The organism is Mesorhizobium sp. M8A.F.Ca.ET.208.01.1.1, from assembly GCF_004791315.1.
Taxonomy (GTDB): domain Bacteria; phylum Pseudomonadota; class Alphaproteobacteria; order Rhizobiales; family Rhizobiaceae; genus Mesorhizobium.
Window position 1 is genome coordinate 12091 of record NZ_SRUT01000004.1, and the last position, 57671, is coordinate 69761.

Here is a 57671-nt window from a genome sequence, read left to right on the forward strand (position 1 = left end):
GTCGGCCTGAAGCAGCAGCGAACAGGCCAGCGTCGTGACGACTGCCACACGGAGCGAATCCAAAGCGAAGTAAACCATCGACGCATTGCTGCACAGGACCAGCCCCACGAGCCGACAAAAAGATGAAGTGCAACGCCGTTCTCCTGGTTTTCGCCAGATCATGTTGCGAGCTCGTCGGCCGCAACATGCGTCTGGCAGTTCTTGGGGCAGACGCGGCCGCAGGCTCCGCAGCCGATGCAGCGGCCGGCATCATCGACAACCATGATCATGCGATTGAGCTTGCCGTCGAAATCGTCGTCCTCGTCATCGCAGGGGCCGAGGATTTCACCCGCATCATCAACGCCGTGAAGATGCATGACATCGCGCGAGCAGACCTTGAAACAACGGCAGCAGCCGATGCAGGTCTTGCTATCGATGGAGGTCAGGTACGGCGGCATCCAAATGGAGCCGTCACGGGTGGTGAATGTGCGCATCATCCTAAATTCTTCATTGAAGCGAGTTCTCTCTTGGCAACATCCAACTCGGCATAAACGGCTTGGGTTTTCTCGGCGACTTCCTGTATGTCGGCCCACTTGCCCGGCAGACCCTCGACAAGGTCCTGCAATGCCATCTTGGCAATAGCTGCACGCAACTGGAGCTTTCGGACTTTCTTCCTCATCTTATCTAGGTCTGACATAGATCCTTCCTGGAACAATGGTTTTGTTGATGCGCTCCATCTCGGGCTAGGCTTCAATGGCTGCAGTCGCATCGTCGACCAGTTTCGTACCGGCCTCAGCAAGTTTGCGGAAAGTCTCGAAGCCGAACCGGTGGACGTCTCGACAGAACGCCCAACCGCTGGAAGCCCCCACGGGTTTCATTTCTATTGTCGGCGACGTCGACACGCCGGAGCGCTCCTCGATCGCAAGCGCTACGGCGGTGTAAAACATGTCGAGCCTCCACAGCGCGTCAGGATCGGGATCGCCGCCAAAGGGTACCGCACGTTGCTGTTGCTTGGTGATGATGAACTCGGCCAGCAGCTCGGCATCCGAATGGCCTTCCCATAAGCCGAAGGAATCCTGAGTACGAATGAGCCGCAGGAGGCATTTGACGAACGGGGAAGCAAGGGCCTCGTCGTCCTTGTGGACAGCAGGGCCAACCGGAGGAATTTCGTTGTTCGTCATTTCAGTCTTCGTCTTCGAGGTACGATTTCCTTTTCCTGCGATGCCCACTCCGGGTCGGCTTGCGTGGCCGACGAATGGCTTGGGCGGGCCAACCCCAAGAGTGCCCCGTGGCCGACCTCGACATGTCCACGAGTGCGAGACCTGCGGCGCGAATTCGCGGCGCACATTGTCTGCGCCGCGATCCGACCGGTGGTCAACGCAATTGAAATCCAACCTGCCGCAAGCCGCCGCCCTGCTGCATCGACATACTTGCTGCGAAGAGAGCCTCGATGGGCGGATTGGCCAGTGTTCAATTCCAATTGTCAGTCCCTTCGCGATTCTTGCTCAGGAAGTGACTGCGTTTTGAGTTTCGGGTGCCTTCTTTTGCGGAGCCACACAAAGATCCGCGTGACAGGCAGGCTCACCCGTGTAGTTGGCCAGTGCTTCGAGCAATGGGGTAAGATAGTACTGTTTGGTGTGGTCCGGAATTGGCCCCAGCCGGTCCACCGATTTCAGTGCCACCTCGATCAACTCGATTGCGCGATCTTTGTTGCCGCTCTCGTAATAATACTGAGCTACCGGGAGGTACCGGAGGTACTTAAACGGGCCATCGCCGTTCGGGGGATTGAGTGCCAGTATCTGTTCCGAGAGCTCGTTGCCCATCGCAAAGCGCTCCGCGCGCGGAAGATGGGAATTGTCCATCGTGGGATCGAAGAGTTGGTTGAGGGCCAAGGCCATCCACGACACCGCGTCGGACGTTTTGTCGATCGCGTCCTCGACCAATTCTCGCATGACCGGCATGCCGGTCTTGATGTCGCGCAGCTTGTGAAGCAGAAGATCCGCATGAATCTGCCGGAACTCACAAGAGTCTGGCATCAAGGCGAGGCCTTCTTCGATGGCCAAGAGCGCCGCCGTCCAATTCTCGGCCTGCATCGCCGGCTCAAGTTTGGCGTATATCGGCCCGGTAAGCGACATTTCGCGCGCTGCAAGTTGGTTATGCGCGATGCGCTTTGCATCGGCGGCTTTCGCTTCATAGCTGCTGCGCCAGCTGCCGTTAAGGACTTTCGGCAAAACGTCATCGAGTTCCGCCGGGTGGCCGATAAAAGCGATGTGGCCGTCGCGGTCGACCACGAACGAGGTGGGAATCCCAATCGAAGAGCTGGGATCCATCCAGAGCTTGTTCATTTCGCCAATGTAATCGAACCCGATACGATAATTCAGATTCGGGAACTCCTCGGTCAGCCAGGCATCCACGTTGGTCCGCGCCTCGTCTGCGGTAGGACCCTGTTCGCAGGCGGCAACTCCGACCGCCTCAAATCCGCTGCCTTCATATTTCTCCTGCAGTTCGATCAAATGGGGCATGGCGTCGACACATGGTCCGCACCAAGTCGCCCAAAACTCAACGAGGTAGACCTTGCCGGGCCGAAAGTTCGTGAGGGGCTCGCCACGCAGCCAGTTCTCCACTTTGATCGCAGGAGCCGGGGACCCCATACGCAGTTCCATCTTGGTGTCCAAAGTCATTCCACACCTTTCGTCTCTTTTGTCGCGGAATATTTTCCAGTCAAAATCGGACACGGTCTCGAGGGCATCGCTCCCTCTGGCTTGCTTCAGCGAAGCTCTCACCGTGTTGCCGCACATCAAGCTGCAACGGAGGTGCCAATTCCCTCAGCTCCGGTAAGCGGCGGGAAATGCTTTGAAATTCTCCACGAGGCCAAATGCGGCCGATTGTCGTGAACCCGACATGTCTTCTGCCGCTGTCGGGTTTCGCCCTATCACTCTTGAGAGCTTGGACGGCTCGCCTGTGATTAGACTGGCCTCGGTCCTCGAGCAGTGGCAGTTTGGCGCCAGTTCGAAAGCGCGAACTCGCCGGCTTGGTCCTCGTGCCGCCACCGCCGCGTGTGGATTCTTGCCCCGGAGTCAAAATTCGCCTCGCGGTTGCCAACGGCGGCATGCGCTCAATGCGCGTGGCGTTGAGCACCGACAGCACGTAATGGTACCAATTAGTGGATGCCCGTCGCTGCCTCCACTTCTCCAGCCAAGCGCTCGAACGACGCTACCTACCCACGTTCGAGCGCGACCGCGGAATCGCAGACTGCCGAACGTCAGCCGTTGCGAAAGGTGTAGCCGTACCCGTTGATCGCCGGTGCGCCGCCTAGATGTGCGTAGAGGACCCTCGATCCCTGTGGAAAGAAGCCCCTCTGGACGAGGTCGATCATCCCTTGCATCGATTTGCCCTCGTAAACGGGGTCCGTAATCATGCCCTCGAGCCGCGCGCACAAACGGATTGCCTCTTTGGTTTCCTCCGATGGAACGCCATAACCCGGGTACGCGTAGTCCATGAACAACACCACGTCTGCCTCGACAATTTCCGCTCCGAGGTGGACGAGCTTCGCTGTATTTTGGGCGATGCCAAGCACCTGCGCCTTGGTCTTGGCGGGCATGGCGGAGGCATCGATACCGATCACGTTGCGCTGTCGACCATCCTTGGCGAACCCGACGAGCATGCCGCCGTGGGTTGAACCAGTCACCGTACAGACGACGATATAGTCGAAGGCAAACCCAAGCTGCTCTTCCTGGGCACGCACCTCCTCAGCGAACCCCACATAGCCCAGGCCGCCGTATTTGTGGACAGAGGCGCCGGCAGGTATCGCATATGGCCTGCCGCCCCTTGCCTTGACTTCATAAAGTGCCTTTTCCCAGCTGCGGCGGATGCCGATGTCAAAGCCCTCGTCAACCAGGCGCACCTCTGCCCCCATGATGCGGCTCAAGAGGATATTGCCGACCCGGTCGTAGACAGCATCATCATGTGGGACCCAGCTCTCCTGGACCAGGAGGCATTTCATGCCGATCTTGGCGGCGACCGCAGCGACCATGCGCGTATGGTTGGACTGCACGCCACCGATTGTGACGAGCGTATCGGCATCTGACGCGATCGCGTCGGGCACAATGTATTCGAGCTTGCGCAGCTTGTTTCCGCCGAACGCGAGACCGGAGTTGCAGTCCTCGCGTTTGACGTAGATTTCCACCTTGTCGCCCAGATGCTTGCCGAGGCGGTCGAGCCTCTCGATCGGCGTGGGTCCAAAGGTGAGCGGATAACGTTCGAATTTTTCCAGCATGCTATCTCCAGCAAAAAAGTACCTGAACCTGCTACGCACCGGTCAGCCCAGGGGTATGGTCGCGTGTTAGCCGAACACAGATTCCCTATACGATCAGCTCAGTCATCAGAGGGTGACCAAAATTGGTGTGGGTCTGAGCACTGATCCTGTCATCCGCGCATCAAAGCAGCAGCACATGCTGGGCATTCGACCAAGCCGGGACACAGCTGAAAATTGCATTCCGCAGTTGATCAGAGTCAGACGACTGGTACCCGAGCTTTCCTGTAACCATCGGCATGCTGGCCCCTGTGGCGAGTTCCACGAGCGCGGCTAGAGGACTGCCAGATCAGAAAGAGCACGCGGCCGAAGTAGCCGGCCTGAAGCAGCAGCGAACAGGCCAGCGTCGTGACGACTGCCACACGGAGCGAATCCAAAGCGAAGTAAACCATCGACGCATTGCTGCACAGGACCAGCCCCACGAGCCGACAAAAAGATGAAGTGCACGCCGCTCCCCTGGTTTTCGCCAGATCATGTTGCGAGCTCGTCGGCCGCAACATGCGTCTGGCAGTTCTTGGGGCAGACGCGGCCGCAGGCTCCGCAGCCTATGCAGCGGCCGGCATCATCGACAACCATGATCATGCGATTGAGCTTGCCGTCGAAATCGTCGCCTCGTCATCGCAGGGGCGAGGATTTCACCCGCATCATCAACGCCGTGAAGATGCATGACATCGCGCGAGCAGACCTTGAAACAACGGCAGCAGCCGATGCAGATTTGCTATCGATGGAGGTCAGGTACGGCGGCATCCAAATGGAGCCGTCACGGGTGGTGAATGTGCGCATCATCCTAAATTCTTCATTGAAGCGAGTTCTCTCTTGGCAACATCCAACTCGGCATAAACGGCTTGGGTTTTCTCGGCGACTTCCTGTATGTCGGCCCACTTGCCCGGCAGACCCTCGACGAGGTCCTGCAATGCCATCTTGGCAATAGCTGCACGCAACTGGAGCTTTCAGACTTTTTTCCTCATCCTATCTAGGTCTGACATAGATCCTTTCTGGAACAATGGTTTCTTGATGCGCTCCATCTCGGGCTAGGCTTCAATGGCTGCAGTCGCATCGTCGACCAGTTTCGTACCGGCCTCAGCAAGTTTGCGGAAAGTCTCGAAGCCGAACCGGTGGACGTCTCGACAGAACGCCCAACCGCCGGAAGCCCCCACGGGTTTCATTTCTATTGTCGGCGACGTCGACACGCCGGAGCGCTCCTCGATCGCAAGCGCTACGGCGGTGTAAAACATGTCGAGCCTCCACAGCGCGTCAGGATCGGGATCGCCGCCAAAGGGTACCGCACGTTGCTGTTGCTTGGTGATGATGAACTCGGCCAGCAGCTCGGCATCCGAATGGCCTTCCCATAAGCCGAAGGAATCCTGAGTACGAATGAGCCGCAGGAGGCATTTGACGAACGGGGAAGCAAGGGCCTCGCCGTCCCCGTGGACAGCAGGGCCAACCGGTTCATGAGGAATTTCGCTTTTCCCCAATTTCAGTACTCCTCTTGAAGGACGATCTCTTTTTCTGCGATGTGTGGTTCGGGCGCTTGCGTGGGCGGGGAATGGCTTGGGCGAGCCGATCCCACGCAACAGTGTCCCGTGGCCGACCTCGAGCACGTCCACCAATGCGAGACCTTTCACCGCGGCGCGAACGCCTGCGCCGCGGTTCGACCCGAGGTAAACGCAATGGAAATTCCACCTGCCGCAAGCCGCGCACTTTTGCGGCATCGACGTTATTGCTGCGAAGTGCGCCTGGGCGGGCGGATTTGCCGGTGTTCAATTCCAATTGTCATGCCCTTCGCGATCCTTGCTCAGGAAGTGACAGCGTTTTGAGTTTCGGAAGTCTTGTTTTGCGGAGCCACACAGAGACCCGCGTGACAGGCAGGCTCACCCGTGTAGTTGGCCAGGGCTTGGAGCAACGAGGTGAGGTAGCGCTGTTTGGTTTGGTCCGGCACTGGCTCCGAATGGTCCAGCGATTTGATTGCCACCTCGATCAACTCGATCGCCCGGTCCTTGTTGCCGCTCTCGTAATAATACTGAGCGACCGGAAAGTAACACCCGAATTTAAAGTCTCCATCGCCTTGCGGAGGATTAAGTTCCAGGATCTGTTCGGAGAGCTCCTTGCCCATCGCAAAGCGATCATCATGCGGAAGATGGGAGTTGTCGATCGTGGGATGGAAGAGTTGGTTCAGCGCCATCACCACCCAAGACATCGCTTCGAACTTTTTGTTGATCGCGTCCTCGACCAATTCGCGCATAAGCGGCAAGCCGGTTTTGATGTCGCGCAGCTTGTGAAGCAGAATATCCGCATGAACCCGCCGAAAATCAAAAGAGTCTGGCATCACGGCGAGGCCTTCTTCGATGGCCAATAGTGCCGCTGCCCAATCCTCGTCCTGCATCGCCGGCCCAAGTTTGGCGTATATCGGCTGACTCAGCGACGATTCGCGCACACGCGAGATTCGCTTTGCATCGACGGCTTTCGCTTCATAGCTGCTGCGCCAGCTGCCGTTAAGGACTTTCGGCAAAACGTCATCGAGAGGTGCCGGGTGGCCGATATAAGCGATGTGGCCGTCGCGGTCGACCACGAACGAGGTGGGAATCCCGAACGAAGAGCTGGGTTCCAGCCAGAGCTTTTTCATTTCGCCAGTGCAATCGAACGCTGTCCGATAATTCAGATTCGGGAACTTCTCGGTCAGCCAGGCATCCACGTTGGTCCGCGCTTCGTCCGCGGTTGCAGCCTTTTCGCAAGCTGCGACTCCGATAATCTCAAATCCGCTGTCTTTATATTTCTCCTGCAGTTCGATCAAATGGGGCATGGCGTGGACACATGGTCGGCACCAAGTCGCCCAAAATTCAACGAGGTAGACCTTGCCGGGCCGAAGGCTCGTGAGGGGCTCGCCACGCAGCCAGTTCTCCACTTTCAGCGCAGGAGCCGGGGACCCCATACGCAGTTCCATCTTGGTGTCCAAAGTCATTCCACACCTTTCGTCTCTTTTGTCGCGGAATATTTTCCAGTCAAAATCGGACACGGTCTCGAGGGCATTGCTCCCTCTCGCTTGCTTCAGCGGAGCTCTCACCGTGTTGCCGCACATCAAGCACGGCAAAGGGCATGCCAACCCTTCTTAGCTTCGGCAAGCGCCGGTACCGCCTTGAATAAGCGAGCCCTAACACGGCCAGCTGACGTTAACCTGAATGTCGGCTTTCGACGGCTCACCTTAGCGGCTGCCGTTTAGGAAGGTGAGAGTTTGGCTGGCCCGCTGGCGATAAGACCGGCTTCGGCGTCCTGGAGTAGTCGCACTTCGGCGATGGGGTCGAAAGTGCGGGAGAGGCTCGGTACCCTTGCAGCCACCGCCGCATGTGGCCCGGCGTCATAATTCGCGTCGCGGTTGCCAACGGCGGCGTTGGGCTCGATCCACGTGGCGTTGAGCCCGACAGCACGTAAAGCTGCATCGTGATTGAATGCCCTTTGCTGTTTCACGCCAAGCAGGAGTCGCGCGACGCTACCTTGCTCAAGCGCGAGCAGAGCGATCTGACGCCGTAGGAATATTGCTCGTCCCGCTTTTGCCGCCAGAGGCGGAAATCTTTCCTGAATGCCACCGCCGATCATCAATATCGACGAATCATATCCCGCTGCCCATTTGTTCGACTCCGAGGTCGGGCCAGCACTCCGTCAAGGGACGGTTGATGAACCCTAGATGCTCGGGATTGGCGCATGGCGCGCGCCGCAGAAGGCTGTCAAGGATGCGGCGCGCTCGCCAGGCCAGCAGCCCAAAGTTCGGATCAGCCAGCCCGCGCTGTCCAAGGCAGGCGTTCTGAACGAAAAGGCGTCGGTCTCGCGGTCCGTCCCAGTACACCGAAAAATCCTCGCCGATGGCGAGCTCATTGCCGATCTGTTCGAGGCGATCTGCGATCGGTTCTAGGAAACCCGGCAGCGGTTTCTCGTACCCGGTGGCCAGGATGACGATATCGGCGGTTACTTCTCCGATGTTGTCCAAGCCGCGTTGCAGCGTGAGCCTGTGCCCTGCTCCGGCATTGATGCAGCGCGACACGTTGCAACTTGGCCGCAATGTGATCTCGCATTGGTGTGGCTCGAGAAAGGCGTGGTGGTAGAGCGCCTGATAGACCGCGCGCAACTTGCTTTCTGAAATGCCCTCGGAGGCAAGCGCGAAACGCCGCAGGAACAGCTGTCGATGCACCTCGCTCATCGCAGCAAAACGATCCGAGAAGCATGGCGTGAACAGCCCGTTTGTGAACGCGTGGTCGTCGAAAGGCATCTCGCGCGTCAAGACCCATGTGATCGCCGCGGGCCGCCGTTCTTTCGGCCGGCCGACAAGGTGCAGTAGCAGCTCGGCTCCCGACTGTCCGCCGCCAACAACGCAGACATGCTTTTTTTGCACCTCAGGATTGATGTGGGCCAACTCAGATGAGTGGAACAGGTTGGGTCCAGTCCAGCCATGAAACTGAGGCGGAATTTGCGCCTGCTTGCCTATGTCGATGACGAGGTTTCTTGCATCAAGGACCGCGTTGTCCGTCCGCACGCGAAACTCGCCGTCAAAGCGGATTTCGCGAACGGCCTCGCCGCCACGGACAAGCGGATTCTTCTGGAACGCCCAGTTGAGATATTGGGCGAACTCGGCTCTAAGCACCCCGTGAAATTGCGCATTGAGGAAATTGTAAAGACGCCCGTTCTCGTGGAGGTAGTTTACGAATGTGTAGGCTGATCGCGGATTGACCAGAGTAACCAGATCCTGGAAGTGGCCGACCTGGAGCTCCGCGCAATCGAAAGCGCTGCCTGGATGTCCTCGGAAATCGACCTCCCGGTCCAGGAACAGTGCCCCTTGCGCAATCTCTTCCTGTATCTGACACGCAAGGCTCAAATTAGATGGTCCAGCACCCACACCAATACAAAAGAGGTCCACTTATCCTTACTCCTCTAGGAGTGTTTTCCAACTCAGCGGCATGTTGACGTCGATTGCCGGGCATTGAGCAATGCGAACCTCACAGGCATGCTTGAGCCGCGGTCCCGACTGAGAGGACAGCAAAAGCGTGTGCCGCCTTCCAGGTCTTGGGCTCAATGTCGGCGGCATCGACAGCGGCGCGGCGTGATCCGAACCCAAGAGCAGAAGGAAAGTGTGTGATGCTGTCGCGCGGCTCTTCCGGATCTTACGGCGGCTTCTAGCGCCGGCCTCCACCCCAGGAGTGGCTGTTTCCCTGCCACGACGGAAGCGGCTCTTTCTTTCGAGGGGCGTAACCATGGATAACGGCTCTTAATGCTTTCGGAGACTCCCATGCATGCGGCGTGCCGGATAAAGACCTGTCAAACCAACGAGTTCGCGCAGTTCCAGCTCGTCTGGAATCCGACATTGTCGCACGCCCGACGATCGGGCAGGGGAAGCTCCGCGGCAGCGGCCCTTGCACACCGCAGGCTGACAGGGACAGCCGCCGATTTGACGCGCGTCCGGGTACTGATAAGGGGCCTTCCAACAGGGTTCGCGCACGAGGCGGGGTCTCCTGGTACACCCGCCCTGTGGCTTGGCTGCGGTCTGCTGCAGCCGTTCGTCTTTACTGCCCGTTGCGGACGATCTCGCACGAGTTGGTTCACGAGAGCGTCGTGAAGCAGTCGAGGCGTCCGGTTTGGCTCTGACAAGCGTCGCAAGATGTTCGCGGATCCAGCCATGTCTCCGCAATCCGACCGGTAACCGACGACGACTTCGGACTGGTTGGCGGTCCTACGACCTGATCGGTGTTCCTACGGAGCTGATCAGCGAGCCAAAAACAGCGGCAATGTGGTCTTCCCAAAGCTCCAGCTCGGCGGACCGCCGAAAATCCGCTCACGCAGCCCACGGCTGCCATAAGCACCCATAACCATCATGTCAGCACAGATGTCGTTCGCGTGCTGGGTCAGCACTGTGCCCGCCGATTTGCCGGCGCTCTTAAGCAGGTCAACGGAGACCCGAGCACCGTGCCGAGTAAGATAGGCAGCGATGTCAGCTCCAGACTGCGCGCCTTTCCCGTTGTTTTGCGCCTTTGGATCGACCATAGCGACACAGACTTCCTTGGCAGCGGATAGGATACTAAGAGCTTCCCGAACCGCACGCGAGGCCTCTACACGCGAATCCCAGCCGACCAGCACGCGTCGAGGCGACAGCGTCGCCTTAACGCCCTTCGGCACGATGAGCACCGGCTTTCCGCTATCGAACAAGCAGCCGTTGACAACAGGAGGTCCGAGAGTCTCATCGTTGAGGAGGTCTCCTCCAACGATCGTCAGGTCAGCGCAGAGCGCCCGCTGTCGTGCCACTTCACCGAGGCTAGCCGGATCGCAATAGTCGGTGTCAACGTCACAGGAAAGCGACATAGCTTTCAGCCTTTTGAGGATATCCGCGGACCGTCTTTCCATTCTGGTCACGTCCTGTGAAAATTTCTCGATTTGCTGAAATCGATAGTTCGGTACTGCAATTGCCTGTGCACGTCCTGTATTCCATTCGGGGGGCGGAGACAACATCAAGAGCAATGGAGGCGGTATAATGAGTACCGATAGGTGCGCGCCGACCTCGGCACACAGTCCGGCAGCTGTTGTGAGGTCCTCATCAGAATGATCAGCACCCGTCACACTGAATATGCTTTTAAATTCCATTTGCCTGCTTCTCCTGGTCTTCGTTAGGAGCGCCTCAAAGCGGCAACACCGCTCTCAGGAGGAAGAGAGAGCGGCACCACGTTCGATCACCGATTTCAGTCGTCCGGCTTCTCGAGCGAGTAGCCGGCCGACCTGACGGTGCGAATGACGCTGCCGGGCAAGGCCGTTTTCAGCGCCCTCCTGATTCGGCTGATATGGACATCGACGGTGCGTGCACCGACATGAATGTTGGGCAGCCAGGCCGCCCCGATAAGCTCGTCCCGGCTGAAGACCTTGCCGGGGGCCTCAATCATAAGCCGCAGCACGTTGAAATCGATCCGTCCGAGATGGATGTCGTGGCCATTACCGCGAACCCGATGGGCATCGAGCTTCATCTCCAGGCCTCCACAACAAATCCAACTGTCGTTTTCAACCCCGTTCGGACCACGCTTGGTCAGCCCGAGCCTCGCCCGCAGGCAGTCGAGCAGCTTGGCCGGAGCCACCGGCCGCACAAAGCTCTCAACGCCTGCCTTCAAGAGATCGAGGTGCTGGTGCTCGGCGCCAGGCGCGATCAGGGCGATGATAGGCAGGTCGGTGGTGCGCGGTTCCCGCTTGAGGTGGGCGCAAATTGCGGACCCGTTTATGCTGGCTGGGTCGCAATCCAGCACTACGGCCTGAAGCTCCCGTTGTTCGGCCAAGGCCAGCGCAGCCTTCGCGCCGTCTGCCGTCTCACTGCTGAAACCGTCAACCTCCAGTATGTGGCTGTAGAGCAGATAGAACTCGGCATCTTGCGAGCAGATCAGGACCAGCGGCTTCTTCATCGGCGATACCCCAACAACCTGGTCGGCCTCGAGTCCCTGGATCGAGGGGACTGGCCAACATAGTTTCTCGGGTCCGTCATGATGGCCTTTCTCGAAAATCGCGCCCATCATGCCAGCGCCACGTGGGGAAAGGTTTCGATGACTGAAATCGCATCGTCGACCAGCTTCGTACCGGCCGTGGCGAGCTTCAGGAGCGTCTCGAAGCCAAACCGGTGGACATCGCGCAGCGTTTTGGACAAAACGACCAGCCGTCCGGTCGTGAAAAGCACCCGACCAAAACCCTCATGGCTCACCTGGATCATCGGCGATGCCATAAGGCCGCAGCGCTCCTCGATCGCAAGCCCGATGGCGGCGTAGTACTTGTCGAGCCTCCACAGCACGTCGGGATCGGGATCTCCGATGATTGGGATCCCTCGGCGCTGTTCCTTGGTAATGATGAAGTCGCCCAGCAGCTCAGCGTCCGCTTTGCGTTCCCACGAGCCATAGGAATCCTGAGAACGGATCAGCCGCACGAGGCATTTGACGAACGGGGTGCAAAGAGCCGCCTCGTCTTCGGCGACAGCTGGGGGGATTGCGGGGTCAGGCATTGGCGTCCTCCTCTTTTCAGTCCTCGTCCTCGAAGGACGGTTTCTTTTCGGCAATGCCCGCTCGCGCCAGCACCTTGCGCAGCCAAGGCGGAGGACACGTCCTGAGCATCATCTGCGTGCGCAAGAGCACCTGTGGGATCGATTGGGGCTCCGCCACTTTGATCGGGTGGATTTTTGCCGCGACAAGCTTGGCTGCCGAAGGGCCGCCAATTGCCAGACAAAACAGGATCTGACAGCCCTTGAGCGCATCCACCTTTGGCGTGATGCGATCATCGCGCTCGGCCCGATGCTCCCCGCTTTCATCGGACACGTCATCGAAGGCCACGGCTTCTACGAGATTCCATTCCTCGCGCGTCACGTCGTAGACAGCAAAGCGCCTGGCCGACCCGAAATGGGCGTTGAGGTCCTGCATGTCCTGAGTGGCGATCGCAACGCGCAATGCGCCCTTACGTCGTTCAGGCATCGGGGCGAAAACCTCACTACTGACCAGCGAGAGGCGGCGAACAGCGTTCATCGTGATATTTCTCGATTACGGAGTGGATCAAGCGCCTCAGGAGTGGGCGCGTGTTGGTTGGCCTGGAAGATGCTGGCGACCTCGAAGATCATGTCGCGGGTGCCCTGATAGAGAATTGCGAGCTTGTGCTGGCTGCCTAGTCGATCGAAGACCGGGAACCCGATGCGCATGAGCGGAATTCGGAGCCGCTCCGATGCTTGGCGCCCGTGCGAATGCGTGACAAGCAGGTCAGCACCGACGGCAAGACTTTCCAGATCGCCGAGATCGCCGATCTGAACCGAAACCGCCGGGACTTTCTCGAGAATTTTAGACCTGTCGGTCGTTGTGACGGCCGCGGCTATCTCGGAGCCGAGGCCAGCAAAGAAGGTCGCAAGTTGGAACAGCTGGTCTGGTTCGGCAGCGATGGCAATTTTCTTGCCGCCGAAATGGAAATGTCCGTCGAGCATCGCGTCCTGCAATTGCGCCCGGCGCCGGCGCACGCGGGCCGGTACCGCCGCGCCCGAAATCGCAGACAGCAGCGACACGAAGCGGTCCGTGTCCTGCAGCCCAGTCAGTGACTGGAACAACACGTAAGGCACGCCGGTCAACCCGTGCAGCGCTTTCGCCGGGCGGCGCATGTGCTCACCGATGGCGATGCATTGCATGGCCGTGCCCAACTCGCGAATGTCTTCGACGCTGGTGCCGCCGTATGTGGTCGCTACCCAGCGGTCAGGAACCGTACCGTCGAGCGAGCCTGAAATGTCGGGCAGAATAACCGGCTTGAGCCCAAAGCTTTCAACCATGTCCCGCATATGCTCGATGTCGGCGATAGAGAGGTTGCATCCGGGCAGGATTGCGATCTTCTTCGGGTGCCGCGCCCGTTCGCCCGAGCGCGTAATCCCTTCGATCATTGCGGTGACTGCCTTGGCCCAGCCCTCTTCGATCGCGCCGTCAAAATCCGGCGTGTTGGCCAGCACGACCTCCGTACCCGCAAGCTGTTGCGTGTGCTTCCGCATGATGTTGGCAATATCACCCGCGCAATCTTCGCCACGCGTCTCCACCAGCGCGGTCGTGCACACCCCGATCAGCGTTGGCTTCGTGCGGTTCTTGAGGTTGAGGATCGCCTCTTCCAGATGGTCGGCTGCGCCGAGGATGGTCGCCACCTCATCCATCGCCGTAGTCTGCAAGGGAATCGCTTCTTTGAAGTGCCGCACGAAGAGAACGAGCGCAAAGCTTGTGCAGCCTTGGCTGCCGTGGAACAGCGGCATCGCACCGTCGACGCCAAGAAAGGCAAAGGCGGCACCCAGCGGCTGCGACGACTTCAGCGGGTTGACTGCCGCCGATTTGCTCTGGGGAAGGATGCGGGCCATCGGTCGCCTCAACACTCGTGTGCCGTCGCGCAGGCGAATTCATCAAACAGGTACGCGGTCTCGTTCCTCGTGCACGGCAATTCGCCTATCAGCTCAGGCTGGCAATCCCACGGGGCCGGCTGGCGCACCTGAGACCAGATCGGATTGTGAATGGCGAGGTCGATCTGGCGTACGAGTTCCACCATGCCGTCATAGCCGGCATAAGGATGCTGGCGCTCCTGGTTGATATCGAGCCAGGGCGTCTTGGCCTTGAGCGCAATGAATTGCGTGCGACCGCCCGACAGCATGATATCGGCCCTGTGTTCAGAGAGCATGGCGTACAGCTCGCTCGCAGCCATGGATTCGAACATGTGCTTGTCGTGCTTGAGAACTTGTTTGATGCGCTCCTTGTCCTGCACCGTAGATTTCTTGATCGAGGTGCCGACGATCTCGATTCCGATCTCCATCAGCGCATGGACAACCGACCAGGACTTCACACCGCCTGTGTTGAGCAGCACGCGCTTGCCTTGGAGCCTTTGCCGGTAGGATTCGAGTTTCTTCCACGCGATCGCCTCCTGCTGCGCGATCAGCGTCTCTGTGCGCTCGAGGATCTCCGGATCGGCGCCCTTCCTCACCAGCAGCCTGACAAGGTTTCGAAGAGCTTGCGATGTGTCGGAGATGCCATAGAAGGAGCCCTCGAAGAACGGGATGTCCCAGCGCTCCTCCATCTTGCGGGCAAGACTGATAAGCGCGGTCGAGCACACCATCATTGCCGCCCGGGCGCGGTGCGCGGAAGCAATGTCGCGGTAACGCGCATCGCCGGGAATGCAGGCGCGCACCCGGATCCCGAGCCGATCGAGGAGCGGCTTTACAAGCCAGAATTCGCCCGAGAGGTTGAATTCGCCAAGGATGTTGATGTCGTAGGGTCCGGGGTCGTCGGGTTCGACCGTGCCGATGACATGATCGAGCAACGCCTCGGCGGCGAGCTTATTGCCGAGGTTCTTGGAGCCTGCCAGGCCAGGCGCATTGATCGGCACCACGGCCAAACCGAACTTTTCCGTGGCGCGTTTGCACACGGCCTCGATGTCGTCACCGATCAGCGCCGTTACGCAAGTCGAGTAGACGAAGATCGCCGGCGGCGCGTATGTGTGCTTGATCTCGCGGATCGCCTTGAAGAGTTTCCGCTCGCCCTGCCCCATCACAAGGTCGAGTTCGGTGAGGTCGGTCGTGAAGCTTGTCCGCCACAAGGTCGGCCCTGACGAAACCGCACCACGGTTGTCCCAAGAATTGCCCTCGCAGGCGAGCGGCGCATGGACCAGATGCGCAACGTCGGTGATCGGCTGCAGGACGATCTTGGCTCCGTCAAAGGCGCAGCCGCCGGCTGCCGCCCCTGGTGTCAGCGACTTCGAGCAGCCCTCCTTGCGCGCCTTGGCATCTTTGCCACGGTTCTTATCGCAGGCGGGCTCATCGAAGGCGTCCTTGATTTTGGCGCTGAGGGAGGACATTGCTCAGCCTCCCCAGTCCATTGGGCAAGGAATGGCCTCGGCGAAAAGCCGGCCACGGCTCTTAGCGCGTGAGGTCATAGGAATAATCCGTCACACCCGTCTCGCTCGTCTCGCGATCGAGTTTGTCGAAGATCTTGTCGAGGATCGTCGTCAGCACGCGCAACGCTCCCTGGTAGCCAAAGAGCGCAAAGCGGTGATGATGGTGCCGATCGAAGATCGGAAACATCAGCCGGATCAGCGGTGTTCCGGTGTCGCGCTCCAGGTACTTGCCGTAGGAATTGCCGATCAAAAGGTCCACCGGCTCGGTAAAGAGCAGTGAGCGCAGCGCCCACAGGTCCTTGCCCGCCCAAACCTGGGCAGCCTTGCCGAAAGGCGAGGATGCTAGCAGCTTCTTCAAATCGGCTTCCCATGCCGAGGTGCCATTGGTGGCGAGGCAATGGGTTGGCTCGCCGCCGGTCTCCATGACAAAGCGGGCCATTGCGTGAACGAAGTCGGGATCACCGTAGATGGCGTATTTCTTACCATGCAACCAGGATTGGCTGTCCGCCATGGCGTCTACCAGTCGGCCGCGCTCGAGGCGAATTGCCTCGGGAATCTCCTTGCCGGAAATCGCCGCGACCTCCATCAGGAATTCGTCCGTCGCCTGAACGCCGAGCGGATAGTGGAACGAGGCCGTCGCCTGCCCGACCTCCTCGCAATAGCCCAGTGTCTTTCGGGTGTTGTGATGCTGCAGCGAAAGCGTTGCCTCGGCGTTGAGGGCCTTCTTCACCTCGTTGATCTTCGTGCCCCCGTCATACATGCGGTATTCACCGTCCGAAGGCGTATCGAACTGGTCAGAGGCATCCTGGATCAATGTATAGGACACGCCCATTACATCGAGCAGGCGCTTGAGCTCCCGGTTGTTGCCGACGCAGAAGCCGTCGAAGCCCGGAATGATGTTGATGGTTCCTTCGATTTGCGTACGCTCCTGACCTTTCCAGAAGTGCTCCAAAATGCCTTTGACCATGTTGTCATAGCCGTCGACATGACTGCCAACGAAGGCCGGGGTGTGGGCAAAGGGCACGTCGAAGTCGCGCGGGACTGAATCTTCGTCCTTGGCGTTCTGGATGAAGCTGTGCAGGTCGTCGCCAATGACCTCTGCCATACAGGTCGTCGACACGGCAATCATCTTGGGGTCGTAGAGCTGGTAGGTGTTGGCGAGCCCGTCGACCATGTTCTTCAGGCCGCCAAACACCGCCGCATCCTCGGTCATTGAGGAGGAGACCGCCGCGGCAGGCTCCTTGAAATGGCGCGACAGGTGCGAGCGGTAATAGGCGACGCAACCTTGGCTGCCGTGGACGAAGGACATGGTTCGCTCGAAGCCGGCGGCAGCGAATACCGCACCCAGCGGCTGGCAGGCCTTGGCCGGGTTCACGACAAGCGCTTTGCGGGCGAGGTTCTTTTCGCGGTATTCCCACGTCTGGGTGAAATCGCGCTGATCGGAAATGATTTCATCGGGGTGCGGACATTCGAAGTTTAGCTTCTTCTCAGCGAGCATCTTTCTGTATTCCGGCTCGCGGAACAGGGGAGCGTGATCGAGAATTTTTTCAGCCGACTGCGGCATGATGATTACCTCTTTTGCATCTGGCTGCGCGGGACGGCAGCTCAGGACGTCAAGACGTTCCAGGCTCCGGCGGATCAGAGGCCGCGGGAGTTCACCGTCTCAGTGGGAGACTGGGGCTGAAGCAAATGTTTATTCGGCAGCCATCGCCCGCTCATCGCCCCGGCTTCTTTTCCAAGGCGCGTGGAATAGGTCCCAGACCGGGTTGTTAATGGCGAGATCCACATCACGTGCGAAAATGGCAAAGCCATCGTAGCCGTGATACGGGCCTGAATAATCCCAGGAATGCATCTGGCGGAACGGTATGCCCATCTTCTGCACCGGGTATTTTTCTTTGATTCCCGAGCCGACCAGATTTGGGCGAATCCCTTCGATGAATTTCTCCAACTCATAGCCGGTCACGTCATCGTAGATCAGCGTGCCGTTCTTCACGTAGTGGCCGGTGCGCTGATAGTCGTCGCTGTGGGCGAATTCATAGCCGGTGCCCACGATGACCATGCCGAGGTCCTCGTAGGCCGTGACGACGTGGCGGGGGCGCAGGCCGCCCACATAGAGCATCACGGTATTTCCTTCCAGGCGCGACAGGTACTTGGCGATGACCGCATCAACAAGCGGCCTGTACTTGGCAATGACCTTTTCGGTCTTCTCCTCGATTTCCGGCCCAAAATGCTTGGCTATGTTGCGCAGAGAGGCTTCGATCTGGGAGGGACCGAAGAAATTGTACTCCATCCAGGCGACGCCATACTTTTCCTCCATATGCCGACAGATGTAATTCATCGACCGGTAGCAGTGGATAAGATTGAGCTTAGCCTTCGGGGCGCGCTCGATCTCTGCGAGTGTGGCGTCACCCGACCAGTTGCCAACCACGCGCAGCCCTATCTCCTCAAGCAGTATGCGCGAGGCCCAGGCATCGCCGCCGATATTGTAGTCGCCGATGACGTTGACGTCGTAGGGGCCGGCCTCGAACTTGACATCCTTTTTGTCGAAGACCCAATCCCGGATTGCATCATTGGCGATGTGGTGGCCAAGCGACTGCGAGACGCCGCGGAAGCCCTCGCAGCGTACCGGCACGATCGTCTTGTCATACTCCTTGGTCTTTTTGCGAGAAACGGCCTCGGTGTCATCGCCAATCAGGCCGATAGGGCATTCGGACTGCACGGTGATGCCGTTGTTGAGCGGAAACAAGACTTCAATCTCGTCAATGATCTGTTCCAGCTTCTTGTCGCCGCCGAAGACGATGTCCTTCTCCTGGAAATCGGAGGTGAACTGCATTGTCCCGAACGTGTCGACGCCCGTTGTACCGACGTAGTAGTTGCGGCGCTGCGACCAAGAATATTGGCCGCAGCCGACCGGGCCGTGCGAGATATGGACCATATCCTTGACTGGCCCCCACACCACGCCTTTCGAACCAGCATATGCACAGCCGCGAATCGTCATCACCCCGGGAATGGACTTGATGTTCGATTTGACGTCGCATTCGGAAAGGACCTCGCTTTCCCCGCCAGCCTCGTTGCCGCTCTTTGCGACGTTGAGGTGCTTCTTGCGGCGCTTCGCCGCCTTGTCGGGATAATGCGACAGCACCTCTTCGATAAGCTTCGCATGAAGAGCACCGTCATTCTCGTATTCCCGGCTCATGAGTCCCCCTTTCAAGGTTGGGTGACGCCTCAAAGAATAGGCGCCGTTCTCTGCAAGGCGCGCCGATTCATGGCAGCGCTAATGTCACTACTGGGCCGCCGCCTTCGCCGCTTCCTTGGAGTGAAGCTCGGCAAGCATCTGCTCGTCGGTCTTCATGATGCCGAAGTCGAGCAGCATCTCCTCCAGCTCCTCCATGGTGATCGGCGTCGGGATCGTACCCTGGCCCGAATTGGCGTGGATCTTCTCGGCCAGAGCGCGGTATTCCCCTGCCTGCTTTGAGTCCGGCGCGTACTGGATCACCGACATCTTCCTGAGTTCGGCATGTTGGACGATGTTGTCGCGGGGCACGAAGTGGATGAGCTTGGAATTCAATCGGCCAGCCAGTGCTTCGGCCAGATCGAGTTCGCGGTCGGTTTGACGTTCATTGCAGATCAGCCCGCCCAGCCGCACACCGCCCGAATGGGCATATTTGAGGATGCCCTTGGCGATGTTGTTGGCGGCATAGAGCGCCATCATCTCGCCGGACATGACGATATAGATCTCCTGGGCCTTGCCTTCGCGGATCGGCATGGCGAAGCCGCCGCATACCACGTCGCCGAGGACGTCATAGGAGACATAATCGACATCGTCATAAGCGCCATTCTCCTCGAGGAAATTGATCGAGGTGATGACGCCGCGGCCGGCGCAACCGACACCCGGCTCGGGGCCGCCGGACTCCACGCACTTGATGCCTCTGTAGCCCACCTTGAGCACGTCCTGGAGTTCGAGGTCTTCCACCGAACCTTCCTGTGCGGCGAGATCCAGGACGGTATCCTGAGCTTTCGAATTCAGGATCAAGCGTGTGGAATCGGCTTTGGGGTCGCATCCTACGATGAGGATTCTCTGCCCGAGGTCGACAAGGGCAGCGAGCGTATTTTGGGACGTGGTGGACTTGCCGATGCCGCCTTTTCCGTAAAAGGCGATCTGACGCAGACCTGACATAATAGCTTTCCTTCCTTCGTTCTAATCATCGCGACTGCCCGCGACACAAGTGCCGATAGGCAGCTCGTGCCGCCTCACACCAAGCATCGCAAAAAGCGTACCAGCGTGATCGGCCGATCCCAGAAAAAACTTTGTCATTAAATTCCAGCCGCTTAGACGGCGGCAAAACGCGCGAACGGGCCTTTCAGGCGTCTGTCACGGACACGACAAAGCCGACACAGATTGTCGTGCGCCATCCAAACCGCCGTGTGTCGAGCTCGAAGCGGGAGAATGGGGAAGTTAGCCCAAAGCTGATGGCGAGACCATCGGAAGACATCGGCTCTTGTCTTTCCAGCCTGCCATTGATCGGGCGGTCGCTGGATGAGCAGGAGCCTGGGGCTTGACCGCGGCGCGGGTAGTTCAGGCAGGCTTACAGAGCGGGAACGCCGGCGGCCGATAGACATCCGCGCTTAACCTTTCATAGCCCGTCTACAAGTTGGTTCCGCCGACGCGCTATATGGAAGCCAAATAATTCAGTAGCTTAGCCGAGAGCATTGATTTTTTCAGAAAGATACGTGTTATACGCGTACGAACCGCCGAACCCATGGTCGGCGCCCTCATGCGCGTGAGACCCCGTTGTGGGCGAGGCTCGCGACTGGCTGCACGATCCTAGCCGGCCTGCTTGCCATTGAGTTTGGTCCCGCCGCGGTAGGCTGCGGCATCAAGGGCAACATCAGCTACAACACTGGCAAGAAGATTATCACGTTCTTGGACAGGAATCTTACTGGGAGACACGCATCAACAGGCGGGCGGGCGGGCTTCGAGAGGTTAGTGTCGCGGCAGCTTGCAGATCTGCCCACGGGGCCGCCACGATCGCAAAGTGTGTACAAAAGCGCCCTCTCTGCCGAACTGAACAGTGCTCACGGCCATAGCCTCGGATGAGCCCGACTGGCTTGACCTCTGCATGATGAGAGCAGCTTTTACACCAGGTGCGCAGCACATGTCTTTAACGAACGCATCGTCTTCAAGAATATAGAGAGCAATTCGGAAAACCGAGTAGTTGGCGGCGAAGCTAGGAGAAGGTATACACCACCCTCTTGTTACCCCAGAGTAGAACGTGCAGCTGCGGCAAGACGCGGGCTTCGAACCACCTGTCGCTGGTCACCTTTTCTACCAGCGATTCCATGCGCATCATATTCCGTCGGACTCGACAGAGACGTCTTCATTACCACGGCGGGGCGGCGTGTGATTGCCGGGTTGCAGACAAACCTCGCCGCGACGTCTTTGGGACGAGTGGTGTCGGCACCGAATCCCTATCATTTAGACTAGCCAGCTTGGGGAGCGCCGTCAGACCGCCAGACCGGAAGAGGAGGCTTCGCGCCAACTTGTGCCAAGAATGTTGGACCGTGCGGAACCGCTGGGGCGGCGCTCAACTCTGGCGCAGGATGAAGCGTCGATTGGGTGAATGAATAGGGCGCGCGTTCGACGGGTAGAGGGAGGCAAATCGCTGGATGTCTGCCGGATCAACGTCAACCGGTTCCATCGCCACCATCCACTCGACGTTTTCGGTGCACGGCGGCGTCGTCAGTGAGCCCTCATAAGTCCAATAGCCAAGCGAGGCTGGCAGAAGCCAGTTGGGATTCACCTCGTCGATCGTCACCTCCCCATTCGGCAGTTCGGGAAAGGCCGCAGCAAGGGCAGCAAAGCTGGCATTTGTCGCGCCGGGCGTTAAAAAGACGCCCAGCACGCCCAGAGTACCACTTTGCGTGTCCTTGTGAACGAAATGCACCTCCATCGGGAAGCTCTTGCCCGCCACGTGATGTTCGCTTGGCGCATGGAAATGGAACTGTACCAGTTCGTAGACACGATCGCTGCGGGTCAGCGTGCTGCCTTGTGGCATATTGATTTGAATGGTGTGGCCGTTGTTCACCATATTGCCGCCGCCCTTGTGCCAGCCGATGGCGATATGCGGGATATCCGCCTTGACCGCGCTGTTGATATTGATCGGCGATTGCTGCGTGCCGGCAGAGCATACGAAATTTTCCTTATCCAGATCAGCCCAGTGCTCCGGTCCGACCGGACCGGTGTACCCCCAATGGGCACTGGTCGCTTGGGCGGCTTGAACGCAAATCCGGCATGCGCCGAGCGCAACCAACCCTTTGATCAGGTGACGACGATACATATTACTTTTGCTCCTCTTGCGAACTGATGTTGGTGGCTGCCCTAATGGACGCGTGATGGCCAATCGGCGCGGCCAGTATTGTCCTTTGCAACTGATAGATGCCCGCATGCCTTGGCGTGCTTTCATAAGTGCGGCTGCCGTTTCTCGGCTGGCCGGCTTCTGCAGCCCGCAACGGGAGCAGTTTCAACCAGCTAAACGATAAAAAATTTGAGCAGACCAGCGCTTGACCCCCGCCGCAAAGGCACAGGCGAAGGTGATCACTGCGCGGCTGCCGTTCGCGCCGGAGGCCGCATCGCTATACTTTACACTCGCTGCCCAAGGAGACGCAGGCGACCCTAATACGTTTTCATCGCTACTCCCGACGCAGCCGACCCACGCCACGAAAACGTTGCTATATTTCACGTTGGGCCAGTGAGGAAATCGATCTTCTTTATGGAAGGCATTTGCGCAATGGATGCATTCCCATGCTGACAGTCGTGCGTCAGGCCGGACAATGAGATACATCGATAAGAGCTGGACAAGGATGAGGGGATGACGTGCTTGCGACGGAGCAGGTGGGGCGAGAAGGCCAGTTCTTGCGGATTTCAACTTTGCGTGACGACAGCTCATCGGAGTCAAGGTGACACACGCCGGCAGCGGGGTGTCCGGGCGGTTTCCAGCCGCACAATCGCGAGACCGCTGACGCGAACAAAGCTCGGCTGTACTCGGCACGCGAAGAGAGCCTGCCAAGCCGTTGGAGCCCGGCCTTCCGGTGCGACGCAAGCCGCAGACTAGACCGCCCTCTTGTTACCCCAAAGCAGAACGTGCAGCTGCGGCAACACGCGGGCTTCGAACCACCTGTCGCTAGTCACCCTTTCGACAAGCCATTCCATTCGCATCATTATTCCGTCCAAGTCGACAGAGGCGTCTTCACTGCCAGGGCGCGGCGGCGTGTGATTGCCGGGTTGCAGATAGATCGGAAGGTGCGGATATCTCGCCGCGACTTCTTTGGCGTAGGCATAGTCACTCTCGTCGAAAACGACGAGCTTGAGCACGATTTGCGGCTTCTCTTGCGCCGCTTCGAGGCATGCATCAAACGCAGCCCAACGGGTGGTCATCTCGCTGGACGGCGGCTTTGGGCTAAGGGTCAGCACGTCAAGATCCGCAAACCACTCCCTCACCACGGAACCCTGCGTTTCCAGTGCAAAACGATAGCCCTCGCGATGGCCGCGTTCTATGAGGGGACCGAACGGCTGAATGGCCGGGTTGCCGCCTGACAAGGAGACCATAACCGGCCTGCCGCCGGAAAGCGCATGGACGGTTTGCCACACGGCATCGATCGGCATCGGTAGCCATTCATGGCGATACTGATTGTCCACCGCGTGAAGGCTGTCGCACCATGAACAGCGATAATCACATCCGCCGGTTCTGATGAACACCGTCGGCAAGCCGATGAGCACGCACTCGCCCTGGATAGTCGGCCCGAATATCTCGCTCACACGGATTGCGGGATGCATGTCGGTCACGGACGGTATTCCGCCCAAGTTTTCGGTGTTTCGCTAACGCGCACGGCCGCGGTCTGCGGCAGACGTGCCTTGCACCATTCATAGAAATGTCTGGCCAGGCATTCCGCCGTGACCTTCTCATGTCCCAGCACGTCGTTGAGGTGCCGATGGTCGAAGCTCTCGTCAATGTAGCGTTTGAGCGGCGCCAGATCGTGATAGTCGCGCACGAAGCCGTGGGCGTCCAGTTCCTTGGCCGACAGCTCCACTACGACGACATAGTTATGCCCGTGCAGGCGCGCGCATTGATGGTTGGGAGGCAAGGAGGTGAGCTGATGCGAGGCCGAGAAGTGGAATTCCTTGGTGATGTGGAACATTACGCGCGCCTCCTGCGCAGCGCCTCAAGCCAGAAATCGGCGTCCTCGTAGTCGGTGGGATCAGCGTGCCCGGCGAGATGGAACGCTTCGCGCCGCTCGACGCAGGTCCCGCATCGTCCGCAGTGACGCACGCCGCCCTTGTAACAGGACCAGGTCTCAGCAAACGGGGTGCCGTATCTTGCGCCATCCGCAACAATGTCAGCTTTTCCGAGATTCACATACGGTGCATAGAGGCGTATCTGCGCATAGCCGTCGAGCGCGCGGTCTTGCATTGTCTGGAAAGCTTCAATGAAGGCCGGACGGCAATCGGGATAGATGAAATGGTCCCCACCATGCACGGCCGCCGCCACCGCTTCGGCGCTGTGGGCGGCGGCGAGACCGAAGGCGATTGCCAACATGATGGCATTGCGGTTCGGCACCACCGTAATCTTCATCGTGTCTTCGGCGTAGTGGCCGTCCGGCACGTCGATACTGCTAGTCAGCGCTGAGCCGGAAAGGCCACGGCCAATTTCGCCGATGTCGATGATCTGGTGCGGGACCTTCAGTCGCTGCGCGCAAAGAGCGGCGAAGCCCAATTCCTTCCTGTGCCGTTGGCCATAGTCGAAAGATAGAAGGCCGGTGAGTTCGTGCTCCGCTGCCACCATGTGAGCAAGGGAAACGGAGTCCAATCCGCCAGAGCAGACGGCGAGAGTCTTCATCATTGGTATCCTTGTTTTGACCGGGTAAGGCTGCGACCGGAGATTTCTCTGCGCCCCCACTACTCCAGCGACTCAGTTTTGTGAACCGGGAGAATTTGCGCTCAGCCCGATTGGAACGGGAGTGCGTCGCGTCCAACACGCGTGATCAATAAAAGTTGAGCGCTTCAGCAGTTTGTTTCGCATCGCGCCAACTTTCGCAATCTGCTGTCGGATCGTCGACTTCGAGACAAGGTGATGTTCGGCCGACATCGGCTGGCTCTTAATTAAGCCGCAGAACACATGTTGGCTTTCTGGCCTTCGCTTGTGCGGTTGGCACGACAATTGACATTCTAATTGTGGGGCGGCACACCCCGCCAGCCGAAAGTGGCAGTGAGCTCCTTCAGGCGCAGGTTGATGTGCTGATTATTCGGCGATTTTCCGATCTCGAACCAGAAAGCGAGGGCGACATGGATGCCAGCAAATTTGACATTGGCGACATCCGCCTGGAGAACCCTGCGCGGCGCGATTGAGGCCGCAGGCGAGCCTGCTCTACCTGCCGCCCTACAGTCCCGACTTCAATCCGATTGAGAACGCCTTCGCCCAACCTAAGGCGCTGCTGCGAGCAAAGGCCGACCATCAAGGCTCTATGGGACTGACGTTGCCCCAGCAGTTTTGAGTTCGTTTCCGGCGTGGGTTGTGCCCTGCTGGGCGGGTGAAGCGACGGGCGCTGGCGCGGAGCCTTTGGCATAGCGCAGCGCGAGCGACCGTCGCGGATTGAAGGTGCTGGCGAACTTGGCCGGGGTCTGCCAGGCGATTTGGGAGTGCGGCCGCGCGGTGTTGTAGTCGGCGTGCCACAGGGCGATGGCTACGCGCGCCTGAGCCAGCGAGGTGAACAGCGTCTCGTTGAGCAGTTCATCGCGCAGTCGGCCGTTGAAGCTCTCGATGAAGCCATTCTGCATCGGCTTGCCGGGCGCAATGTAATGCCATTCGACGCGGTTCTGATCCGCCCAGGAGAGGATGGCGTTCGAGGTGAACTCGCTGCCATTGTCGCTGACGATCATCCTGGGCCGGCCGCGCTAGTGATGAGCCGGTCCAATTCGCGGGCAACCCGCATGCCCGAGAGAGACGTATCAACGATGAGTGCCAGGCACTGTCTCGTGCAGTCGTCGACGACGGCCAGGATGCGGAAGCGGCGCCCGTCGGTGAGCTGGTCCGATACGAAGTCGAGCGACCAGCACTCGTCGGGCCTCAGCGGCACCAGCATTGGCGCCCTGGTCCCGATCGCCCGCTTGCGGCCGCCACGGCGGCGAACGGCGAGCTTCTCCTCCCGATAGAGCCGGAACAGCTTCTTGTGGTTCACGACCAGGCCCTCCCGCCTCAGCATCACGAGAAGACGCCGGTAGCCGAACCGGCGACGCTCCTGCGCGATCGCCTTCATCCGCTCGCGAACCTCCCGGTCGTCCGGCCTGCTGGTCTGGTAGCGAACCGTCATGCGGCAACAGCCGATGGCTTTACACGCCCGCCGTTTGCTCATCCCGAAGCCTTCCTTCAGGCGAGCGACAGCTTTCCGCTTGGCGGCGGGCGTCACCATTTCTTTCCCACAAGGTCCTTCAACGCGGCATTGTCGAGCATGGCGTCGGCCAGAAGCCGCTTCAGGCGCGTGTTCTCGTCCTCCAGCCCTTCAGGTCGCCGAGCCTCGGTGACATCCATCCCGCCGAAGCGGGCCTTCCAATTGTAGATCGAGGCGTCGCTGACCCCGTGCTTGCGGCACAGATCGCCAACCGATACCCCGGCCTCGTGTTTCTTCAAAATTCCGATGATCTGCTCTTCAGAGAAGCGGCTGCGTTTCATGTCCTGATCCTCTGGATGGGCCAGAACGAACTTCAAACCGGATTAGATCAGAGGGGCAAGGCCTCGGCGCGGTCGTCGACCTCTTCACCCCAGCCGAATGTGCCAACTACTTCAAAGCCGCAGGATATGACCTGGATCAGATAGGACGTGCTCCAATGGTTTACACCTGACAGGAGTCCGGCCCCCACAACCGTTTCGCAATGAGGAGCAGCGCTGCCGCTGCTCCTCCAATCACACGACGGATTCACGATGCGGCAACTCGAGCCATGATTTCGGATCGAATGGCCGATGCGGTGTATAGTGAGGCATCCAGCGGCAAATCCCCAAATGCCAGTTGACACAGAAGATAATTAGCACCTGCCTCTTCCAGCTGATCAAGGAGAGCTTTTCGGACAGAATCTGCCGTTCCCACGACGCACAATTCACTTTCAATTGCTGCATCGAAGTTCAAAGGCAAGTTTGGTGGAGTGGAAATGGCATTTAGTTCGTATAGAAATTTGAAGCTATTGAGCCATCGTTCATAGGCAGGTGCTGCGAGCAAATACGCATCTGTTTCAGAACGCCCTATCACCACCATTCGGAGCAATCCAAGAAATGGCGCTTGCTGGCCAATGTCAGCATCGTGAATTCGGGCGGCGCGGAACGCGTCGGTAACGCTGCGAACAGAAGTGGAAGGTCCGACGCAGGCGATGTTTGCCCCATTCGCAGCGGCCCAGCTAGCCGGCTCGGGTCGATTGGTGGCGATCCATGTCGGCGGATGGGGATATTGGTGAGGTCTCAACGTCAGCGGAACATCTTTCAACTCAAAGTGGCGGCCCTGATAAGAAAGCGTCCCGCCTTTCATCGCATTGATGAGAATCTCACTGGCCTCCGCATACTGTTCTGGTGCTGCTTCTACAGCAACCCCGAAGTATCCCAATTCAGTGGGAGCAGAGCCGCGCCCTATGCCGAGTTCAAGCCTGCCGCCGCTCAACTGATCAAGCATGCAGATCTCCTCGAAGGCACGCAGCGGATGATAGAGCGCAAGTAGCATTACCATGGGACCAACACGAAGACTGCGGGTTCGCTGGGCGACGCTCGCTAAGAACAAATTCGGTGATGGACCTCTGCCATGCGGCGTACAGTGGTGCTCGGCGAGATGATACGCATAAAAGCCATAGCCATCGCACGCTTCTGCTAGGCTCAGCCGATCTGCATATTGTTGTGCGATGTCATCGCCGTTTTCGTCCAGATGATCGAAGATGCCGAAGGTCAGGCCCGAAGCGGAAATTTTCTTCAATTAATTGTTCTCCAAATTACCTATTATTTATTCGCTAATCATCATAGCTGGCGACATATCAGCACCTATTACTTGGCGCTTAATGTGAATTGACTTAATGCTTGTGCACACCGCGATTCTTCTTAAAGCTCATACAGACGCGTTTGGCGGCAGCAAGGAATTTGTCCATCTGCTCTGTGGTGCCAATGCTGACGCGAATACAGTTCTTCAAATCTACGTCAGGAAAGCTGGCGATGAGGATCGCCTGCTCTTTCAACGCGGCTTGCCAGCATGAGCCCTCCTGTCCCGCCGGCACACGGGCCAGCAAAAAGTTTGCGTGGGAGGGTGTTACGGAAAAGCCAAGTTGCAACAGCGCCAGGGTCACTCGCTGTCGTTCATGCTTGATGTGCCTGTGGTTCTCTTCGTAGGCGTGGCGATGCGCAAGAATGCTTTTCCCGACCGCCTGCCCGATCACGTTCATGTTGAAGACATTCTGGATGTTGCGCAGCCTGCCAATGATTTCTGGGTGACCGAAACCGAAGCCGACTCGCACGCCAGCAGCAGCATAGCTCTTTGAAAAAGTCCTCAAGATCAAAAGATTCGGATGTCTATTGACGAGGCGCAGGGCATTGTCGGGTGCGAAGTCAACGTAGGCCTCATCCAAGACGACCAAGCGATCTGCTTGCTCCACAAGGCGTTCGATTTCGGCCACCGGCACGAATGTTCCGGTCGGATTGTTCGGATTAGCCAACAGAATGAACTTCGCGTCTTTTGCGGGGCCGGACAGCAGTTTTTCTATCGGCAGGGGATGAGCTTCGCTCGATGCGATTTCGAGAAACTCGGCACCCTGCAACATGGCAAGTTTACGGTTGAACGAAAATCCGGGCGACAGCATCGCCACTCTATCTCCTGGGGCGAGGAAAGCTCTGTAGATGAGTCCGAGCAGCTCCGACGAACCGTTGCCGGCAATCACCTGATCTTTGGAAAATCCGTAAGCATCGGAGGCAGCTGCCCTTAAGCTGAGATTGTCGTCTTCCGGATAAAGATACTGGTGTTCGATCGCAGCAATTGCACTTTGCATTACGCTCTTCGGCAACGGAAACGGGTTCTCGTTCGTATTTAGCTTAACGCAATTTGCATCCGTCGCTGGTCCGTTGGACGAGAGAGCATCTAATTTGCTGGCCACCGGCGAAAAAAGCGAAAGCACGGTCTTCAGTTTTGCATCGCACATGTTCTTCTCCGTTTTTCAGTCCCGCAGGGCATGTGACATGAGGCAATAGTTGATCGTGACTTGATCGACGTTCGGCTATATCAGCGCTGCCTTCCCACCCTGGTGGGGATCGCCGACCACGGTTTGGATTTGACACCGGCAAGCTGTCGAGAACCTGATGACGACCCAACGTGTGGCCGACGGCCGATTCGGCGCAACAGACGGTGTTTCAACATCGCATCGTCCTCAAAGCCGCATGCAGGGCCTGCACGACAGCCCGTCTCCAGCGCCCGCAGATAGGTGGAAGCCGAAGTCTTGCCGAACCTCAGTTGCTCTGCCACCTGGCCCACCGGACTGCCCTGTTTATGGGTCAGGCGCAGGATATCTCTGACGCTCGTTCGTCTTGCTTGCTTCCGTCTTGGCATGGGCTCTCTCGGTTTGCTGATGAGAGAGCCAAATACCGGCTCATCTGAGCATGAGACGCAGGCCTGACGATATGGAGCGTCGCTGTGGCGCGCGTAGCCAAGAGGGTTCGCCTCGGTGGCGGGGCATGCAAGACGGCGCACCTCCTTAGCCATCCTGTCCCATCGTCTCAGATCGTGAGGCGCACCTTATAGTCGGTGAGGAGATCTTGCAGGGTCAGGTTACGCCCTAGCGCTTAAGGTTGTTGGTCGCACCGAGCAAGCGCGGGACCTGTCGACGGACAACAGCGGTGCCACTGCCGGCACTAGGTCGTCCAGCATCGCAGTGAACCGCGTACGTAGTATTTTGTCGTAGGCGGCATTCTGGATAGCCGGATACGGGCTCTTCACCCGCTGCACCACCGATTGCGGGATGATGTCGCGAGAAACATTCACGGATTTCGTGAAAAAAGTGTACCCGCCGAAGAGCCCCACTCGCGGGGGCGGTGCAGCACCACCTCGGTGTCACTGCTCGTGTTCATGCGATGGACTAGGCCGGCCAGCTGTTGACGCAGCTCGCGGTAGTTGTAAGTCTCACCCGTGTAGACGAGCACCAAGTCAGGTCGGCCATCCTCCTGGAGCATCCTCGGCTGACGGCCGCCCTGGATATCGATGATTGCCAGGCGGTGGTGTCCCAGCGCCGCAGGCCCGCCGATCCAAGTCCCCTCGTCGTCCGGACCGTGGTTCGCTATGGTGGCCGTCATATCGGCAAGCTCCCTTCGCGCATCGGGACCTCCGAGGTCTCGATTGAAGTCGATCCATTCACAGATGCCGCACAGGTTATGTCGCCGCATTTGGGGCGAAGCAGATATAAGGCCAGTGGGAAACCATCGAGGCAAAGTGACGGATCTAGCCCAGCTACGATCCGCATCCGACATTGTCGGACATCGGACAGCACCGCGATTCGCTGCATAGGAAGCCTGGAGTCGCGATTTCCCTTGGGGGAATCAGCGCATGAAAGGAGAGCTGGGTCGTGTCTGCCGAAATGAGAAATTGCTCCCCCTTATTGCCTCACCGAGGAATGTTACCCAGCGCGATAGACGGACATGCCCTACCTCCCCCCGTTGCAGCTGAGGGAGATAGGGGCCAGCTCTTCATTCAACCCTCATGGAGGATGATCAGCCCAGCCATTTCCATGCGCCGGCCTTCACAAGCCGTGCACCATTCAGGTTCTTTTCCTTGAAGCGCGACGATCCTTGTCAGACGTCGCAACACTTGCTGCCGAGAGCACGAGCTCTTCCTCGAGCATGCCTTGATCTGCGCCTCGAACGGCTCGCACATGCTGGGTTTCAACGACTTCGCAGAGGTTGATATTCTGCAGTGACTTCGTCTCGCTGCTGCACGGCATTGACGCTGGGAGCCATGCTCGCGTGGCGCAATTGTGCTGAAGCCGGTGCCCACGGCAACGTTTCTTAACCCGCCCCAGATCCTGGCGTTTGGCTATTTCCGACATTCGTGTCCGGCTTCGGACAAAGGCCGGGTTTGCCGAACGGAGTCGCACCCAATTTCCAGTGCTGCTTGAGCAATAATATCGACCGGCATTACTGCACAACACGAAAGTTGCTGCAAAAACCGAAGTGAACCCAAGGCATCGGGTCAATTGGCATGGCGCTTGCGACTCGGTCGATAGAACGCAGTCAAAATCACGGTTGCAGACCATGCCTACCTCTCAAAGCTCGATAAAGCACGCGAGCGAAATTCCCCGTCTCCGCGGAAGCTCGTCGCCTTTAAACGTGCCTGCTCGGGGGCGGTCTTGCACAAGACCGGTCCGAGGCAACCACGCCAAGGCGCGAGGCTGCCGGAACTGTCGACCGAAGTCGATGCCGCTTCAGTTTAACCGAAAAATGCACCGTACCACTTTGGCCTGGGAGCAAATCAATGACCGACAGAAAGAACGTTCCTCTCGTGACCTTTCGCACGCGTGTTCGCGATGAGTCGATCGGGGGGCCAAATCCTTATCGGTGGGAGAACAAGACCTCCGACGATTATTTCGGGGGCAAGCGCGTCATCCTGTTCTCGCTGCCTGGCGCCTTCACCCCGACCTGCTCGACCTTCCAACTGCCCGATTTCGAAAAACTCTATGATCAATTTCTGGAACTGCGAATTGACGCGATCTACTGCGTCTCGGTCAACGATGCTTTCGTCATGAATGCGTGGGGAAAGTCCTTGGGGCTGCAGAAGATCGAGCTGATCCCAGACGGGTCGGGCGAGTTCACGCGCAAAATGGGCATGCTGGTCGCGAAGGACAATCTGGGCTTTGGCATGCGCTCCTGGCGATACGCCGCTCTGATCGACGATGGCGTGGTGGAGCAGTGGTTCGAGGAGGAAGGCTTCTGTGACAACTGCGAGACGGACCCCTATGGCGTTTCATCCCCGCAAAACGTTCTCGACAAACTGAAGGCGGCGGCATGACCCAGAAGTGGCAAGTCTCACACAACCCAAGCACACACTAGAGCATCCTCGGCAGATTACGGTTCAACATGCATCTCTCAGCAAGCCTGCTTCAACGCCAGAAGCAACGTATGGTCTTATCGCCTCAAGCCATTGAAGCTATTCGCTTGCTGCGATTGACGCATACTGAACTCCATCAGCTCGTGCAGCAGGCACTCGAGAGGAACCCCGTTTTGAAGCCTGACCCGTTTGACGACGATTCGCCGCTGTCAGGGGTGGATCAGCGGAGCAGTCAAAGCAGAAGCGAAATCGGCGAATCGCCCATTGGCGGGCCGTCTGGCGGGCGCGGGCAATGGAAGTCGCAACGCAGTAGCGGCAACGATCGACCTGCCGTCGAGGAGTTTACCGCCCACACCGAAACATTGCACGACCATGTCGCCCGCCAGGTCGCCCTCACCCCGTTCACCCCCCAGGAGCGGCTGATTGCCGGACAGCTCGCCGCCCATCTGGAGGACACTGGCTATCTTCAGGTAAACCTTTTCGATCTGGCCAGGAGGTTAAACGTTCGGCAAGCTGATGTGGAACGGGTCATCGGAATCTTGCAGCAATTTGATCCGCCGGGGATTTTTGCGCGAACTCTCAGCGAATGCCTGGAGATTCAGCTGCGCCAGCAAGACCGGTTCGACCCGGCTATGGCAGCTTTGGTCGCCAATCTCGAGATGCTTGCACGGGGGGATTTTCAGGGATTGAAGCAGCGTTGCGGAGTCGACGAGGAGGATCTCCTCGACATGAGGAACGAAATCCGCGCGCTCGATCCCAAGCCTGGAGACCGGTTCCAGTCCGGGACGCCGGAAACCATCGTACCGGACGTCTGGGTAATGCCCAAGTCCGAAGGTGGATGGCGGGTGGAGCTTGATCCGGCCACGCTGCCCAAAGTGTTGATCAACCACACCTATGTCGCCGAAATCTCGCAGCTGACCAATCAAAATCCGGAAGGCAAAGCGTTTCTCGACCATTGCCAGGAAAAAGGGAACTGGCTGATCAGCTGCCTCGAGCAGCGCGCTAAGACGATCCTTAAGGTTGCGACCGAAATCGTGCGCCAGCAGGATGCCTTTTTTACACACGGCGTCGCCCATCTGCGGCCTCTCTGTCTCAAAAATGTCGCTGACGGGATCAAAATGCACCAGTCGACGGTAAGCCGGGTGGCTTCGAACAGGTACATGTTAACTCCGCGCGGGGTGTTCGAGCTGAAGTATTTTTTCACAGCGACAATCGCATCCTGCGAGGGCGGCGACGCGCACTCCGCCAAATCTGTCCGCCATCGGATCAAGGCAATCATCGCCGAAGAATCGCTCGACAAGGTACTTTCCGACGAAGACATCGTTGCTCAGCTCAAGCAGACCGGCATCAATGTCGCTCGCCGTACCGTCACCAAATATCGCGAGGCGATGAACATCCCTTCCTCCATACTACGGCGCCGCGATAAGCGTTTGTCCGCAGCTGCGATCAAGCGAAGTGACTAACCGGCATTCCTGGTCGGCGAGAGGCGACTCTCAACTTCCTCCGGGCCGAAGCAGCTTTCGAAGTCCTGGCATTCCCGACAACTGGGTGCAGTGCATGACGAAAAGCCTTCGGCCTCACACAGCTTGCGGTAAAAGTACTTTTTCCATTTCATGTTTTCTGTGTTGCCTGCCGCCAGCGCGGGAAAATGTCTGGCAAGCAGGCGGCTGAGCTCAGCGCGATTTGAGAGGCCAAGATCCCGCCAAAGATGGTCCGTGCGCATCGCACGCCGGGCGATGATCTTGGCCAAGCGGCCGCTCGCCGGGTCGGCCGGCGCAGCATGCGCTAGCAGCAGCCGGCGTAGCAGCTCCTCTTCCAGTTCCGGCTCGGGCTCGCTCAACTCCTCCAAAGCGAATACGCTGCTGGAGGTAGACGGGAAAGTTGCGGCCAAGACATCACGCAATTCGACAGACGAAAGGCCTGTCCCCTCCGTCGCCAACACCTCGCCCGCCTGGACCTCCTCAAGCGAACGTGAATGTACGCAGGGCAGCACATGCTGATCGAAGCTCCTCCCTAGCTCGGACCCACGCCATTGCGCGCTGGATAGGCAGCCATCATCGTAACGGCCGGCTTCAGCTTCCGGCATGACAAAGCGCCTTGTTGACCGCAGGGATGATCTTGTCGCCCCAGAGCTCGATCTGGCGCAGCATCGTCTTTTGGTCGAAGTCGCCCAATTGAGTCTGAACTGCGATCTGGTCCGGTTTCAAGATATCGATCTCTTCCAGCAGGCGATCAATCACGCGATTTACGCTGCCAATCGGCAAATTTTTGCGCATGGTCTCGAAGGACAGATCCTGCTGGGTCGGTGTCTCCTGCAGCAGGTAGCCATCGTGGCTCTGTTGGCGGCGCTGATGCAGGGCTTCAGAAAGCCGGCGCTGGAAGCGGGCATTGTCGAGATAGCTGTTGATCTCCAACTCGTCGTGGCTGGCATAGCAGCAGCGCAGCAGCGATATCTTGACGTCGGTGACGTTCTTTTCCTCGGATGCCGCCGCCCTCTCGACTGATTCACGCAGTGTGGTCAAAGTCTCTAAGCCGTCGTGGAAGGCTGTGACAAAAAAATTGTGCCCCTCGCGGTAGGCCCGAGCCATCCGTGCGGCTCCGCCAGCGATCCAGATAGGCGGCGTCGGCTGCTGGACTGTGCGGACCGAAATCGCTGTTGGGGGGATCTTCTCATACTGGCCGTCGTGTTCGAAGACGTTTTGGTTGAGGCCCTTGAGAATGATGTCCAGGTATTCCGAAAAGACGGCCGGCGCCTCATCGATGTCCACGCCGAACCGTTCGAACTCGAACTGCTGGTATCCCAAGCCTACGCCGAGCTCGAGACGGCCGTTCGCAACGATGTCGGCGAAGCCGATCTCGGACAGCAGGCGCTGCGGTTGGTAAAGCGGCAGCACGCAGACGGCAGTGCCCAGGCGAATCGTGCTTGTCAAGCCGGCGCAGTGCGCCACCATCATCAGCGGGGATGGTATGAGGCTGTAATTGTTGAAGTGGTGCTCAGCAAACCACGCGGTGTTGAACCCAGCCTGCTCCGAAGCGACGGCCTGTTCGATGGAGTTGCGGATGACGCTTTCTGAGGATTGGTGATAGCCACGCTGGGCGGCCAGAATGAAAGTGGCAAATTCCATGATTTCTCCTCGTTATAGACACGTCAGCCGACCGGGAATGTGCTCGGCATGCACATGCTTGGATCTCAAGCACCTCAGGTGCGTCGTGGAGCCGAGGCTTCATAATGCTCGGCCGGTCGCCCTGCGAAGGCCTGGCAATTAACCTGCGGCCTCCGCAAAACATTCGTCATAGAGTTCGCTGGCGTTTCCCGCATCACCGAACGAGGTCCAGCCGCCGTCCACGTAGAGGATCGAGCCGTTGATGTATGAGGCGTCAGACGAAGCAAGGAAGAACGATGCATCTGCGACGTCTTCTGGCCGTCCCATCCTGCCCATGGGGATGCGTCGTCCGATTGCTGTCAGGTCGATGCGGCCGGCTTTGGCCAACTGAGCAAGTGCGGGCGTGCGGATGTGGCCAGGAGCGACGGTGGCTGTCCGAATTCCGACCGGCCCGAGTTCGGCCGCCATGCAACGGGTCAGCATATCCATCCCCGCCTTGGAGGCGCCGTAGGCATGGCGCGGCGCGAACGGCAGAAAGCTGTCGATCGACCCGAGATTGAGGATCACGCCGCCCGGGCGCATAGCCTTGATCGCTTCGCGCGCGCAGGTGAAGGCGCCGGTAAGGTTGACATCCAGGACGTGTTCGAGCTGTTTCGACAGTTGCTCGATCGCAGGCACAATCCTGTCGGCGGTATCAGCACTATTGACCAGAACATCGATATACCCGAAGCGTCCCCTCAGTTCTTCGAACATCGACACCACATCGCTCTCGACGGCCACGTCCAGCGATTTCGCCAGATGCTTGCCGGGGAGCGATGTAGCCAGCTCTGCCGCTGCAGTGCCATCTTTATCAGCAATCACGACGGTGTCGCCGTTCGCGGCAAAGCGGCGAGCGACGGCCGCGCCAATGCTTTTTGCGCCACCGGTGACGAGCACGATTCGCGCATCTGTGCATTCGGCCGGACAGGAGAGCTCGGCTTGGAGCGCACCATCCACCGGCGGGTGAGCATCCCCCGGCTGGTTGAATGACATCCAGCCTCCGTCGACTGCCAGCACCGAGCCGGTGATGTAGCGCGCCTGCGTGCTGCTCAGAAAACGCACGACCCTGGCGATCTCGTCGGGGCGAGCCAAGCGCCCCATCGGCACGCGGCGGCGTATCGCCGCGAGGTCCATTTTGCCAGCGCGTGCCAGTTCTGTGACCATTGGGGTGCGGACGGAGCCCGGCGCCACCGCCGTGACGCGGATTCCTCGCATAGCCCACTCGCATGCAAGGGACTTTGTCAACGAGATCACGCCAGCTTTCGAGGCTGCGTAGGCGTTGCGCCTGGGATTGCCGACCACGCCCGCCATCGAAGCCACATTGACGATCGCACCGCCCGGCTTCATGCGCCGCGCCGCTTCCCGGGCCATAACGAATGGCCCAATAAGGTTCACTGTCACGCCGCGTCGGAAGGTATCGACAGCGGTGTCGATGATCCTATCCATCGTGGGTCCAACCGCCGCATTGTTGATGAGGACATCGATTTGCGCGAACCGTGCTTCGACCTGGCCGAAAAGTGAGAGCATGTCCTTCTCTCGCGACACATCGCACTCCAGACCGACGTGCGGCGACCCGAGATCCCGAGCCAGTTCAACCACACCACTGCCCGGAAGGTCCACCGCAACTACAGTGTCTCCGTCCGCGGCAAGGATATCGACCAGGGCACGGCCGATCCCGCCCGCAGCGCCTGTGATGATTACGGTGCGTGCTGCCAGTTTCACGAGAGCTTCTCCACGATGACCGCTTGTGATCTCAGCCCATCAACCTTGGGCGGAATGAAGGGCCGAGCCAAATCGTTGCAGTGACCGCCAGTTGCGGCCCCACACAGATGTCGTTCCCGTAGGGCGCTCATCCTCCATTTCTACCCACTTATGCAGCTCCCAGTTGGGGACCCTCGACGCCATCTTGGTCGGTGGGGATGTGACCCTTGAGCAACTGGTAGATGGGATCGTCTGGATGTTGTGCTCCAATCGGCTGTCGCCGGCCGAACCTATCTGCCTCAAGAATCGCTGGCGGGATTTGCTCCTCAACCCAATCGTAGACGACTGTCCGTTCCGCAATTCGCCACTCGTCCTGCCTCTTCTGAAACAGATCGCAGTAACGGCCGCAAAGCAGCGTCTGACGTATTTCTTGGTCTGTATCCGGTCCGCGTTGCAGCGCGGTGAAATAGCTCTCGACCGCGGCCTCTGCTGAACTGATGAAGTCGATCAGGCTGTTCGTGATTTGATGGATGTTACGGTGCCCCGGCAGACCGAGAGCAAATTGGATGAAGTCCTCTGCCGGTCCGCAATAGGGACCGTGCCTGTCATACGCTTCGGGCCAGTATGCGCTACGCAGCGCCGCCTCATCGGCGCGGTCTATCCCGCGGCAGTACCGATACAGGCAGTTGCGGATCGCCTCTCGGTCACGCAGTTCGGTAATTTTCGCGTGGTCGACAGGGTCTGTCGCGAATTGTATGATTGTTTTATCCTTCCCGATGCCAGTCTGCACTTTGCGTGTGTCTCTCTCTACAACTGAGTTAGCGGGGGGCTCGTCAACTTCCAGAGCTTGTTCGGGGCAGGCTCGTACCCCTTTTGAGGCAAGCAGTTGCTCCCCATCGGCAACATCAATATCACCGGGCAAGATGTAGCCGGCGTCATCAAGCTTGAAGACTCTCGGCGCCCGCGCCCAGCAGCGCGCATGACCCTGGCATCTGGCTTTATGTACGACGACACGCATAGCGAACTCCAATGTCGTTGGCTGAAACTTCAGGACCAGTCCAGGATCAGATTCTCGATCCCGAACACATGGCCGCCGAAGGTGATAGGTTCAGTCCCTGTCTTGATCCGAAAGGCTGGGATGCGCGCCAGCCACTCCTCCAGGCCAATGACAATCTCCCGCCGGGCAAGGTGTGAGCCAAGACAACGATGGGGACCATAGCCAAAGGCAGCGTGCCGGTTGTCCTCGCGCGCCAGATCGATCTCATTCGGGCATTCGAATTCCGCCGGGTCACGATTGGCAATCATCGTGGCACAGGAAACATAGTCTCCCTTGCGGATCGGCGCGCCTTTGAAGTCGACATCCTTCGTTGCCACTCGGATCATCTGAATGGTCGAATAGGCGCGCAGCAATTCTTCCGCAGCGACGGCAATCCGGTCCGGTTCGCTTCGTAGCAATTCCTGATCTTTGGGGTTGCGCGCGAGATGGGCCAAGTCGAAGCATATGGCTGCTGAGACCGTGTCGAGTCCCGCGACGAACACAAGCACGCCGATGCCACGGACTTCTTCGTCACTGAGCAGACGACCCTCGACCTTTGCCTTCACGATGAAGGTCATGAAATCATCGACCGGCTCCTTGCGGCGCTCGGTGGCAAGTTCGTCGATGAAGGCCACGATCGTCCGGGCTGCGGGTGGTCGTTGCTCCTTATCGCCGTGGAGCAGATCTCTAGCCCAGCCGACAAATGTTTCTAGTCCGTTGTCCGAAAGCCCAATAAAGCGAAGGAAGATATTGACCGCGAACGGAACTGCAAAATCCTTCATGATGTCGCAGCTCGTGCCTGATGCGGCGATCCTGTCGATCAGCTTGATCGCTCGTTCCCGGACAGCCGGCTCCAATGCCATTACCCGCTTTGGCGAAAGCAGCGGATTGAGCAGTGAGCGAAAAACACCGTGGAATGGCGGATCGAGCTCAAGCGGGATCATCGGCCAGCTCTCGCCGAGCACAGAGGCGAAGATGCTGCGATGGCTGGAAAACGTTTCGGTGTCCTGCAGCACCCGGCGCTGGTCGCTCGCGCGAGTGATGACCCAGGTACCCCGACCGTCGCGCGTGTTGCTGGTTGAATAAAAGATCGGAGGCCCGGCATGAACGCAAGCAACCGCTGCATGCGGATCCCCGTTAGCGGTCGGCAACATGCCGGGCGACGTAAACAGGCTGAAGTCCCTCACCATTTCGGGCGGGACATGATCTGGAACCGGCCGCGATTTAACCGCGCCAGAATCGAGAGACCGTTCATGAGATGCTGTCGGCATTTGCATGCAATCGTTGGTGCAAGCTCCGTGCCGAATTCGTCTTTCGATAATCCTTGCCGTTTGCTGGGCAACAGGTGGCGCCTGCGCTGACTTGCTGGTCGGGATTGCAACATTCTTGTCCAGCGTCGGACACAGAATGTAGAAAGCTAGACACCGACTTGGAGCAACTCAACTGGTGGGATCGCTAGCTGTGGAGCCTCAACAGGTTGTCCTCGGTTAGAGCGAGGCGACTGATAGGTGTTTTGGACTTTAGGCTCCCGTGGGGACGGTGCCAATTGTATCTGTGCAGCCAGACCGGCAACTCTGCGGCGCGGTGATCTGAAGTCGGATAAGCGATGGCATAAGCCCATTCGCGCAGTGCTGTCTGGATGAAGCGCTCGGCCTTGCCATTGGTCTTGGGTGTATAGGGTCTTGTCCTGACGTGCTTGAGGCCGAGATCGCGGCAGGCCTTGGCGAAGGCCTTTGATCTGTAGCAGGAGCCGTTGTCGGTCATGACGCGGGCTATCGTGACGCCGAGGCTGGCGTAGTAGGCCACCGCCGCCTTGAGGAAGGCGATGGCGCTTTCTTTTTTCTCGTCGGGCAGGATCTGCGAGAAGGCGATGCGGGAGGCGTCGTCGATGCAGACATGGACGAACTCCCAACTGCTGCCGCGCGAGCTGGCATTGCCGGTGCGCTTGCCGGTAATGCGATGACCGATGCGCTCGAAACGACCGAGCTTCTTGATATCGATATGGATCATCTCGCCAGGATGCTCGCGCTCGTAGCGTCGGATCGGCTCGGCCGGTTCGATATCCCGCAACCGCGACAGTCCGGCACGCTTGAGAACCCGGCTAACGGTGGCGGGCGAGACGCCGACCTCATGGGCGATGTGCTTGCCGGTCCAACGTTGCCGCCGCAGCGCCATGATGCGCTCGGCGATCAACGCAGCGGTGGCCTGCGGCATATGGGCGGGCCGCGAGGAACGGTCGATCATGCCGGCCCGCCCTTCGGACTTGTAGCGCTCGACCCAGCGCGCCACGATCTTGGCCGACACGCCGTAGACACGCGCCGCATGGGCTTTGGAGAAAGCGCCTTCTATCACCGACAGCGCCATCTCCTCTCGACGCAGCGGTGTGAGACGGGCATTCTTATGGATGTTCATTCGGATCCTCCGATGGATGCTGAAGCGTGGTAACTCCAGTCTCCTCGGTCCGGTCCGAATGGACAACCTCCCGAAAGCTCACAGCTAGCCGATCATGTGCCCGGGGAGCATCCAGTTCGAAAGCTTGCTCTAAGCGGCTTGGTGACTTGGCCGAGGTCACCCAGGTGGAAATGACCAACACTTGGGGTAAGCCTAGTGGCGCTCCCCTCGATGATGTCTGGCGGGGTGGTTAGCCGCCTCCGTGGGACAAGATCAGTCTACACGAATGGGCTATAGCCTCTCCTCGCCTGCCTCACTGGCCGTCCTTCAGAGCCGGCCACACGAGCTTTTGTCTTTCAGCAGGGCGTTTTTCTCGCCAGCTACAGAGCCACACCGACGCCATTAATGAGCGTCCAGTCGACGGGTTGGATGGCCCTGTCCATCTTGCCCAGCACCTTGGCTTAGCATTTGCCGGTGCGGCGGAAGCCTTCAAGACGCAGTTCTTGACCTTCTCCAGATCAGCCTCGGATGGATATCGGCAAGGGTTCAGCTCGTCCTTTTGAACTTGCGCATCTTCGTGTTGGCCAACCCCAGGCCGCCCGACATATTTGCGGTCTATCCGGCACCTCAACTTCGAACAACCTTGCGGCAAGCTCTTGGGATAGCCCACGCTCGTGCCTCCACCACCCGCTCAGCAGAGCCAGATTTGTCGTTGATGGCACGGAACTTGCGGAGTCATTCGCAGATGCGTCACGGACCGAGAGTGTCGTCCCATGAATTCGATCACCAAAAAGGCCGCCCGACGTTGCTGGGACCGCCTGCAATTACCTTATCCCAGAATTGGGAGCAACGGCTTCAAAAGGGATAACTCATCACCTCAATTTTGTCGATCGCGCGGCCATCGAACCGCAGCCATCGATCAGACTTCCGCCTCGTTGCACTCATTGCGACCGCCTTGGTGCTTGCGACAACCGCTCAATTCTGGCTGCCAGGATAACCACATATGGCGACGGAACTTCCTGCTTCAAAGCAATATAGAGATCGTCGATCATCCCCCCATCAAGGCCTCGATCGAGGACACCGCGTTCGGCTTGCTTGGTTCGCAGTGAACAGACCGCACTTCGACGAATGCGATCGATGCGACCGCGCCGAGAACTCTCCCGCATTGTCGACGGTTGGGTCCGTCGGCCCTCCGATGAGGCCTCGGATGCGTCGGGCGCCGAGGCCTCGACTGATGCCGACTGGCCGCCGCCGGAAGGTCTCGCGGCTTTGATCCCCGGCGATGTAGCCACCCCTGCTGCAACAGCTCCTAGCCGGAGAACTCATTCATGACCGAATCGGCGACAGATTTAGTGGACGCGGCTTTGTTCGACCGAGATCGGCTTGACCCAGAAAGTCCCTATCAACGTTCTGGCCCTGCATGGGGTGCCATCATTTCGCTTTCCTTCGGCACCTTCGGGCTTGTGACGGCAGAGTTTCTGCCCGCCAGCGTTCTGACACCGCTCGCGCATGATCTCCGTATCACCACGGGCACGGCTGGACAGGCGCTAACAGCGACCGCAATCGTCGCGGCGATCTCGGCACCGATAATCGCCATCGTGACAAAGCGTCTGGACCGCAGGGTCGTCATCTGGGCGATGACGCTCCTGCTGATCCTGTCGAACGTTCTGGCAGAGGTTGCGGGGTCGCTGCCGGTTTTGCTGGCGGCACGCGTCGTCCTTGGCATATCGCTTGGTGGTTTTTGGTCTATTTCGGCAGCGTTGGCGATGCGGCTGGTTCCAAGTCACCTCATGCCGCGCGCCATGTCGATCATCCTCACCGGCGTTTCTGTCGCCTCCGTCTGCGCGGCTCCAATCGGCGCTTATGTCGGTGACATTTGGGGATGGCGAGCCTCGTTCAAGGTCGCCGCAATCGTGAGTGCCGTTGCGCTGCTCGTGCAACTCGTAACCATTCCGCCACTGCCTCCGATCGAAGTGCGCAGATTCCGCAGTCCGCTGGATGTCGCGAAGAATCCGGCGATGAAGGTTGCGGTGCTAGTCGTGCTATTGGTCGCTTCCGGCCATTTTGCCAGCTTCGCCTACATCCGCGCCTTTCTCGAGAGCGTTCCTGCGCTCGAAAAGAAGTCAATCCCGCTCGTGTTCCTTGCTTTTGGCACGGCCGGCGTCTTCGGCAATTTAGCCGGCGCATTCCTCACCAAACACAGTCTCAAGGCGGTCGCGGCCCTGCCGCCCCTGCTCATTGCCGTAGCCGCTGTCTCGCTCCTGACTATGGGAGCATCGGCCTTGACCTCGGCAATTGCAGTTGCCGTATGGGGCTTTGCTTTTGGCGCGGTCCCGGTCGGATTGCAGACATGGATGGTGCTACGCGCCGCTCCGAAACAGGCCGAGAGCGCTGGTGTACTGATGGTCATAACCTTCCAAGTGGCCATCGCAGCCGGCACAACTTTCGGTGGCCTATTGGTGGATCACACGGGTATTGCCAGTGTCTTTGTCTACAGCGCGGTTGCCACGTTCCTCGCTGTCTTGACAGTATTTTTGCTCGGCCCGAACCGCAAAACCTGACCGCCTGGTGGGGAGTGACGGTCGGCGGCGTTCACGCTATTGCCACCTCTGAGCTCGGCCCAAAGGCCGCGGCTTCGTCGTAACCATGCGGTCGATGGGGCAGCGCCAAATTGCTTCCTGCTCATCGCGTTGCGATAATACAGCGCGCTTATTGCGTCATCGTGTCCCCGGTCTCGGCTTCAATGCCCGGCTACTGGCTGCGGAGGCAGATGGGCGCCGGCGTCCCACCGACGACGATCGGTCTTTTCTCATGTAGCTGTCGGGGAAACGAGGCAGGTTTTCCGCCAGAACCCGCCAGTCGTCGCGCTCGCGTTCGCCTTCCTTGCGCGCACCGAACAACTGGATGATGATCTTGCCGTCGGACCCATATGCTTCGAGCGAGGTGACGTGACTGTCATTGGTCGGCTTGCGCACGGCCCAAACCTCACGGATTTGGTGGGTCCTGAGATGCAGCCGGAACGTTTCGTCCAGCACATGGATGCACGGCCCGATCTGCTTGACCGACTTGATTAAGCCGGAATGGGTCTGGATAGAACCTCGGTTGCCGACGAAGCACATGATCGGCAATTCGTCTTCGGCCGCACGCTGGAGCACGGCGCCAACTGCGGCATTGTCGAGCAGCCAAGCGTAATCCTGGCCGACCATGCGCAAAGCCTGGCAGCGGCTGAGCTTGAGCGTCTTTAGAAGGTTGACGTCAGTCAGCCGGCTCCAGTGCTCGCGTAGGTCGTCCACCGTGCCGGCCCAGTCCGCAGTCCTCGCGCCCAGGTCGGCTACTCTCGCCTTAAGCGACATGGTCGGCTCCTGGTTGGCGGATACGAGCTCGGCCACCAGCTTTCGATAGGCATGAAGGTTGGAGACCGGCCTGAGATGCACCTTATGCACTGCTGCGCCGGTGGCGTCGAAGAATTGCAAACTGCGCTGGATTCCGCCGCGATGGCGCCTTTCAACAGCGAAACCATACCTCCAAGCTTGCGGGAAGACGCGAAGGTCGAATTCGTCACCAAGGACCATGGCGTGATTGTTGCCGGTTATCACTCTGTTGAAGACGCCAATCTTTTCGTGCACGGCACCTTGATTGCGGGTCAGCGCCGTCACTTCGCCCACGAATTCGAGGCCCGTCAGAACGTGATTGACGCGCGGGTCGATGCGTGCCGCGCCGAAACCGCAATGGGCCGCGACCAGTTCCGCTTCCGAAATGGCCAATTGGGCTGCGAAATCACGCGCGGGAATGTTCGGACAGACTTCCCACGCACGCCGGATTTCGTTGGGCGACCGCTTCTTGCGCTGATCCATGTTTTTACCCCTGCCCCGTTCTTCTTTTGACGATCGATCGAAAAACGGGCCTCAGGGGTGTGCACGGCGGACGCGATCGATCGTCAGGCACATGCCAGTCGAATCCTGTCTCCGGGCGGTCAGCGGCCAATCGCCGGTAGAGAGCGATTGTTGGGTGGTCGGCGCCAATCGGCCGATCGAGCATTCGGGTACCACCGGCGGTGCTGCTTTCCCACTCAAGGCGGGTCTGATGGATCATATTGCTCTCCTTCGTTCTTCGATTGCGAGGGCAACCCAAAGGTGAATCGGCCGGCAATTTTGCCGCCGCAACGAAGGCTTCACAAAAATCGTGCCAGTTGCTCCGCGGCAAGCTCTGAACATCTTTGGCTCTGTTCATTGCTTTACGCGTGAGTGCATCGCGAACTCAGGCGCCCTTCCTGTGACGCGGACGCGACAAATCCGACAGTAAGTGTCGGTTGTCGGACGTCTCCCCAGCAATCGAGCATAAGAGACGTCGGGATGTCCTACGGTTTTTGACACGTCTTCCCTTTGGCACGGTCCATGCGAGATGATCCGCGAAAACGTCGGACCGAGGAGAAATCGAGCCATGATTACGCTCACCGACAACGCTGTTGCCGCCATCAAGGCCGCTCTTTACCGCGCCAGCGAGCCGGCGGAAGGATTTCGCATCATGGTCCATGCCGGCGGCTGCGCCGGCTTCCAATACTCAATGGGCCTGGAGAGCGTCTCACGTGAGGGCGATGCGATCATCGAGCGAGATGGGCTCAAGGTGTTCATGGATAGAGGCTCCCAACCCCATGCAGCCGGCATGACCGTGGACTTCGTCACTGGGCTCGAAACATCCGGCTTTGTTTTCGATAACCCCAATGCGCGTGAGACGTGCGGCTGCGGCAAGTCCTGCAAATGATTGCGAGGGAACAGGCTATGTTCGACTATAGCGACGCCAAGGAATACTGCGTCGAACCGGCACCGCCGGCGCTCTGGAACCGGCCGACACGCACTGTCGGCCCGGAACAATTGCGTTCGGTGATGCGCCAAATCGCGATCATCGATCGTTGCCGTGGGCAAGCAAACAAAATTGCCCGAAACAGCTGAATTCCCGGCAGATGCCGCCACCAAAGGGCAATGTCGACAGCGACCGGTCAGCCAAGCCATCGCTCGCCCGGCCGCCCACCTTACCAGATACGATATGCGCCAGAGGTTCAATGGCCCGCCTACCCTTGAATCATTTCAGCAGTTGAAGGATCACTCCCATGAACCCTGTCTATCTCGACAACAACGCAACGACGCGGGTTGATCCTGCAGTCGTTGGAGCGATGTTGCCTTTCTTTACGGAGCAATTTGGCAATCATTCGTCCATGCACGCCTATGGCGCATCGGTTGCTGAAGCCGTGAGAAAGGCGAGGCAACAGTTGCAAGCCCTCATCGGCGCGGGATTCGAGGACGAGATCATCTTCACCTCGGGCGGGACTGAAAGCGACAGTACAGCCATCCTTTCGGCGCTGGAGGTGATGCCCGACCGAACGGAAATAGTGACTTCCGCGGTTGAACATCCGGCCGTTCTGAAGTTGTGCGCGCACCTTGAAAAGACGCGCGGCGTCAAGGTGCACATTATCCCAGTCGATCACCACGGCCGGCTCGACCTGGACGCCTACAGAACCGCTCTCACTCCACAAGTGGCAATCGTCTCGATAATGTGGGCGAACAATGAGACCGGTACGATCTTTCCCGTGGTTAAGCTTGCCGATCTAGCCAGGGAAGTCGGCGCGCTTTTCCACACTGATGCAGTGCAGGCGGTCGGAAGGCTTCCGATTGAGCTGAAATCGACCGCGATCGACATGCTGTCGCTCTCCGCCCACAAGCTGCATGGTCCAAAGGGGATAGGCGCGCTTTATGTAAGACGTGGCGTGCGCTTCTCCTCCATGATCAAGGGTGGGCACCAAGAGCGCGACCGGCGTGCAGGCACTGAAAACACACCCGGCATAGTCGGACTGGGCATGGCGGCCGAACTCGCCTTGAAATTCATGGACGAGACAAAACGAATAAAATGGTTGCGCGACCGCCTTGAGAACGGGATCATCCAGCGCATCCCAAACACATCCATCAACGGCGATCCGCAAGAGCGATTGCCAAACACTGCAAACATTGGATTCGAAGGTATCGAAGGCGATGCAATTCCAATTGTCCTGAGCCGGCTGGGAATCGCCTGTTCCGCCGGGTCCGCCTGTGCCTCTGGCTCACTGGAACCGAGCCATGTTCTGATCGCTATGAACGCGGCATGTGGGGCAGTCCGCTTCTCCTTGTCGCGTGACAACGGCGAAGATGACGTAGACCGCGTGCTTGAGGTCCTGCCTGCGATCACCGAGAAGCTACGGGCCGTTCCCAGTGCTGGACTGTGCGGGCGAGGTGCAGAACAGCTTCATTCCGGCCCGGGTCCGAGCGGCACAATAGCCGACGAGCCGTGAGGTCTTCCTCAACGTGACGACCCTGCGCAATGGAGAGCAGTCAAACTCGGGGTCGCCTTCACCACTTCAGAAAAGCTTGAGATCGCCAAGTCTCTTGCCCAGCCGCCGTGCCAGAGGTCGGCACGCCGTCAGCAATGTCACCAATGCATCGACACCACAATTACGCGCCGGGAGAATACAATGAACTGCTCCGCTGATAGCCGCCCGATCGATCGCACCGATATCCTAGCGCGACTGAAGGGCCTGTCGGCCGCGGAGGACTTCTTCGCCTGCCTTGGCGTCTCCTACGACCCGAAAGTGATGAATGTCTCGCGGCTCCATATCATGAAGCGCGTGGGCCAATACCTTGCCGAAGAAGATTTCTCCGGTCTGCCTAACCAGGTAATCGCCGCGCGGGTGCGCGCCAAGCTGGAACGCGCCTACGAAGATTTCGCGACTTCCTCGCCGCTCACGCAACGTGTGTTCAAGGTGCTAAGGGACCACGATCCAAACATATGTCCCGCACCTGGCCGCGCCTTCGTCCCGCTCGACTCTGCACTGAAGCGGTTCGGAAAGTAATGAGCCCGACACGGCTGCGACGCGACAATGTCGAGAAGTCGACAAATCCAGTCCTCATGACGCCTCCTCGGAAGCAAACGAAGCCACCTTCTGGAATAGAGGCAGGAAGACGACTTGGCATGAACGATGCAGGCAATGAGGCGAACCGCCAAGCACGAATCCGGACTGGGAGCTTAGAGAAACCGCCAATGCATATCGTAATCTGCATCAAGCAGGTGCCGGATTCGGCACAGATCCGCGTGCACCCGGTGACGAACACGATCATGCGTCAGGGTGTTCCGACCATCATCAATCCTTACGACCTGTTCGCCCTCGAAGAAGCGCTCAAACTGCGCGACGTTCATGGTGGCGAGGTTACTGTGCTCACAATGGGTCCGCCCATGGCGGAGGACTCGCTGCGAAAGGCGCTCGGTTACGGTGCTGACCGAGCAGTTCTCTTGACGGACCGCTATTTTGCCGGATCCGATACGCTGGCGACTTCCTTTGCTCTTTCGCAAGCAATCGCAAAAATTGGGGAGACTTTCGGCAGGCCGGACATCGTCTTCACCGGCAAGCAGACGATTGACGGCGATACCGCCCAGGTCGGACCGGGCATAGCCAAGCGCCTAGATTTATCGCAACTTACCTATGTCGCGAAGATTGCCTCCATCGATCTCGATACGCGAGAGATCGAAGTCGCGCGTCGCGCCGAAGGCGGCACCCAGTTGCTGAAGAGCAGACTCCCTTGCCTCATTACCATGCTGGAAGACACCAACGAAATCCGCCGGGGCTCGCTCCAGCAGGCTCTGTGCGCGGCGCGCAGGCAAGTCGTGAAGTGGACTGCAGCCGACGCCGGCATTGACGATCTCACCCGGTGCGGTCTGCGTGGCTCGCCTACAGTCGTCAAGCGTGTTTTCGCCCCCACCGCACGGGCAGAAAGGGCGGCGCAGATCGACACCGCGGAAAGGGGCTTGCAGGACATAGCCGATGAACTCATCGCCGATATCTTAACCCGCCGGCCGGCGCTGGAACATGAGCTGGCCTTCAACAGCGGCACGTGACGGCCAGGAGCAGAAAATGTCGACCGCAAGCCAAACCACCCCTCGCATTGCCCCCGGCCGTGCCGGTGTAAAGAAAGAACTTCCCGACCATTTCAAAGACTACCGGCACGTGTGGGTCTTCCTCGAGCTCGAACGCGGCAATGTGCATCCTGTATCATTCGAACTGCTGGGCGAAGGCCGCAAATTGGCCGACAAGCTTGAAGTCCAGCTCGCGGGCGTCGTGCTGGGACCGCCGGGCGAGATGGTCGAGGACGCTGTTGCCGAGGCCTTCGCTTACGGGGCGGATCTTGTCTACATCGTCGATGCGCCGCCGCTCGCCGACTACCGGAACGAGCCGTTCGCCAAGGCGCTCACGGATCTGGTCAATACCCATAAACCCGAAATCCTCCTTCTCGGCGCGACCACACTGGGCAGGGATCTTGCAGGCTCGGTAGCGACGACCCTGCAGACGGGGCTCACGGCCGACTGCACCGAACTTGATGTAGATTCCGACGGTTCACTCGCCGCGACCCGTCCGACTTTTGGTGGCTCATTGTTGTGTACGATCTATACACTAAATTACCGGCCGCAAATGGCGACGGTGCGACCAAGGGTCATGCCTATGCCGCAACGGGTGGATAAGCCGGTCGGGCGTGTCATGCGGCACAAGCTGTCGCTCGTTGAGGACGATATCGTCACCAAAGTCCTCGGCTTCCTACCGGATAACCAGTCGGCAATGGCAAATCTTGCCTATGCGGATGTCGTGGTTGCGGGAGGCCTCGGTCTCGGAGCGGCGGAGAACCTTCAGCTTGTGAAGAATCTTGCCCGAGCGATCGGCGCCGAGCATGGCTGTTCGCGCCCCTTGGTCCAGAAGGGCTGGATGCCGGCTGATCGACAGATTGGACAAACTGGCAAGACCATTCGACCGAAGCTTTACATCGCGGCCGGAATTTCCGGCGCCATCCAGCACCGAGTTGGGGTCGAGGGGGCCGATCTCATCGTCGCGATCAACACCGATCCGAACGCGCCGATTTTCGAGTTCGCCCACCTCGGGATCGTCACGGATGCAATCCGCTTCCTGCCCGCACTGACGGAAGCCTTCACCCGGCGGCTGTCGCCGCACAGTCGAGACAAGCTTGCGAGTTGAGGGAGAGGACATGATTGAACAATTCGATGCCATAGTGGTCGGAGCCGGCATGTCTGGAAACGCAGCTGCTTACACTTTGGCAAGCCAGGGGCTGAAGGTACTGCAGTTGGAGCGCGGGGAATATCCGGGCTCTAAGAACGTCCAGGGTGCCATAATGTACGCGAACATGCTGGAGAAGATCATCCCGGACTTCCGGGATGATGCGCCCCTCGAGCGGCACCTGGTCGAACAGCGACTTTGGGTGTTGGACGACACGTCTCACACCGGAATTCATTACCGGTCGGACGACTTCAATGAGGCGAAACCCAACCGCTACACGATCATTCGCGCCCAGTTCGACAAATGGTTTTCCCGCAAGGTGCGCGAGGCTGGCGCGACGGTCCTGTGTGAGACGACCGCGACGGAACTCGTCCGTGATGGCAATGGCAAGGTGATCGGCGTCCGCACAGACCGGGCTGGCGGAGTGGTCTTCGCGAATGTGGTCGTTCTCGCAGAAGGGGTGTCGGGATTGCTTGGCACTCGCGCAGGCCTGCGCGAGATGCCGAAGCCGGAGACCGTGGCGCTTGCCGTCAAGGAAATGCATTTCTTGCCCGAAGAGGTCATTGGCCAGCGGTTCGGGGTCAAGGGCGATGAAGGCTGCGTAATCGAGGCCGTGGGCACGATCTCTCGCAGCATGGCCGGGCTCGGCTTCCTTTACACCAACAAGGAGTCGATATCACTCGGCATCGGCTGCCTGGTCTCGGATTTCGCCGCGACGATGGAGAGCCCGTCCGCCCTCCTGGATGCGATGAAAAACCATCCTTCGATCCGGCCGCTGATCGCTGGCTCGGAGGTGAAAGAATATGCCGCCCATCTTATCCCCGAAGGTGGTTACAAGGCCATTCCGCAGCTCTTCGGCGACGGTTGGGTCATCGTCGGCGACGCAGCGCAACTGAACAATGCCATTCACCGTGAGGGTTCGAACCTTGCCATGACCTCGGGTCGTGTCGCGGCTGAGGCGATCATCAAAGTCAAAAGCCGCAACGGTCCTATGACCAAAGCGAACCTTGCGCTCTACAAGACGATGCTGGATGACTCCTTTGTGATCAAGGATCTTAAGAAATACAAGGACATGCCAGCCTTGCTCCACACCAATTCCAGCAACTTTTTTGACAGCTATCCGCGGCTGATGTCGCATGCCGCTCAGAACTTCATGCGTGTCGACGGCACGCCGAAGATCGAGAAGGAAAAGAACACCACGGCCGCCTTCATCAACGCGCGCTCGCGCTGGGGGTTGGTCAGCGACGCGGTCCGCCTGGCATTGGCATGGCGCTGAAGAGGGTACAAGATGACGATCGCAGTGACGAAGGTTCGTGTCGAGGACAAACTTTACCAGAACCGCTATCTGGTCGATTCCGGCCGCCCCCATATTATAGTGCGACCGCACGACAAGCCAAGCGCGAACTTGCTTGCGTTGACCTACGTCTGTCCGGCGAAATGCTATGAGTTGAATGACAAGGGTCAAGTCGAGATCACCGCCGACGGCTGCATGGAATGCGGCACCTGCCGGATATTGTGCGAGAAAGGCGGCGACATCGAGTGGAACTATCCGCGCGGCGGCTTTGGTGTCCTGTTCAAGTTCGGATGATCAGCCGGGACCGTGCCAAGAGCATGCCGGCAGCGAGCAACTGCGGCACACCATGAGCCTCTCCATCCACTTGCAAAGAGCTAGTGAATATTGGCCTTTCGCAATTCAAATTTCCTTGACTCGTTAGCGGTGTCCTCAGGCCACGGCGCTGCCCTGTGCGCCGGACTTACCACCGGTCACGTGGTCGAGCCCCTTTGGGACAACGCCCGGCCATCGTGCCGGATGGCAGCCACAACGGCCGGTGAGCAAGTGGAACGGCACAACCCATGGCAAAGACGTATGTGCTAGTGCATGGTGCCTGGCATGGCGGATGGTGTTGGCGGGACGTGGCTGCCAATCTTCGCAAGATGGGATGCCACGTGACCACGCCGACCAGGTGTCGGCGAACGCGCACGTTTGCTGTGCAAGGACATCACGCCCGACACATTCGTGACCGACATCGTCAACCACATTGTGACGGAAGAGCTGAGCGATGTGATCCTTGTCGGTCACAGTCTAGGCGGCATCAGCATCACCGGCGCCGCCGACCGGATACCCGACCATATCAGCCATCTCGTTTATCTCGACAGCGCCATCGTCGAGAGCGGTCAAAGTGTATTCAGCACCATGCCCCCCGACATCGTCGCGGCCCGTCGAAAATTGGTTGCGGAGGAAGGACGGGGTATCTTCATGCCGACTCCGCCGCCAACAGCATTCGGCATTCCCGAGGGACACTCGCTCACGGACTGGGTGCGGCGCCGGATAACACCGCATCCGGCAGGCACCTACGAAAGCGGACTTAAGCTCGAGCACCCGCTCGGCAACGGCAGACCCCGAACCTATGTCGTCTGCACTAATCCACTCCACCCGCCGATGGCGGGAGCGCGAGAATGGGTCGCGAAGCAGGATGGCTGGGCGTGGCAGGAACTCGCCACTGGCCACGACGCAATGATCCTCGCGCCGACGGAAGTTGCTCTCCTTCTTAGCGCAGTCGGCTGAGGAACCAAGTAGGGTGAGCGGCGGCCGATTCTCAGGCCGTGGCCTTGAGCTCTGGTGCACGGATAGGCCCAACGGGTCGTTCCGGTGGCGCCACCGAAACCACTAGGCGGGAGTGGCCTGTCCTGCCGACGTCGCAAGCTTGCGAGCGTTCCGCCGCGGCCGCAGCCCGTAGCGCCGGGCAACCTCCGAGATCACCGCGTCGGCTCCAGGGTCTCGGAATGACTCCGTGCCTTGTCGTCCATCGACCAATGCCGCCGACCAACAGCGCCGTTGATCACCCTCGAAAACGCCGAGGCTGCCGCTCAGGGTCAATCGTAAGTTCAAGTTCAGACACAAGCCGATCTCCGATCCACCTCAGAATCGGCAGGCCCACAGATCGCGGGTCCTCCTGGAAGGACACAGCGCTTACCCTTGAAATATGGAGAACCATGGCTTTGCGCCGTCGGCAGTTGAGCTGATCTCGCAATGCTATTTCCCCGGCAACGTCCGAGCCGGAGAACTGCGTGCTTGGCGTTCTCCTCTGGAAGGAACCAATCTTTCGGAACGTGGCAATGTCATCGACGAGCTCTCACGGGCCAGCACGATGCCGGTTCGGCGCATCGGCGCCCCCTGAACACGAGATAGCCACTTGCGATTCTAACGATACGGCCGGACGGGGGCTGAGACCGCGGCGGACGGAGCGTGACGGCTGATCGACACAATGGAGAAGGCCGGCTGGGTTCAGGCTAATGCGGCTCGAATTCTCGGCCTCAAGCTGCGACAAGTCGGCTAGGCGATACGCCGGCATAGTATCGAGGTGAAGGAAATTCTAAGAGCCTGATGAGCCAATCGTCAGGCCAGTGGTCTTGCGCGCCCTGTGCGCGACAAGGAGTGCTTCGTGCTTCTGAACGGATTTGGACTTGCACTGTCGCAAGCAGGACAAAATTGTGTCGCGCCGGCCTGACACAATGCGATATCGACCCGAATAGTGAACTGAAGCCGCTTTTTTCAGTTGGTATGGCTCTTGCACCTTGAACCGCGACGTTACCAGCAACGGAGCCGTTTGATGTCCTCACCGACAGTTTCGATTGAGGGGCCGACTAGCACGACATCCGAGGGTTTTCTGGCAGCCGCGAAATCCGGTGGCTGCGCATCGTCCTCCTACGGCTCGTCGCCGACCAGCCCGGGCGAAGGGGATCCGGCTATTTGGGAAAGGATCAAGGATCACCCCTGCTTTTCGGAGGAAGCGCATCATTATTTCGCGCGTATGCATGTGGCGGTCGCGCCGGCTTGCAATGTCCAGTGCAACTATTGCAATCGCAAATACGATTGCGCCAACGAGAGCCGGCCTGGTGTTGTGTCTGAGAAGTTGACGCCCGACCAAGCGCTACGCAAGGTCATCGCCGTTGCCAACAAAGTTCCGCAGCTTTCGGTTCTTGGCATCGCTGGGCCGGGGGATGCCTGTTACGATTGGGAGAAAACGAAGGCAACGCTCGACCGCGTCATCAGGGAAATCCCCGACATAAAGCTGTGCGTCTCCACTAATGGGCTCGTGCTGCCGGACCATGTCGCCGAGCTTGCCGAAATGAATGTTGATCACGTGACGGTCACCATCAACATGGTCGACCCGGAAGTCGGCGCGAAGATCTATCCATGGATCTTTTATGAAAATCGCCGCTACTTCGGCATCGAAGCCGCTCGAATCTTGCACGCGCGGCAGATGCTGGGCCTGGAGATGCTGAGCGCGCGCGGCATCCTCACCAAAATCAACTCGGTGATGATTCCTGGAGTGAACGACCAGCACCTGTTTGAGGTGAACAAAATGGTCAGGGAGCGGGGCGCGTTTCTGCACAACGTGATGCCTCTGATTTCGGACCCGGCGCACGGTACCCACTACGGACTCATCGGGCAGCGCGGCCCAACGGCAATGGAGATGATGGCTCTTCAGGATCGACTTGAAGGTGGCGCCAAGTTGATGCGCCACTGCCGGCAGTGCCGGGCAGATGCTGTCGGCCTGCTCGGTGAAGATCGTGGCCAGGAATTCACGCTGGACGGGATTCCCGACGATGTCGCCTACGATGCTGGCAAGCGTCAGGCCTATCGGCAGGTGGTCGCACACGAGCGCCGTGATCATGAGGCGGCGAGGAGCGAGGCCATCGGTATGGTCAAGGCAACAGACTCCGAAAAGTCGCTTCTGGTTGCGGTGGCCACTAAGGGAGGTGGACGGGTCAACGAACACTTCGGCCACGCGAAGGAATTCCAGGTTTATGAAGTCTCGCCTAGAGGGATCAGCTTGGTCGGGCATCGGAAGGTCGAGCGGTATTGCCTCGGAGGCGGGGGCGAAGACGCCATCCTCGAGGGCGTCATCGCAGCGCTCGAAGGCATACACATAGTGCTATGCGCCAAGATCGGAAATCGCCCGAAGGAACAACTCTCGCGAGCTGGACTGCGCGTAACCGACGCCTATGGCCATGACTACATCGAGACCGCAGTCAGCGCACTTTACGCGGCAGAGTTTGGGATCAGACCACTAGCGGCGACGGCCTGAGCCGTCTCGTCCGATAACCAGGAGTTAGAATGGCTTTAAAGATCATCGCATCCCAATGTACCCAATGCGGGGCCTGCGAGTTCGAATGTCCTTCGGAAGCGATCAAGTTCAAGGGCGACGCCTATGTGATCGATCCAAACAAGTGCACCGAATGCAAGGAGGCCTTCGATACGCAGCAATGCGTGTCGGTCTGTCCGGTACCGAAAACCTGCGTTCCCGCTTGATTCCTACCGAAACGGTCGGGTTCGCCGCACGACGACGCCTGCAACCCGCGACCACAACAAAAGCCTCGAGAAAGGAATGGACAGCATGTGGTCCAGACGCGAACAGGAGGTCGAAATCGGCAGACCGCCACGGTTCATGCAGGGTGAGCGGGTCCGTGCGATACGCCACATAAAAAACGACGGCACCTATCCCGGCAAGGAGATCGGCGAAAACCTCGTGCGGAAGGGCGACGAAGGCTACGTGCGCGACATTGGAACCTTTCTCCAGCAATTCTTCATCTATGCGGTCGAATGGATCGATCGTGGCACGGTCGTCGGCATGCGAGCGCGCGAACTCATTAGCCTCGACAAAGTCGAGGTTCCCTGCGGAGCTGAAGGCATTTCCAACGGGGGAACAGCCGGATGAAAGTAATGATTCGCAGGACCGCTACTGGCTTGTCGGCTTATGTCCCCAAGAAGGATCTCGAAGAGCCGATCACCGAGATTGAGAACGCTGACTTATGGGGCGGGACCGTGACGCTCAGGAACGGTTGGCGGCTCATGCTGCCCGACCTTCCGCGCGACACGCGTTTGCCGATCACCGTCGAGGCGATGAAGATTTCCGACGGGGCCTGATGCCGGTGGGTTCAGTGGCGGAGAGGAAACGCGTATGAACACGATGCTGAGCTGGGACCATCTCGTCGTCGTCCGGGGCAGTTTTGCCAAAAAACTGATTGACCTGCTGAACGGCGCTCTCAAGGCCGATCGAGTGATCCCCTATCTCGGTCCTGGTCTTCTGCAGCTTAACCCACCGGAATCACCTGTACCTTGCACCCCTGAAGATGTCGCCGCGGCCCTCAACAAGCGGGCGCCTGCCCCTTCCAGGATTCGCACCAATATGTGGTCGGTCGCGCAGTTTATCGAGCAGCGCCGACATCGTCGGACTCTCCAAGCGTGGATGGCGGAGATATTCGCAGCCCCCGCCGAGCCGACCGTTCTTCACGCCTGGCTCGCAACCCTTCAACTGTCTGTCATCATCGACAGCTGGTACGATGGCGCCATGCGAGCAGCCCTTGCAGAGGCCGGCCAAACAGACGTTGTCGAGATACAAGGAACGACGCGCGCGACCGGAATCGGTAACATCTGGACGAGAACTTACGATTTGTCAGGAACAGAACTCGAGGCCGAACAAGTGGCTAGGACGGTGCTCTATGCGCCGCACGGCAGCGTCAGGCCGGCGGCAAACTTCCTCGTGGCTGATTCCGATTACGTCGAAGTCCTAACCGAAATTGATATCCAGACGCCGATCCCGGACGCGGTGAAGCAACGGCGCGTCAACCGGGGTTTTTTCTTCGTGGGCTGCCGCTTCAACGATCAGATGCTGCGCACATATGCCAGACAGCTGATGAAGCGCTCCACTGGCCCACATTTTGCGGTGATCGATTCGGCTACGCTGACCAGAAACGAACGTCGTTTCCTTGCCGAAGGCGCAATCACGGTCATCGACATGCCGATCCGCAACGCCGCGGCTCGCCTCGTCGGGGTCGATGCTAGCCAGGATTAATGGCCGGCGATTGCTGGTGAGTCGCTGCTTGCCTCCAAGGGCGAAAACTCAGTTGGGAATACATTCGTGAGTAGTAATGCTAGTGGCAGCACAACGTAGGCTCTGAATTCGTTGGGCGATGTGAAAGGGTCCGCTGCTGCGGGACGTGAGCACGTTGCGGCGGCATTACGCACATGATCTTGTGACCCCCGTGGCAAAAGAACTGAAGCGCCCGAGTCGCGACAACATATGCAGCGCTCAATGGCTTCGACAAAAATTCGGCACAGTTTCGACAGTTCGCATGCACCTCCAGGGTCAACGAGGTTGATTATGCCTGTTTATGTGGGTCGGCCACGCGAGCAGGAATTCCCACTACCTTTGCCCCGGCGGGAACATCTCGTGTGACCACGCAGCCAGCGCCTACCACTGCATTATCACCAATCGTGACGCCAGGCAGAATGATTGCTCCACCGCCGATCCAGACACGGCTGCCAATGTGAACAGGACGCCCGACCTGCAGGCCGGCCTGCCGCTGCTCGGCATCATGTGGATGATCGGCGGTATAAATCTGCACAGCAGGCCCAATTGCCGTTCCTTGCCCGATTTTGACCTCTACCACGTCAAGAATAACGCAGTTGAAGTTGATGTAGGCATTGGCTCCAATGCGGATATTGAATCCGTAGTCGCAAAAAAAGGGCGGACGGATGACCGTTCCGCGCCCAACCTCTCCCAGCCGCTCGGACAAAAGCTCATGCCAATGCCCCGTGGTCTGCCCCAGCGTATCATTGTACCGCTTGAGCCAAGCCCCGGTGGCCAACAGGTCAGCTTGGATCTCCGGATCCGCCGCATTGTAAAACTCGCCTGCGAGCATCTTTTCTTTTTGGCTACGCATCATAGTCTCCCGTCAGGTCGTGTCCCGTACAGTGATGCAGGAACGCACATCAAACTGCCTCGGCAACTTTGTAACTCGGTCTTGCCGGGCGCGCGGTCGGTCACGAGCCGGGGCGACAGTTTCGTCTCGACCAACTTCCGCGAATTTGGATATCGCAGATCAACCGGTCGCAGGGGCCAATACCTGACGAGGTCGGCAACTGTCCAGCGGTCGAACTCACTTTCATGCCCATCTCAGATTGCGTGATATCGAGCGGTAAGCCATCAGCTAATGTATCGACCAGGTCCCGCCAGCGGAGATCTGCGCGTCGCCTCTACGCATGCTGGCGTGTCACCAATAATACATCGATTATTTCTGGATCCAGGCACGTCGAATTGATTTGCCTTGCGGTGTAGAGCGAAGTTACTAGCCATAGGATTACTCCTTTTTAGTTTGTCAGTCGCAGAGCCCCAGTATGACTACGTGGTAGAAAGCACACGGCCGGAATCTTGGCAGCGCTGTTCACACCCACTTCGTAAGCCTGGCCGATGGGCTCGCCAGAGCACCAATGCTTGACCTGCTCCAGCTCTTGCTCGGCGGGTTGTTTCAGAGACGCTTGATCTCGATACCGCGTTTTCTCAGCACGTAGCCGATCTGGCGCGGGGTCAAACCGAGCAGGCGCGCCGCCTTTGCCTGCACCCAGCCACACTTTTCCATGGCAGCAATGACCGTATCGGCATCGGGCACCCTACCACGACTCGTGGCAGGGCCTATCGGCGCTTGCCCGTCGCCGACGGGCGGGGCGGCACAGGCGGCGGAAGG

General features: G+C 58.9%; 53 protein-coding genes and 6 pseudogenes (1 of these 59 running past the window's edge). 19 read left to right on the forward strand and 40 right to left on the reverse strand.

What is annotated here, in order from left to right; translation table 11 throughout:
• Positions 1-158: 158 nt before the first annotated feature.
• The 26 genes and pseudogenes from fdxB (EN851_RS19640) to queC all read right to left on the reverse strand — a co-directional run bounded on the left by fdxB (EN851_RS19640) (position 159) and on the right by queC (position 24576).
• Positions 159-476: a ferredoxin III, nif-specific gene (gene fdxB / locus EN851_RS19640; RefSeq protein WP_189367684.1), complete on the reverse strand. Its 318-nt coding sequence runs from the start codon at positions 474-476 to the stop codon at positions 159-161.
• Positions 473-676, reverse strand: coding sequence for a CCE_0567 family metalloprotein (locus EN851_RS19645; RefSeq protein WP_063169367.1), 204 nt, complete (start codon positions 674-676; stop codon positions 473-475). The genes fdxB (EN851_RS19640) and EN851_RS19645 overlap by 4 nt, the downstream gene beginning before the upstream one ends.
• 46 nt (positions 677-722) lie before the next feature.
• A complete protein-coding gene (locus tag EN851_RS19650; RefSeq protein ID WP_126097329.1) occupies positions 723-1160 on the reverse strand; it encodes a DUF269 domain-containing protein in 438 nt (145 codons plus the stop codon).
• Positions 1161-1484: 324 nt separating this feature from the next.
• Positions 1485-2642 carry a TlpA disulfide reductase family protein gene (locus tag EN851_RS19655; RefSeq protein ID WP_126097328.1) on the reverse strand — a complete coding sequence of 386 codons (1158 nt, stop codon included), beginning with the start codon at positions 2640-2642 and terminating at the stop codon, positions 1485-1487.
• A gap of 599 nt (positions 2643-3241) precedes the next feature.
• Positions 3242-4255 (reverse strand): 1-aminocyclopropane-1-carboxylate deaminase, encoded by a 1014-nt coding sequence (locus EN851_RS19660; RefSeq protein ID WP_024505903.1) that lies wholly within the window; start codon positions 4253-4255, stop codon positions 3242-3244.
• A 236-nt stretch (positions 4256-4491) separates the two neighbouring features.
• Positions 4492-4791, reverse strand: a complete 300-nt coding sequence (locus EN851_RS37845) for an exopolysaccharide production repressor protein (protein ID WP_126097327.1) — start codon at positions 4789-4791, stop codon at positions 4492-4494.
• Positions 4763-5077, reverse strand: a pseudogene (fdxB, locus tag EN851_RS19670) (ferredoxin III, nif-specific). The gene EN851_RS37845 and the pseudogene fdxB (EN851_RS19670) overlap by 29 nt, the downstream one beginning before the upstream one ends.
• Entirely contained in the window at positions 5074-5232 is a 159-nt protein-coding gene (locus EN851_RS19675; protein ID WP_224571204.1) for a CCE_0567 family metalloprotein, read from the reverse strand. The pseudogene fdxB (EN851_RS19670) and the gene EN851_RS19675 overlap by 4 nt, the downstream one beginning before the upstream one ends.
• 90 nt (positions 5233-5322) lie before the next feature.
• On the reverse strand, positions 5323-5766 hold the full coding sequence (locus EN851_RS19680; RefSeq protein ID WP_245458601.1) for a DUF269 domain-containing protein: 444 nt from the start codon (positions 5764-5766) through the stop codon (positions 5323-5325).
• 320 nt (positions 5767-6086) lie between these two features.
• A complete protein-coding gene (locus EN851_RS19685; protein ID WP_245438181.1) occupies positions 6087-7250 on the reverse strand; it encodes a TlpA disulfide reductase family protein in 1164 nt (387 codons plus the stop codon).
• A gap of 254 nt (positions 7251-7504) precedes the next feature.
• On the reverse strand, positions 7505-7882 hold the full coding sequence (locus EN851_RS19690; RefSeq protein WP_024505270.1) for a hypothetical protein: 378 nt from the start codon (positions 7880-7882) through the stop codon (positions 7505-7507).
• Between the two features lie 13 nt (positions 7883-7895).
• Complete coding sequence (locus EN851_RS19695) at positions 7896-9194, reverse strand: SidA/IucD/PvdA family monooxygenase (protein WP_063169368.1); 1299 nt, start codon at positions 9192-9194, stop codon at positions 7896-7898.
• Positions 9195-10036: 842 nt separating this feature from the next.
• On the reverse strand, positions 10037-10909 hold the full coding sequence (locus tag EN851_RS19700; RefSeq protein WP_126087041.1) for a universal stress protein: 873 nt from the start codon (positions 10907-10909) through the stop codon (positions 10037-10039).
• A 95-nt stretch (positions 10910-11004) separates the two neighbouring features.
• On the reverse strand, positions 11005-11709 hold the full coding sequence (locus tag EN851_RS19705; protein ID WP_224571202.1) for a response regulator transcription factor: 705 nt from the start codon (positions 11707-11709) through the stop codon (positions 11005-11007).
• Positions 11710-11816: 107 nt separating this feature from the next.
• Entirely contained in the window at positions 11817-12296 is a 480-nt protein-coding gene (locus EN851_RS19710; protein ID WP_024505267.1) for a NifX-associated nitrogen fixation protein, read from the reverse strand.
• 16 nt (positions 12297-12312) lie between these two features.
• Positions 12313-12810, reverse strand: a complete 498-nt coding sequence (gene nifX / locus EN851_RS19715) for a nitrogen fixation protein NifX (RefSeq protein ID WP_063169371.1) — start codon at positions 12808-12810, stop codon at positions 12313-12315.
• Positions 12807-14159, reverse strand: a complete 1353-nt coding sequence (nifN, locus tag EN851_RS19720; protein WP_126063827.1) for a nitrogenase iron-molybdenum cofactor biosynthesis protein NifN — start codon at positions 14157-14159, stop codon at positions 12807-12809. The genes nifX and nifN overlap by 4 nt, the downstream gene beginning before the upstream one ends.
• An 8-nt stretch (positions 14160-14167) precedes the next feature.
• Positions 14168-15643 carry a nitrogenase iron-molybdenum cofactor biosynthesis protein NifE gene (gene nifE / locus EN851_RS19725; protein WP_095489376.1) on the reverse strand — a complete coding sequence of 492 codons (1476 nt, stop codon included), beginning with the start codon at positions 15641-15643 and terminating at the stop codon, positions 14168-14170.
• A 61-nt stretch (positions 15644-15704) separates the two neighbouring features.
• Complete coding sequence (gene nifK, locus EN851_RS19730; protein ID WP_126063826.1) at positions 15705-17246, reverse strand: nitrogenase molybdenum-iron protein subunit beta; 1542 nt, start codon at positions 17244-17246, stop codon at positions 15705-15707.
• Positions 17247-17375: 129 nt separating this feature from the next.
• Positions 17376-18878, reverse strand: a complete 1503-nt coding sequence (gene nifD / locus EN851_RS19735) for a nitrogenase molybdenum-iron protein alpha chain (RefSeq protein WP_024505262.1) — start codon at positions 18876-18878, stop codon at positions 17376-17378.
• An 87-nt stretch (positions 18879-18965) separates the two neighbouring features.
• Positions 18966-19859 carry a nitrogenase iron protein gene (gene nifH / locus EN851_RS19740; protein WP_024505261.1) on the reverse strand — a complete coding sequence of 298 codons (894 nt, stop codon included), beginning with the start codon at positions 19857-19859 and terminating at the stop codon, positions 18966-18968.
• Between the two features lie 1051 nt (positions 19860-20910).
• Positions 20911-21107: pseudogene (locus EN851_RS37235) on the reverse strand (7-carboxy-7-deazaguanine synthase QueE); the annotation flags it as partial.
• Between the two features lie 160 nt (positions 21108-21267).
• A complete protein-coding gene (locus tag EN851_RS19750) occupies positions 21268-22020 on the reverse strand; it encodes a carbonic anhydrase (RefSeq protein WP_126063825.1) in 753 nt (250 codons plus the stop codon).
• A 770-nt stretch (positions 22021-22790) separates the two neighbouring features.
• Positions 22791-23516, reverse strand: coding sequence for a 7-carboxy-7-deazaguanine synthase QueE (queE, locus tag EN851_RS19755; protein WP_167498746.1), 726 nt, complete (start codon positions 23514-23516; stop codon positions 22791-22793).
• Between the two features lie 5 nt (positions 23517-23521).
• Positions 23522-23878, reverse strand: a complete 357-nt coding sequence (gene queD / locus EN851_RS19760; RefSeq protein ID WP_126063824.1) for a 6-carboxytetrahydropterin synthase QueD — start codon at positions 23876-23878, stop codon at positions 23522-23524.
• The gene (gene queC, locus EN851_RS19765) at positions 23878-24576 is read right to left on the reverse strand and encodes a 7-cyano-7-deazaguanine synthase QueC (RefSeq protein ID WP_063170389.1); all 699 of its coding nucleotides are present in this window, start codon (positions 24574-24576) and stop codon (positions 23878-23880) included. Before queC ends, queD begins: the two co-directional genes overlap by 1 nt.
• A gap of 492 nt (positions 24577-25068) precedes the next feature.
• Between queC and EN851_RS19770 the strand changes: the two are divergent.
• A pseudogene (locus tag EN851_RS19770) lies at positions 25069-25186 on the forward strand (transposase); the annotation flags it as partial.
• Between the two features lie 13 nt (positions 25187-25199).
• Here EN851_RS19770 and EN851_RS19775 read toward each other — a convergent pair.
• The 4 genes and pseudogenes from EN851_RS19775 to EN851_RS19790 all read right to left on the reverse strand — a co-directional run bounded on the left by EN851_RS19775 (position 25200) and on the right by EN851_RS19790 (position 30039).
• Positions 25200-26406: pseudogene (locus tag EN851_RS19775) on the reverse strand (IS3 family transposase).
• Positions 26407-26650: 244 nt separating this feature from the next.
• A complete protein-coding gene (locus tag EN851_RS19780; RefSeq protein WP_095484287.1) occupies positions 26651-27685 on the reverse strand; it encodes an LLM class flavin-dependent oxidoreductase in 1035 nt (344 codons plus the stop codon).
• A gap of 94 nt (positions 27686-27779) precedes the next feature.
• On the reverse strand, positions 27780-28895 hold the full coding sequence (hisC, locus tag EN851_RS19785; protein WP_126063823.1) for a histidinol-phosphate transaminase: 1116 nt from the start codon (positions 28893-28895) through the stop codon (positions 27780-27782).
• A gap of 832 nt (positions 28896-29727) precedes the next feature.
• Positions 29728-30039 (reverse strand): hypothetical protein, encoded by a 312-nt coding sequence (locus EN851_RS19790; protein ID WP_206437555.1) that lies wholly within the window; start codon positions 30037-30039, stop codon positions 29728-29730.
• A gap of 1174 nt (positions 30040-31213) precedes the next feature.
• Between EN851_RS19790 and EN851_RS19795 the strand changes: the two genes are divergently transcribed.
• A complete protein-coding gene (locus EN851_RS19795) occupies positions 31214-31747 on the forward strand; it encodes a peroxiredoxin (protein WP_029356553.1) in 534 nt (177 codons plus the stop codon).
• A gap of 68 nt (positions 31748-31815) precedes the next feature.
• Positions 31816-33249, forward strand: coding sequence for an RNA polymerase factor sigma-54 (gene rpoN, locus EN851_RS19800; protein WP_126063822.1), 1434 nt, complete (start codon positions 31816-31818; stop codon positions 33247-33249).
• Here the strand turns inward: rpoN and EN851_RS19805 are convergent.
• The 7 genes and pseudogenes from EN851_RS19805 to EN851_RS19830 form a co-directional block, all read right to left on the reverse strand.
• Positions 33246-33872 carry a nitrogen fixation protein NifQ gene (locus EN851_RS19805; protein WP_029356557.1) on the reverse strand — a complete coding sequence of 209 codons (627 nt, stop codon included), beginning with the start codon at positions 33870-33872 and terminating at the stop codon, positions 33246-33248. The genes rpoN and EN851_RS19805 overlap by 4 nt on opposite strands.
• Positions 33859-34911 carry an LLM class flavin-dependent oxidoreductase gene (locus EN851_RS19810; RefSeq protein WP_024505249.1) on the reverse strand — a complete coding sequence of 351 codons (1053 nt, stop codon included), beginning with the start codon at positions 34909-34911 and terminating at the stop codon, positions 33859-33861. Before EN851_RS19810 ends, EN851_RS19805 begins: the two co-directional genes overlap by 14 nt.
• A gap of 138 nt (positions 34912-35049) precedes the next feature.
• Complete coding sequence (locus tag EN851_RS19815; RefSeq protein ID WP_063169384.1) at positions 35050-36651, reverse strand: SDR family oxidoreductase; 1602 nt, start codon at positions 36649-36651, stop codon at positions 35050-35052.
• Between the two features lie 148 nt (positions 36652-36799).
• The gene (locus tag EN851_RS19820) at positions 36800-37387 is read right to left on the reverse strand and encodes a nuclear transport factor 2 family protein (protein WP_126083656.1); all 588 of its coding nucleotides are present in this window, start codon (positions 37385-37387) and stop codon (positions 36800-36802) included.
• A gap of 138 nt (positions 37388-37525) precedes the next feature.
• Positions 37526-37648, reverse strand: a pseudogene (locus EN851_RS37240) (ferredoxin); the annotation flags it as partial.
• A gap of 29 nt (positions 37649-37677) precedes the next feature.
• Positions 37678-38856 (reverse strand): cytochrome P450, encoded by a 1179-nt coding sequence (locus tag EN851_RS19825; protein ID WP_164759124.1) that lies wholly within the window; start codon positions 38854-38856, stop codon positions 37678-37680.
• Between the two features lie 265 nt (positions 38857-39121).
• Positions 39122-40078, reverse strand: a complete 957-nt coding sequence (locus tag EN851_RS19830) for an IS481 family transposase (protein WP_126063820.1) — start codon at positions 40076-40078, stop codon at positions 39122-39124.
• Between the two features lie 1307 nt (positions 40079-41385).
• Here EN851_RS19830 and EN851_RS19835 point away from each other — a divergent pair.
• A complete protein-coding gene (locus EN851_RS19835) occupies positions 41386-42618 on the forward strand; it encodes an MFS transporter (RefSeq protein WP_126063819.1) in 1233 nt (410 codons plus the stop codon).
• Between the two features lie 156 nt (positions 42619-42774).
• Here EN851_RS19835 and EN851_RS19840 read toward each other — a convergent pair whose 3' ends face one another.
• Entirely contained in the window at positions 42775-43911 is a 1137-nt protein-coding gene (locus EN851_RS19840) for a ChuX/HutX family heme-like substrate-binding protein (protein ID WP_126063818.1), read from the reverse strand.
• 586 nt (positions 43912-44497) lie between these two features.
• Between EN851_RS19840 and EN851_RS19845 the strand changes: the two genes are divergently transcribed.
• From EN851_RS19845 to EN851_RS19910, 15 genes are all read left to right on the forward strand, one after another.
• Positions 44498-44818, forward strand: coding sequence for an iron-sulfur cluster assembly accessory protein (locus tag EN851_RS19845; protein WP_029356570.1), 321 nt, complete (start codon positions 44498-44500; stop codon positions 44816-44818).
• Positions 44819-44835: 17 nt separating this feature from the next.
• Positions 44836-45006, forward strand: a complete 171-nt coding sequence (locus EN851_RS36380; protein WP_165349961.1) for a hypothetical protein — start codon at positions 44836-44838, stop codon at positions 45004-45006.
• Positions 45007-45164: 158 nt separating this feature from the next.
• A complete protein-coding gene (nifS, locus tag EN851_RS19850) occupies positions 45165-46376 on the forward strand; it encodes a cysteine desulfurase NifS (RefSeq protein ID WP_126063817.1) in 1212 nt (403 codons plus the stop codon).
• 180 nt (positions 46377-46556) lie between these two features.
• Entirely contained in the window at positions 46557-46934 is a 378-nt protein-coding gene (gene nifW, locus EN851_RS19855) for a nitrogenase stabilizing/protective protein NifW (RefSeq protein ID WP_024505239.1), read from the forward strand.
• A gap of 188 nt (positions 46935-47122) precedes the next feature.
• Positions 47123-47974: an electron transfer flavoprotein subunit beta/FixA family protein gene (locus tag EN851_RS19860; RefSeq protein ID WP_126063816.1), complete on the forward strand. Its 852-nt coding sequence runs from the start codon at positions 47123-47125 to the stop codon at positions 47972-47974.
• A 16-nt stretch (positions 47975-47990) separates the two neighbouring features.
• The gene (locus tag EN851_RS19865) at positions 47991-49100 is read left to right on the forward strand and encodes an electron transfer flavoprotein subunit alpha/FixB family protein (protein WP_126063815.1); all 1110 of its coding nucleotides are present in this window, start codon (positions 47991-47993) and stop codon (positions 49098-49100) included.
• Between the two features lie 10 nt (positions 49101-49110).
• Positions 49111-50415, forward strand: a complete 1305-nt coding sequence (locus EN851_RS19870) for an FAD-binding protein (RefSeq protein WP_126080604.1) — start codon at positions 49111-49113, stop codon at positions 50413-50415.
• Positions 50416-50427: 12 nt separating this feature from the next.
• Complete coding sequence (locus EN851_RS19875) at positions 50428-50727, forward strand: ferredoxin family protein (protein WP_024505235.1); 300 nt, start codon at positions 50428-50430, stop codon at positions 50725-50727.
• A gap of 396 nt (positions 50728-51123) precedes the next feature.
• Positions 51124-51705 carry an alpha/beta fold hydrolase gene (locus tag EN851_RS19880; RefSeq protein WP_287152319.1) on the forward strand — a complete coding sequence of 194 codons (582 nt, stop codon included), beginning with the start codon at positions 51124-51126 and terminating at the stop codon, positions 51703-51705.
• Between the two features lie 700 nt (positions 51706-52405).
• Positions 52406-52477, forward strand: a complete 72-nt coding sequence (locus EN851_RS36790; RefSeq protein ID WP_245467364.1) for a helix-turn-helix domain-containing protein — start codon at positions 52406-52408, stop codon at positions 52475-52477.
• Between the two features lie 273 nt (positions 52478-52750).
• The gene (nifB, locus tag EN851_RS19890; RefSeq protein WP_024505233.1) at positions 52751-54232 is read left to right on the forward strand and encodes a nitrogenase cofactor biosynthesis protein NifB; all 1482 of its coding nucleotides are present in this window, start codon (positions 52751-52753) and stop codon (positions 54230-54232) included.
• Positions 54233-54261: 29 nt separating this feature from the next.
• Positions 54262-54456, forward strand: coding sequence for a 4Fe-4S binding protein (locus EN851_RS19895; RefSeq protein WP_024505232.1), 195 nt, complete (start codon positions 54262-54264; stop codon positions 54454-54456).
• A gap of 85 nt (positions 54457-54541) precedes the next feature.
• Positions 54542-54862 (forward strand): nitrogen fixation protein NifZ, encoded by a 321-nt coding sequence (locus tag EN851_RS19900; protein ID WP_024505231.1) that lies wholly within the window; start codon positions 54542-54544, stop codon positions 54860-54862.
• Positions 54859-55071: a putative nitrogen fixation protein NifT gene (nifT, locus tag EN851_RS19905; RefSeq protein WP_024505230.1), complete on the forward strand. Its 213-nt coding sequence runs from the start codon at positions 54859-54861 to the stop codon at positions 55069-55071. Before EN851_RS19900 ends, nifT begins: the two co-directional genes overlap by 4 nt.
• A 34-nt stretch (positions 55072-55105) precedes the next feature.
• Positions 55106-55999 (forward strand): SIR2 family protein, encoded by an 894-nt coding sequence (locus tag EN851_RS19910; protein ID WP_024505229.1) that lies wholly within the window; start codon positions 55106-55108, stop codon positions 55997-55999.
• A gap of 307 nt (positions 56000-56306) precedes the next feature.
• Here the strand turns inward: EN851_RS19910 and EN851_RS19915 are convergent, their stop codons facing one another.
• Complete coding sequence (locus EN851_RS19915; protein WP_024505228.1) at positions 56307-56873, reverse strand: sugar O-acetyltransferase; 567 nt, start codon at positions 56871-56873, stop codon at positions 56307-56309.
• Positions 56874-57455: 582 nt separating this feature from the next.
• Positions 57456-57671, reverse strand: a pseudogene (gene nifA / locus EN851_RS19920) (nif-specific transcriptional activator NifA); its annotated part runs 828 nt beyond the window's last position; the annotation flags it as partial.

What these genes read in the sequence shown, in the direction of transcription:
- EN851_RS19710 (WP_024505267.1), bottom strand. Translation starts at nt 12,296, where the DNA reads ATGCCTGACCCCGCAATCCCCCCAGCTGTCGCCGAAGACGAGGCGGCT.
- queC (WP_063170389.1), bottom strand. Translation starts at nt 24,576, where the DNA reads ATGAAGACTCTCGCCGTCTGCTCTGGCGGATTGGACTCCGTTTCCCTT.
- queE (WP_167498746.1), bottom strand. Translation starts at nt 23,516, where the DNA reads ATGCATCCCGCAATCCGTGTGAGCGAGATATTCGGGCCGACTATCCAG.
- EN851_RS19650 (WP_126097329.1), bottom strand. Translation starts at nt 1,160, where the DNA reads ATGACGAACAACGAAATTCCTCCGGTTGGCCCTGCTGTCCACAAGGAC.
- EN851_RS19645 (WP_063169367.1), bottom strand. Translation starts at nt 676, where the DNA reads ATGTCAGACCTAGATAAGATGAGGAAGAAAGTCCGAAAGCTCCAGTTG.
- EN851_RS19895 (WP_024505232.1), top strand. Translation starts at nt 54,262, where the DNA reads ATGGCTTTAAAGATCATCGCATCCCAATGTACCCAATGCGGGGCCTGC.
- nifN (WP_126063827.1), bottom strand. Translation starts at nt 14,159, where the DNA reads ATGGCCCGCATCCTTCCCCAGAGCAAATCGGCGGCAGTCAACCCGCTG.
- EN851_RS19655 (WP_126097328.1), bottom strand. Translation starts at nt 2,642, where the DNA reads ATGGAACTGCGTATGGGGTCCCCGGCTCCTGCGATCAAAGTGGAGAAC.
- nifD (WP_024505262.1), bottom strand. Translation starts at nt 18,878, where the DNA reads ATGAGCCGGGAATACGAGAATGACGGTGCTCTTCATGCGAAGCTTATC.
- EN851_RS19845 (WP_029356570.1), top strand. Translation starts at nt 44,498, where the DNA reads ATGATTACGCTCACCGACAACGCTGTTGCCGCCATCAAGGCCGCTCTT.
- EN851_RS19795 (WP_029356553.1), top strand. Translation starts at nt 31,214, where the DNA reads ATGACCGACAGAAAGAACGTTCCTCTCGTGACCTTTCGCACGCGTGTT.
- EN851_RS19870 (WP_126080604.1), top strand. Translation starts at nt 49,111, where the DNA reads ATGATTGAACAATTCGATGCCATAGTGGTCGGAGCCGGCATGTCTGGA.
- nifW (WP_024505239.1), top strand. Translation starts at nt 46,557, where the DNA reads ATGAACTGCTCCGCTGATAGCCGCCCGATCGATCGCACCGATATCCTA.
- EN851_RS19825 (WP_164759124.1), bottom strand. Translation starts at nt 38,856, where the DNA reads ATGGTGAGGGACTTCAGCCTGTTTACGTCGCCCGGCATGTTGCCGACC.
- hisC (WP_126063823.1), bottom strand. Translation starts at nt 28,895, where the DNA reads ATGTGCGATGCAAAACTGAAGACCGTGCTTTCGCTTTTTTCGCCGGTG.
- EN851_RS19900 (WP_024505231.1), top strand. Translation starts at nt 54,542, where the DNA reads ATGTGGTCCAGACGCGAACAGGAGGTCGAAATCGGCAGACCGCCACGG.
- EN851_RS19705 (WP_224571202.1), bottom strand. Translation starts at nt 11,709, where the DNA reads ATGAAGAAGCCGCTGGTCCTGATCTGCTCGCAAGATGCCGAGTTCTAT.
- nifS (WP_126063817.1), top strand. Translation starts at nt 45,165, where the DNA reads ATGAACCCTGTCTATCTCGACAACAACGCAACGACGCGGGTTGATCCT.
- fdxB (WP_189367684.1), bottom strand. Translation starts at nt 476, where the DNA reads ATGATGCGCACATTCACCACCCGTGACGGCTCCATTTGGATGCCGCCG.
- EN851_RS37845 (WP_126097327.1), bottom strand. Translation starts at nt 4,791, where the DNA reads ATGTTGCGGCCGACGAGCTCGCAACATGATCTGGCGAAAACCAGGGGA.
- EN851_RS19915 (WP_024505228.1), bottom strand. Translation starts at nt 56,873, where the DNA reads ATGATGCGTAGCCAAAAAGAAAAGATGCTCGCAGGCGAGTTTTACAAT.
- nifE (WP_095489376.1), bottom strand. Translation starts at nt 15,643, where the DNA reads ATGTCCTCCCTCAGCGCCAAAATCAAGGACGCCTTCGATGAGCCCGCC.
- EN851_RS19860 (WP_126063816.1), top strand. Translation starts at nt 47,123, where the DNA reads ATGCATATCGTAATCTGCATCAAGCAGGTGCCGGATTCGGCACAGATC.
- EN851_RS19835 (WP_126063819.1), top strand. Translation starts at nt 41,386, where the DNA reads ATGACCGAATCGGCGACAGATTTAGTGGACGCGGCTTTGTTCGACCGA.
- EN851_RS19790 (WP_206437555.1), bottom strand. Translation starts at nt 30,039, where the DNA reads ATGACGGCCACCATAGCGAACCACGGTCCGGACGACGAGGGGACTTGG.
- nifX (WP_063169371.1), bottom strand. Translation starts at nt 12,810, where the DNA reads ATGAACGCTGTTCGCCGCCTCTCGCTGGTCAGTAGTGAGGTTTTCGCC.
- EN851_RS36380 (WP_165349961.1), top strand. Translation starts at nt 44,836, where the DNA reads ATGTTCGACTATAGCGACGCCAAGGAATACTGCGTCGAACCGGCACCG.
- nifT (WP_024505230.1), top strand. Translation starts at nt 54,859, where the DNA reads ATGAAAGTAATGATTCGCAGGACCGCTACTGGCTTGTCGGCTTATGTC.
- EN851_RS19840 (WP_126063818.1), bottom strand. Translation starts at nt 43,911, where the DNA reads ATGGATCAGCGCAAGAAGCGGTCGCCCAACGAAATCCGGCGTGCGTGG.
- nifH (WP_024505261.1), bottom strand. Translation starts at nt 19,859, where the DNA reads ATGTCAGGTCTGCGTCAGATCGCCTTTTACGGAAAAGGCGGCATCGGC.
- EN851_RS19690 (WP_024505270.1), bottom strand. Translation starts at nt 7,882, where the DNA reads ATGATCGGCGGTGGCATTCAGGAAAGATTTCCGCCTCTGGCGGCAAAA.
- EN851_RS19910 (WP_024505229.1), top strand. Translation starts at nt 55,106, where the DNA reads ATGAACACGATGCTGAGCTGGGACCATCTCGTCGTCGTCCGGGGCAGT.
- EN851_RS19805 (WP_029356557.1), bottom strand. Translation starts at nt 33,872, where the DNA reads ATGCCGGAAGCTGAAGCCGGCCGTTACGATGATGGCTGCCTATCCAGC.
- EN851_RS19660 (WP_024505903.1), bottom strand. Translation starts at nt 4,255, where the DNA reads ATGCTGGAAAAATTCGAACGTTATCCGCTCACCTTTGGACCCACGCCG.
- EN851_RS19700 (WP_126087041.1), bottom strand. Translation starts at nt 10,909, where the DNA reads ATGGAATTTAAAAGCATATTCAGTGTGACGGGTGCTGATCATTCTGAT.
- EN851_RS19750 (WP_126063825.1), bottom strand. Translation starts at nt 22,020, where the DNA reads ATGTATCGTCGTCACCTGATCAAAGGGTTGGTTGCGCTCGGCGCATGC.
- EN851_RS19875 (WP_024505235.1), top strand. Translation starts at nt 50,428, where the DNA reads ATGACGATCGCAGTGACGAAGGTTCGTGTCGAGGACAAACTTTACCAG.
- EN851_RS19810 (WP_024505249.1), bottom strand. Translation starts at nt 34,911, where the DNA reads ATGGAATTTGCCACTTTCATTCTGGCCGCCCAGCGTGGCTATCACCAA.
- nifB (WP_024505233.1), top strand. Translation starts at nt 52,751, where the DNA reads ATGTCCTCACCGACAGTTTCGATTGAGGGGCCGACTAGCACGACATCC.
- rpoN (WP_126063822.1), top strand. Translation starts at nt 31,816, where the DNA reads ATGCATCTCTCAGCAAGCCTGCTTCAACGCCAGAAGCAACGTATGGTC.
- EN851_RS19865 (WP_126063815.1), top strand. Translation starts at nt 47,991, where the DNA reads ATGTCGACCGCAAGCCAAACCACCCCTCGCATTGCCCCCGGCCGTGCC.
- EN851_RS19685 (WP_245438181.1), bottom strand. Translation starts at nt 7,250, where the DNA reads ATGACTTTGGACACCAAGATGGAACTGCGTATGGGGTCCCCGGCTCCT.
- nifK (WP_126063826.1), bottom strand. Translation starts at nt 17,246, where the DNA reads ATGCCGCAGTCGGCTGAAAAAATTCTCGATCACGCTCCCCTGTTCCGC.
- EN851_RS19830 (WP_126063820.1), bottom strand. Translation starts at nt 40,078, where the DNA reads ATGAACATCCATAAGAATGCCCGTCTCACACCGCTGCGTCGAGAGGAG.
- queD (WP_126063824.1), bottom strand. Translation starts at nt 23,878, where the DNA reads ATGTTCCACATCACCAAGGAATTCCACTTCTCGGCCTCGCATCAGCTC.